Source organism: Pseudomonas fluorescens (assembly GCF_902498195.1).
GTDB lineage: Bacteria > Pseudomonadota > Gammaproteobacteria > Pseudomonadales > Pseudomonadaceae > Aquipseudomonas > Aquipseudomonas fluorescens_BU.
The window spans coordinates 629,520-687,190 of record NZ_CABVIY010000003.1; the positions used below are offsets into that span (position 1 = coordinate 629,520).

The following is a 57,671-nucleotide window of genomic DNA, read 5'->3' on the forward strand; positions in this document are numbered from 1 at the left end:
TGCGTGGCCATTGGCGGTGGTTCGACCATTGGCCTGGGCAAGGCAATCGCCATGGATTCCGGGCTGCCGATCGTGGCCGTCCCGACCACCTATGCCGGCTCGGAGATGACACCGATCTACGGGCTGACTGAAAACCGGCTGAAGAAAACCGGGCGCGACCCCCGGGTGTTGCCGAAGACAGTGATCTATGACCCGCAACTGACCCTGACCCTGCCGGCGCAGATTTCCGCCTGTTCGGGCATGAACGCCATGGCCCACGCGGTGGAAGCGCTGTACGCCCAGGACGCCAACCCGATCATCGGCTTCATGGCCGAAGAATCGATCCGCTCCCTGGCGCAGGCGTTGCCCAGGGTCGTCAAAGACCCCAACGATCAGGATGCGCGCAGCCAGGCCTTGTATGGCGCCTGGCTGGCGGGGATCTGCCTGGGTTCGGTCGGCATGGCCTTGCACCACAAGCTGTGCCACACCCTGGGCGGGACCTTCAATTTGCCCCACGCCCAGGCGCATGCGATCGTGTTGCCCCATGCCGCCCATTACAACCGTGAAGCGGCGGCGGGGCCGTTGCAACGTGCCGCGCGGGCCCTGGGTGGCAGCGAGGCCGGCGAGGTGGGCGCCTTGCTCTACGCGCTGAACCAGAAGCTGGGCATTCCACTGGCGCTGGCGGACATCGGCCTGCCTCCAGACGGCCCGGCCGAAGTAGCGCACATCGCCTGCACCAGCCCTTACTACAACCCGCGACCGTTTGAACAAGGCCCGATCCAAGCCTTGCTGACCCGCGCCCTGAAAGGCCTGGAGCCGCTCTGAAATCAATCCCGTCGGAATAACAACAATGACCGATCAAGACAAAGCCATCGAATCCCTCATCTCCGAGAAAGCGGTGGCCAGTTTCAACGACGCGCCCAACGCGCGTTACAAACAGATCATGCAAAGCCTGGTGCGCCACCTGCACGGGTTTGTCAGTGAGGTCGAACTGACCGAACAGGAATGGTTTGAAGGCATACGCTTTTTGACGGAAACCGGGCACAAGTGCGATGGCCTGGTGCGCCAGGAATTCATCCTGCTCTCGGACACGCTGGGCGTGTCGATGCTGGTCGATGCGATCAACCACCGGCACAGTGCCAATGCCACCGAGACCACCGTGTTCGGGCCGTTCTACATCGAAGGCATGCCCGAGCGCGAGTACGGCGAAAACATGGCCTTCACCCCGGGTGAAACAGCGCTGGTGCGCGGGCGCGTGGTCGACACCCGGGGCAACCCCCTGGCCGGCGCGGTGCTGGATGTCTGGCAGACGGCTGAAAACGGCATGTATTCGGGCCAGGACAGCGAACAGCCGTTCGGCAACCTGCGCGGGCGCTATCGCACGGATGCCGAGGGCTATTTCGCCATCCGCACGATTGTCCCGGTGTGCTACCCGATTCCCACCGACGGACCGGTGGGCCGCATGCTTGACGCCGCCAATCGCCACCCGTGGCGACCGGCCCACCTGCACTTCATGATCGATGTGCCGGGGTATCGCAAACTCGTCACCCATTTGTTCAATCGCGATGACCCTTACCTGGAGTCCGACGCGGTGTTCGGGGTCAAGTCATCGTTGCAGGTCATCTATGAACAGCGGGTCAGCCACGATGACGTGTCCGAAAGCCTGGATATCCCGTTGCCGTTCAAACGGGCGTGTTACGAATTCGTCATGGAAGCCGTGTGAGCCATGGGCCAGTTCTTTGCGGTTTTCGCCACTGATCACCCGGACTCCCTGGCCTTGCGCCAGCGCCTGCGGCCCAGTCACCAGGCCCATTTGCGTGCCGAGACGCACCGGATCGTGGTGCGCTTCGGCGGCCCGACCCTCGATGACACGGGCGCCGCGATGAATGGCACCTTGCTGGTGATCGAGGCGGGCAGCCTGCCGGAGGTGGAAGCGTTCATGCAGGAGGATCCCTATGTCCAGGCCGGGCTGTTCGCGAGTCTGCAGATCCGCCCCTGGCACTGGAGCCTGGGCAATCCGGAAAGGCGCGGCTGATCATGAGCACTATCATGTTGTGCCAGCGCGACGACATCGCGGACGGCGGCGCCCTCGGCCTGCCGCAGCACCGGCACCTGCATCCCGCCGGGCTGGTTGCCGTGCGCCAGGGCGAGCAGGTGTGGGTCTACATCAACCGCTGCCCGCATTTTTCGGTGCCGCTGGACTATCGCCCCCAGGCGTTCTGCACCTATCGCGGCAAGGTGCTGATGTGCGCGCATCACAGCGCCCTGTTTCGTTTCGAAGATGGCCACTGCATCGACGGCCCCTGTAAAGGCGCGCAGCTGGAGGCCGTGCCCGTGCGCTGGGTCGGGAACAGCCTGGTCATGGAGGTGGACGAGGAGGGGTGATCTACAATCTTTTGAGGGGTGAACCGCGCCCCTTCGGAGGTCATCATGAAAAGCTTGTCACCCCTCGGCCTGTGCGTTGCACTGGCGGTTTTCAGCGCTCAGGGATGGGCCGAGACCGTGGTGCCGATGAAAGGCCAGAATTCGCAGCAGACTCAACTGGACATTAGCGATTGCCACAACATCGCCGCCGGCCAGGCCTCGTCGACCTCCACCCCGTCCGGTGGACGGCTCAAGGGCGCCGCCGTCGGGGCGGCTGCCGGTGCGACTGGCGCGCAAGTGCGCGGTCGCCAGCATGACGAGTTCTATGATCGCGTCGATGACGACACCAAGCAGGACTATCGGCAGAACCGCGCCAAACAGACCGCCGCGGCAGGCGCCGTGGTCGGTGGCTCGCGCCAGCGCCAGGAACGCCGGGCACAAGAGAAAACCGCCGCCTCGACCACCCAGACCGCCTACACCAGCTGTTTGCAGGGCAAGGGCTATCAAGTCAATCCCTGACACCCCTGTAGGAGCTGCCGCAGGCTGCGATCTTTTGATTTTGTTTTTGAAGGCAAGATCAAAAGATCGCAGCCTGCGGCAGCTCCTACCGGAGAGGGTACGACTTTTGATGCTGGCGCTGATCGAGCAGGTGCACCATCAAGCAGGCATACAGCGTCACCGCCACGAACAAGGCCATGCGCACCGCAAAGGCGGTGTAGACGTCCTTGCCCGCCGCACTGTCCTGCACCGACTGCCCCAGCAGGATGATCATCGTGATCAGGCTGTTGAGCCAGAACCCCGGGCTCCAGCGCGTCGGGCTCAGGCCATAGAGCTTGCGGGCCACGATCAGCCCGAACAGCAGCATCCACAAAAAGAACATCCACAGGTGCACGAACAGGCTCAGCGCCCCCCAGAAGAGGATCGCCAGCAGGCCGCCGAGCAGGGTCGAACCCACCAGTTCACGGCCGGCATTGCGCGCGGAGGTCGTTTCGCTCTGTTGTCCCAGGTTGACCGCCTTGAGAACGATAGGCAGGTAGCTGGCCGGGTCGATCAGCGCCATCAGAAACGCCGGTATCACGATCAGCGTGGCCCTTAAAGCCACCCGGTCGACTTCGCCGGCCGGAAGAGCGGGCGCCGTGGGTGGGGCAGGCGCGTTGTCCGGCTCGGGGAACAGCCAGTGGCCTAATATCCCGGCCATGACCGCCAAGAGTAATCCCGCCACCAAGGCCTGGATGACCATCAGCGCCAGCCCGAAGTCAGCGACCCCGGCCGAGGAGATCATGGTCAACCCGATCACCAGGAACATCACGATCAGGTTGTTGCCACCGCGCAGGCCAAAACGGAAGACCACAAACAGGCAGATCCCGATCAACAACACACCGCTGACGGCGTAGTAACGCAGTGCCGGGATCAACAGCAGGCCGATGCCGGTGGTCAGCATCGCCACCAAAGCCAGGCCCACGGCAGCCTTCAACGACAGCGGGCGATTGAGGGAGACCAGCAATAAGGCACACAGCACCGGGGCCAAAAAGGGGATCGGCAGTGCCAGGCCATAGCTGGCGGCCAGGCACAGGGCCGTGCCGCTGGCCAGGCGCGCGGCGCGTTGCCCCCTTGGCGAGCGTTCAGTAGGCATACGACAGCCAGCTCATCAGCCCCAGGAACACGCGGCCCAACGGATTGAGCAGGTTGCCCTCGGCAGGAAAGGCCATCACCTCGGCCTGGCCGCCGGAGCGGATGGCGCGGTTGTCCTTGAGCATGGCCAGTGACTCGGCGGAAAACTCGATGATCACCGGAAAGCGCTGGGCCGGTCGCAGCCAGTCACGGCTGTTCTGCACCGTGGGCAGGGTGCCGGGCGCGGGCGGCTGGCCGACGCTGACCCCGTAGCCGACACTGCGCACGCGCCCGGCGAAGACCTCGCCGGGCAAGGCATCCAGCACAATCGACACCGGCGTGTCAGGCTTGACCAGGGCGAGATTGTTCTCGGTCATGTCGGCGCTGATCCACACATCGTGGATCGCGATCAGGGTCATGACCGGGCTCCCCGCCGCGGCGAACTGGCCGACATCGGTGCGCAAATCGGTGATCAGGCCGGCGGAGCGTGCGCGGACCTGGGTGTTGGCCAGGTCCAGCTCGGCTTTCGACAGGGCCGTGGCGGCGCTGCGCAACAGGGCGTTGTCTTCCTCGCTGCCGCCTTCCTGCTCGCGGGCGCGCTGCACCTCGGCGCGGGCCGCCGCCACTTTGCTGACGGCCGCTTCGTGGTTGGCGCGCGACACTTCCAGCAGGCGCACGGAAATCGTCCCGGGGTCTTCGCGGTACAAGCCTTCCAGCCGCCGATTGTCCTGGCGGGCCTTGAGTTCATTGGCCTGGGCCGCCCGCAGGTTAGCCTGGGCCGAGGCAATGCCGGCGGTGCTGGCGCCGATCTGGCGGCGGGTGGACTCCAGATCGGCGCGAGCCCGGTCGACGGCGATCTGATAAGGCTGCGGATCGATCTCGAAGATCACTTCCCCGGCCTTGACGTCCTGATTGTTGCGCACGTTGACGCGGATCACCCGGCCCACGACTTCGGACGCCACCGGAATCACGAAAGCGCCGACCCGCGCCTGTTGCGTGTAGGGCGTGAAACGGTCAGCCAGCAGATACCAGGCCAGGCTGAGGACGATCAGCAGCAAAATCCATTTGATGCCCTTTTTCGTCGGATCGGCGGCGGGCGGCGGTGGCGCTTCAGTCGCGGCTTCAGTCATTGTCTTTTTACCTGGTCGGGCAAAGGGGAGGCCGGTGGCGCTGCGGCGGGCTCGGCCAGCAGGTCGCCCCAATCGGTGCGTTGTTGCATTTGCTCGCGCGTGGCGGGATCGACCCTGGCCTGGGCGCTGTACCAGCCGCCGCCCAGGGCCTTGTACAGAGCAATCGCATTGCTCACCGCATCGCCACGACTGAGCAGATAGCTGTCCTGCACGTCAAGCAGCGCACGTTGGGCATCGAGCACCCGCTGAAAGTCCGAGTAACCTTCGCGGTACAGCGCGCTGGCCAGGACCAGTGAGCGTTTCGCCGCGCCTTCGGCCTCGCGCAGGATGCGTTCGCGCTGCAAGGAACGGGTCAGGCCGCTGGCGGCATCGTCCGCCTCGCGGGCCGCCTGGCGCACCTTGTCGCGGTACACCTCGATCAACTGCTGCAAGCGGGCATCCTGCACCCGCACGTTGTTACTGATCCGGCCATGGTCGAACACGTTCCAGCGCAGGCTGGGGCCGCCGACCAGGTCAAGGCTGCGCGAAGTGCCGCTCAAGGTATCGCTGGACCAGACGATGCTGCCCAGCAGGGTCAGCGACGGGTAGAAATCGCTTTCGGCCACGCCGATCAGCGCCGACTGCGCGGCGACATTCAACTCGGCGGCGCGCACGTCGGGGCGGCGCAGCAGCAGGCTGGCCGGCACATCCTGCAGCACGGCGCGGTCCACCAGGGGGATCAGGCCCGTGTTCTCGACCACCATCGGCAGCGCGCCGGGCGCACGACCGATCAACACCGTCAAGCCATTGCGCAGGCGCACCAGCTGGTCTTCCAGCCCGGGAATACTGCTCAAGGTGCCCAGGTATTGGGTCTTGGCTTGTTGCAGGTCGAGTTCGGCGGTCTGGCCACTGTTGAACAGTTTTTCGGTGATTTCATAATTGCGTTTTTGCTGCTCGGCGTTTGCCTCGGCCACCCGCAGGCGCGCCTGGGTGGTGCGCAAGGAAAAATACGTATCGGCGACCTGCGCCCGCAGCAGGACCAGGACGTCTTCATAATTGGCCTCGGCCGCGAAATAGCTGGCATCGGCGGCCTCGATGGCGCGGCTGAAGCGTCCCCAGAAATCCAGCTCCCAGCCCACGTCGAAAGCGGCGCTGTGTTGCCAGAACTGGCTGTCAACCGGGTTGATCCCGCCGGACTGATGGCGGTCGACGTAAATGCTGTCGGCGCCCAGCTGTTGCAATTGCGGGTAGCGGCCACTTTGCGCGATGCCCAATTGCGCCCGGGCTTCCATGACGCGCAGGCCGGCGATCCTCAGGCTCGAATTGTTCGCGTCCGCTTCGGCAATCAGTTGGTTCAGCGTCGGGTCGGCAAAGATTTGCCACCATTGACGAATGTCCGGTTGCAGGGCCCGCTGGCTGGCGTGCTCCAGGTTTGGGGTGTTCCAGTGATCGACCCAGGGTTCACCGGGCGACTGAAAGTCCGGCCCCAGCCGTATGCATCCGCCGAGGGCGAGCAGGGCGAACAGCAGCAATGGGCGGGTGGCTGGATGCATCGTGCGGTGCCTGCCAGGGAATATCACAGCAGCATAGACGCCTGGGTGGCGGGTAATGCGCTTTGGATCGGGTTTGTGGGTTTGGGTGTTTATCCGTTTCTTCGGTAACGGCGGCTTATGGTTTCGCCCTTACGGCGAGTTACTTGGAGAAGCGCCAAGTAACCAAGCGCTCTTGCCCCTGTCGTTCGGTGCCTCGCCAGGGCTCGGCATACCCTTGCTCCGGTCCTGCTCCGTGGGCCCGCCGCCATCGGCCATCCATGGCCGGGGGCGGCTAACCCGGCATCCATGCCGGGTTGCCCACTGCGCAGAACCTGCACTCGGCCTCTCGAGGGGGCAAGAAAATCAAAAGCCAGATCAAAATCAAAAGCGAGGCGGCCTGATAGCCGACCTGATTGCAGGTCTGTCAGCGATCCCATTGTGGGAGCCAGCCTGCTGGCGATGGACTTCCAGGCAACGCGCTCATCCAGACAGGGCGCGTTATCGTTGACGTCCATCGCCGGCAGGCCAGCTCCCACAGGATTTAGGTACATTCTGAAAAGCCAGGTCGGCTGTCAGGCCGCCTCGCTTTGGATTCTGATTTTGATCTGGGCGCCCCGTTAAACCACGCTGGCCGAACGCAGGCATTGCGCAGTGGGTAAACCGGCAGGACGCCGGTTTAGCCGCGCTGGGCCAGGGATGGCCCATCGCGGCGACCCACGGAGCAATGCCTTCGATCGGGCATGCCGAGCCAGAGCGAGGCACCGAGTGGTGGGGCAAGAGCCTTTTGGTTCCTTTTGGGCTTTTCAAAAGGGACTCGCCGTAAGGGCGAAACCATCAGCCGAGGTGACTGCAGCAACGGATATGTACACCGTCTCTCTTGAATGATCAGCGCCTACACCGATTCAACCCTGCTGCAAAAAGTCGATGCAGCTGCGGTTAAACAGCTCGCGATGTTCCACCTGCACCCAATGCCCACAACGGTTAAGCACAATGAAGCGTGCATTCGGCGCGCCGTCGATGATGCGCTGCGCGCCGCTGATCGGGTTGAAGTGATCGTTGTTGCCCCAGAAACCGAGGATCGGGCACTGGATCTCGCCCAGGCGCGCTTCCATGTTCGGCACCATCATCGTGCTGAACAGATTTTTCGGCTGGGTCACAGCCACCGCCACGCGCTCCTGCAACAGGCTTTCCGGCAGGATCGAATCATCGAACAGCTGCAGGCGCATCATGCTGCGCATTTCCTCCAGGCCGATCGGGCCGGCGTTGAACAGCGTGACCATGCGCACGATGCCCTCCATCTGGAAGTAGGTCTCGCGCTCTTCGACACCGCCCGGTGCCAGCAGGATCAGGCTCTGGGGCAGTTGCGGCAGGCGCAGGGCCAGGCCCAGGGCAATCGCGCCGCCCAGCGAGTTACCCAGCAGAGTGCAGCGCTGCACGCCGACCGCTTCGAGAAACGCCGCCACGCAGTCGACGAAGAACCCCAGGTTGTACTGGGCGTCCTCGGGTTTGTCCGAACGGCCGAAACCCGGCAGGTCGAGCACGATGTTGCGATAGCCCGCGGCGACGAATTGCGGGTAGTTGCCCTTGAAGTTGCTGAAGCCACTGGCGCCCGGCCCGCTACCGTGCAGCCACAGCACCACGGGGCCTGCGCCTTCATCCAGATAGTGCAGGCGCAGTCCGCTGGGCAGGGTGGCGTAGTGGCCGACGGGCAGGGGCAGGTCTACAGGTTGGTTCATGGGGTTCTCCATTGTCTGCGGATTCGGGAAGCACAGCCGCGCCAGGCGCTACAGCGACGTGAAGGGAAGCGCCGCGCCTGGCGTGGTGCGCGCCCATGAATGCTGGCCCCGCCGGGCGCTGCCGGCATCGTCCGTTCAGACCACGCGGCGCTAGTCCCATCGGACGATGTGGGCCAGGGCGCTGTCCGCTAATCATTCAGGGGACGGCGGTGCTGCAAGGGCAGCGGGCCGCAGCGTATTGGCACATTCGGAGAGCGTGATGAAGTTACTCAATAAAGTGGCCTTTGTGACCGGCGCCGCGCAGGGCATGGGCCAGGCCATCGTGCGCGGTTTTGTCGCCGAAGGCGCGAAGGTGGTGGCTGTCGACCTGAACCAGGCCGCCCTGGCCGAGAGCCTGGCGGACCTGGGTGACAAGGTCCTGGCCGTGGCATGCAACGTCGGTGACGGCGCCTCCGTGGCCGATGCCATGGGCCAGGCCGAGCAGCACTTCGGTGGCCTCGACATCCTGGTGAACAACGCGGGCGTGGGCGGGCTGGACAGCTTCCTCGACACCCCGGACGAAAGCTGGGCACGGGTGATCGGCGTGAACCTGGGCGGTACTTTCCTATGCTGCCGCGAGGGCGCCAGGCTGATGGTCAAGGGCGGGCGCAAAGGGGCGATCATCAACCTCTCCAGCACCGCCGCGCTGACGGGCGAAGGCCCCAGCCATTACTGCGCCTCGAAAGCCGGGGTGATGGGCCTGACCCGCTCGATCGCCCGTGAACTGGCGGCCAGCGGTATCCGCGTCAACACCCTGGTGCCGGGGCCGACCAACACCCCGATGATGGCCGGCATCCCCGACGAATACATGGAAGCACTGCTGAAAAACGTGCCGTTGGGCCGCATGTGCGAGACCGACGAGATCGCCCGGGTGGCGGTGTTCCTGGCCAGCGAAGACGCCAGTTTCATGACCGGGCAAAACATCGCCGTCAACGGCGGCATGGCCTTTATCTGATCGGGGAGTGACCCATGAGCAAACGATTACAGGGAAAAATCGCCTTCGTCACCGGCGCCGGTTCCGGCATCGGCGAGGCCACTGCGCTGCGGTTCGCCGAAGAGGGCGCCACGGTGGTGCTGTGCGGTCGACGTATCGAACCACTGCAAGGCGTGCAGGAAAAAATCCATGGCCTGGGCGGGCAGGCCGAGATCGCCGTGGCCGATGTCAGCGACGAGCAGGCCTACGTCGGCGCGCTGCAAGCCACCGCGCAACGGCATGGCCGCCTGGACATCCTGGTCAACAACGCGATGGCCTACACCTGGGGCGGCATCGACGCGATGTCCACCGCCGACTGGCACGCCAACTTTGCCACCACCGTGGACGGCACGTTCTGGGGCACCCGCACCGCCATGCAGTTAATGAAGGCGCAGGGTGGCGGTTCAATCGTCAACATTGCCTCGATCTGCGGCCTGTTCGGCACCGCGCAAATGGCCGGTTACTCGGCGGCCAAGGCGGCGGTGATCAACTTCAGCCGCGCGGCGGCCAGCGAAGGCGCACCGCTCAACATCCGCTGCAACGTGATCATTCCCGGCGTGGTCGACACCCCGGCCACGGCCGGCATGCTGGGTGACACCCGGGCCCGTGCCAACACCGAGAAAGTCATCCCGATGAAACGGGTCGGCCTGCCTGTGGAGCTGGCCAACGCCATTCTGTTCCTGGCCAGCGACGAAGCGTCGTACGTCACCGGCGCCAGCCTGGCGGTGGACGGCGGGCGCGGTTCGGACCTGTACACGGTGCTCGACTGATGAGCCCGGACACGAGCGCCTTGCTGGCGCGCATCGATCGCCTGGAGTCACTCGACGCCATCCGCCAACTGGCCGGCCAATACGCCCTGGCTCTGGACATGCGCGACATGGACGCCATGGCCAACTGCTTCGCCCCGGACGTGCGCGTCGGCCGCGACAAGAGCGGTCGCGCGCACCTCAAGGCGTGGCTGGACGAAACCATGCGCAAGCAGTTCCATGGCACCTCCCATCACCTGGGCCAGCACATCATCGAATTCAGCGACGCCGATCACGCCACCGGCGTGGTCTATTCGAAGAACGAGCATGAGACCGGTCCCGAGTGGGTGATCATGCAGATGCTGTACTGGGACGATTACGAGCGGATCGACGGGCGCTGGTGCTTCCGCCGCCGCTTGCCGTGCTACTGGTACGCGAGCGACCTGAACAAACCACCGATTGGCGGCCTGAAAATGCGCTGGCCCGGTCGCGAACCCTACGCCGGCACCTTCCACGAGCTGTTTCCGTCCTGGGATGCCTTCTGGGCGCAACGCCCGGACAAGGACGCCTTGCCGCAGATTGCCGAGCCGGCGCCGCTGGAAGGGTTTCTTGCCAACCTGCGGCGGGGGGCGGGGGATCCGAAGATTCGGGTGCGGTGAAAATTGTTTTGGATTGGGTGAATATCCGTTGCTGCGGTAACGGCGGCTGGCGGTTTCGCCCTTACGGCGAGTCACTTGGAAAAGCGCCAAGTAACCAAGCGCTCTTGCCCCTGTCGTTCGGTGCCTCGCTAAGGCTCGGCATGCCCTCGTTCCGGTCCTGCTCCGTGGGCCCGCCGCCATCGGCCATCCATGGCCGGGGGCGGCTACCTCGGCATCCATGCCGAGGTGCCCACTGCGCAGAACCTCCACTCGGCCTCTCGATGGGGCAAGAAGATCAAAAGCCAAAGCAACGCGAGGCGGCCTGATAGCCGACCTGCTTTCCCGGATGTACGCGTACCCCTGTAGGAGCGAGCCCTGCTCGCGATGAGCGCCCAGACACCGCGTTCATTCAGACCGCGCGCGTTATCGTTGACGACCATCGCGAGCAGGCTCGCTCCTACAGGGGATTGCGTACACCAGCCAAAGTCAGGTCGGCTTTAAGGCCGCCTCGCTTTGGTTTTTGATCTGGGGCGCCCCGTTAAACCACGATGGCCGAACGCAGGCATTGCGCAGTGGGGAAACCGGCAGGACGCCGGTTTAGCCGCGCTGGGCCAGGGATGGCCCATCGCGGCGACCCACGGAGCAATGCCTTCGTTCGGGCATGCCGAGCCTAAGCGAGGCACCGAGTGGTGGGGCAAGAGCCCTTTGCTTCCTTTGGGGCTTTTCCAAAGGGAGTCGCCGTAAGGGCGAAACCCTAAGTAGCCATCACAAAAATAATGGATATACAACCAATACACGTAACCGCAGACAGGCTTTAACCCATCACCCGCATCTCCCGCGGCATCCCCAACGCCCGCTCGGCAATGACATTGCGCTGAATCTCATTACTCCCCCCATAAATCGTGTCAGACCGCGTGAACAGGAACAACGACTGCAAGCGACTGAGCTGATAGGGCGCCGAATCGAGGATTTCCCCGGCGTCGCCCAGCACATCCATGGCCAGTTTGCCCAGGTCGCTGTGCCAGGTGGACCACGCCAGTTTGTAGATCATGGCTTCGCGTCCGAGCTGGCCGTCCTGCGGGCCGGACAACATGCGCAGGGAGTTGTAGCGCAACACCTTGAGCCCGGCCCAGGCCTGGGCAATGCGCTGGCGCAGCAGCGGGTCGCGCGCGGCGCCGTTGGCGCGGGCGATGCGGATGATTTCGTCGAGTTCATTGTGGAACTGCATCTGCTGCCCCAGCGTGGACACGCCGCGCTCGAAACCCAGCAGGGCCATGGCGATCTTCCAGCCATCGCCGGGTTGGCCAAGCATATTGTCAGTGCTGGTGACGGCTTCGTCGAAGAACACCTCGTTGAACTCACTGGTGCCTGTCAGTTGCTGGATCGGCTGCACGCGAATGCCGTCCTGGGCCATCGGCACCAGCAGGAAGGACAGGCCCTGATGCCCCTGGCTGCCGGGTTCGGTGCGCGCCAGCACAAAACACCAGTCGGCCTCATGGGCCAGGGACGTCCAGACCTTCTGCCCGCTGATCAGCCAATGCTTGCCCGTGGCGTCGAGCCGGGCCCGGGTCTGCACATTGGCCAGGTCCGAGCCGGCCCCCGGTTCCGAATAACCCTGGCACCAGAACTGGCTACCGTCGAGGATGCCGGGCAACAGGCGTTGCTGTTGGGCCGGGGTGCCGAAGGCGGCGAGGGTGGGGCCGACCAGGCCTTCGCCGATATGGCCCATGCGCCCGGGGCCACCGGCACGGGCGTATTCTTCATGGAAAATCACCTGCTGGCTGATGGACAGCCCCCGTCCGCCATGGTCCCGGGACCAGCCAACGCCGATCCAGGCACCAGCGGCCAGCTCGCGCTCCCAGGCTTTGCGTTCTTCTGGAAAGCTGTGTTCATCCCCCGGCCCGCCACGAAAGCGCAACGCTGCAAACTCGCCGCCCAGGTGCTCGGCCATCCATCCGCTGACTTCTTCGCGGAACACTTCATCTGCACCACTGAAACCGATTTTCATGATCACTCTCCCAACAACTGTGCGGCCAGGCGCTCGCGGTGCAGCGCCGGGCTGCCCAACAGGTGCTCGCCGGCGCGGGCACGTTTGAAGTACAGGTGCGGATCGTATTCCCAGGTGAAACCGACACCGCCATGCAGCTGGATCGACTCGGCGGCACAGTGGAAAAACGCTTCGCTGGCATGGATTTTCGCGGTGGCGGCGGCCTGCTCAAGTTCGCCGGCCACCGTGGCGTCGCCCTCAGGGTCGAGACGTTCCTGGGCCACGCAGGCGGCGTAGTAGGCCGCGGAGCGGGCGCATTCGACTTGCAGCATCATGTCGGCGCAGCGGTGCTTGATCGCCTGGAAGCTGGCGATGGTGCGTTTGAATTGCCGGCGTTCGGCAATGTAGGCCAGGGTCAGGTCCAGGGCCTGTTGCGCACCGCCCGTCTGTTCGGCGGCCAGCCCGGCCGTGGCGATCAGCAGGCTGTCGCGCAGCACCGCCCAACCTTGCCCGGGGCCACAGAGCTGCTGTGCCTCGCTGACCTGCACGTCATGCAGCTCGACACGCGCCAGGCGACGGGTCTGGTCCAGGGTTGCCAGGGCATCGCGTCTCATGCCCGGTGTATCGCCAGGCAAGGCGAACAGGCTGATGCCCTGTTCACCCTGGGTGCCAGGGGCGCGGGCGGCAACGATCAACAGATCGGCCGAAGCGCCATCGATCACCTGGGCGTAATCACCGTTGAGGATCCAGCCCCGTGGGGAAGGCTCGGCAACGGTGTGCACGCTGCAAGCGTTGAGCCCGGGCGCGCTGGCGAAGGCGAGGGTGGCACGGGTTTCACCGCTGGCGATCGACCCCAGCCATGGCGCCTTCACCGCCTCGTTATGCCCCAGCAACAGCGCCGGGGTGGCCAGGCACGTGGTGGCGAACAGCGGTGAGCCCAGCAAAAAGCGACCGCTTTGCTCCAGCAGGATCGCCAGTTCGACAAACCCCAGGCCCATGCCGCCAAAGCGCTCGGGCACCATCAATGCTGGCCAGTACAGTTCCTGACCGATGCGCCGCCAGACGTCGGGGTCGTGAGCGTCCGGGCGATTCATGGCGGCGCGCACCGCATGCGAGTCGCTGACCTGAGCGAGAAACCGCTCGGCGCTGTCGCGAATCATCAGGTGTTCTTCAGTAAAAGCGAACTCCATGGGGGTTGTCTCTGCAAGGCGGATGGATGCCTCAGTCTGGAGGGCTGGCGGTAGCGTTCGAATCACCAAAACGGACTAGGGCACCCCCGGCTCTATGCGGTGCCTGGCTGTTCATCACACTGTAGGAGCGAGCCCTGCTCGCGATGGACGTCAACGATGACGCTGGATGTCTGAATGAGCGCGGTGTCTGGACCTCCATCGCGAGCAGGGCTCGCTCCTACAGGGAACAGGAAAGCTCGGGGCACCGCGGTGCTTAGTCTCAACGGACGATGAAGGCCCGGGCGGCGCTTTGCACAATGCTCGCCACGACCCCCCTTCAGCCAACGAGGACCCAGGCATGATCGACATTCGCGGTTTGAGCTATTTCGTCTCGCAGATCGAAAACCTCAGCCATTGGCAGCGTTACGCCGAAGACGTGCTGGGCATGCAGGTGCGTGCGGCGCCGGGCGGTGGCCTGTACGTGAAGATGGACGAGCGTCCGTTTCGCATGCTGATCGTGGAGGGCAGCGAGGCGCGCTACCTGGCGTCCGGCTGGGAGCTGGCCAGCGAGGCGGCGTTCCAGGCGGCACTGGATCACCTGAACGCCGCCGGCATCGAATGGCAGGCCGGTTCTGCCGCCGAGGTCGAGCAGCGCGGCGTCCAGGCGCTGGTCAAACTCACCGACCCGTCGGGCAATTGCCACGAACTGAGCTGGGGGCACCGCTCCGATTGCCTGCCCTTCATCTCGCCCCAGGGCGTGCCGCGTTTCATCACCGGCGACATGGGGCTGGGCCACACCGTGCTGCCGGCGCCGAACTTCGACGCGACCCTGGCGTTCGCCAAGGACGTGCTGGGCTTCGAACTGTCGGACATTTTCAACTTCCGTCCCGACCCCTCGGCGCCGCCGATCCGCATTCACTTCCTGCATTGCCACAACGCCCGCCACCACAGCCTGGCCCTGGCCGAATACCCGGTGCCATCAGGTTGCGTGCACGTGATGGTCGAGGTCGATTCGATGACGGAAGTCGGCCGTGCCCACGACCGTTTGCGCGCCCATGAAGTGAGGCTGTCGGCGACCCTCGGCCAGCACCTCAACGATCAGATGACCAGCTTCTACATGAAGACGCCGTCCGGTTTCGATCTCGAATACGGCTTTGGCGGACTGCAAGTCGACTGGGCCGAGCACTCGGCGTTCGAATTCACCCGCGTGAGCATTTGGGGGCACGACTTTTCGGTCGGCCAACCCTAAGGAATTGTCATGATGAACAAACAACTGACAGCGGCCGATGCGGTCGCTCAACTGCGCGATGGCATGACCATCGGTTTCGGCGGCTGGGGGCCACGGCGCAAGCCCATGGCGATCGTGCGCGAGATCCTGCGCTCAGAAGTCAAGGACCTGACCGTGGTCGCCTACGGCGGCCCGGAAGTGGGCATGCTGTGCGCCGCCGGCAAGGTCAAAAAGCTGGTGTTCGGCTTCGCCACCCTCGATGCCATTCCACTGGAACCCTACTACCGCAAGGCCCGCGAGGCCGGTGAACTGGAACTGATGGAGCTGGACGAAGGCATGTTCCAGTGGGGTCTGCGCGCCGCCGGCATGCGCCTGCCGTTCCTGCCCACCCGTTGCGGCCTGGCCACCGACGTCACGCGCCTGAACCCGGCACTGAAAACCGTGCAGTCGCCCTATGCCGATGGCGAGGTGCTGCTGGCGATGCCGGCGCTCAACCTCGATGTGGCGTTCCTGCATGTCAACGTCGCCGACCGCCTGGGCAATACCCTGGTGACCGGACCGGACCCGTACTTCGATCACTTGTTCGCCCGCGCCGCCCAGCAGTGCTTCGTCTCCTGCGAACGCCTGGAAGACCGCCTGCAATTGAGCGCCGAGCAGGCGCGTTTCAATACCTTCGAGCGTTACCTGGTCAGCGGCGTGGTGCACGCACCGCTCGGTGCGCACCCGACGTCCTGTGCCCCGGACTACGGCTGGGACATGAAGCACCTCAAGGGCTATGTCGCCAGCAGCCAGGCGGAAAACGGCTGGCAGGATTATGTGCAGACCTACGTCGCCGGTGGCGAGCAGGCCTATCAGGCACAGAACGGCGGTGCCGACTCCATGGGCGCCTTGCCCCTTCCCGTGTTCTGAGGACCTGCGACCATGACTGCAACCTGTGATTTTACCCTCGCCGAATTGATGATCGTCGCTGCCAGCGAAGCCTGGCGCGGCAATGGCGAGGTCATTGCCTCGGGCCTCGGTGTCATCCCGCGCCTGGGCGCCAGCCTGGCCAAACTGACCCACAGCCCGGAACTGCTGATGACCGACAGCGAGGCCTTCCTGGTGGAAGAGCCGATTCCGCTGGGCCCGCGTGGCGACTACGTGCCGCGTTACTCGGGCTACCTGTCGTTCGAGCGGGTGTTCGAATGCGTGTGGGGCGGGCGTCGTCACGCGATGATCGGGCCGACCCAGATCGACCGCTGGGGCCAGACCAACCTGTCCTGCGTCGGCGACTATCAGAAGCCCAAGACGGCGATCCTCGGCGTGCGTGGCCTGCCGGGCAACAGCATCAACCACCTCAACTCGTTCTTCGTGCCCAGCCATAACAGCCGGGTGTTCGTCAGCGGCGAAGTGGACATGGTCTCCGGCGTCGGCTTCAAGGCCGAGCGCTGGCCTGAAGGCGCGCGCCGCGACCTGATGGACATTCATTGCGTGGTCAGCGACCTGTGTGTCCTGGATTTCAATGGCCCGGACCGCGCCGTGCAGGTGCGCTCGCTGCACCCCGGCGTGAGTTTCGAGCAGGTCCAGGACAACACCGGCTTCCCGTTGCTCAAGTCCGCACAGCTCCACGAAACCGTGCACCCCACCGGTGAACAGTTGGCCCTGATCCGCCGACTCGATCCCCACGACTACCGCGCCACGGCGATCAAGGGCAACCCGCCCGGCATCCGTACGGCCTGAGGCAAGGACAGCGAGCATGCACAGCAGCGACAGTGAATTCATCGTCCGCCAGGACAACGCCGTCTACGAGACGGACACCCCGGTGCTGTACAGCGTGGCCGAGGGCATCGCCACGCTGACGCTGAACCGGCCGACCTTCAATAACGCGCAAAACTCGCAGATGACCTACGCCCTGGATGCCGCGTTTCGCGCGGCGGTGGACGACGACAGCGTCAAGGTCATCGTCCTGCGGGGCAACGGCAAGCATTTCTCGGCGGGCCACGACATCGGCACGCCGGGACGGGATATCGACAAGCCGTTCGAGCGCGCGCACCTGTGGTGGGACCACACCAACAAACCTGGCGGCGAGCAGTTGTATGCCCGCGAGCAGGAGGTGTACCTGGGCATGTGCCGACGCTGGCGCGAGCTGCCCAAGCCGACCATCGCCATGGTCCAGGGCGCGTGCGTGGCGGGCGGGCTGATGCTGGCCTGGGTCTGTGACTTGATTGTCGCCAGCGACGACGCGTTCTTCCAGGACCCGGTGGTGCGCATGGGCATTCCGGGAGTGGAGTACTTCGCCCATCCCTATGAAATGAACCCGCGCATCGCCAAGGAATTCCTCTTCACCGGGGACCGCATGAGCGCCACCCGCGCCTGGCAAGTGGGCATGGTCAACCGCATGGTGCCGCGCGAAGAGCTGGAGCAGGCCACTTACGCCCTGGCCGCCGGCATCGCCCGCCAGCCGCGCATGGGCCTGGCCCTGACCAAACAGGCGATCAACCACGTCGAGGACTTGCAGGGCAAGCGCACGGCGATGGACGCGGTGTTTGCCTGGCACCATTTCGCCCATGCCCACAACGAACTGTTGTCCGGCGACAAACTGGGTGGCTTCGACGCCAAGGGCATGGCCCGGGCCAACAAACAGGCCGAGGACAAGAACCAATGAACCGCTGGCTGGATACGCCACTGACCGAGGCCCTCGGTTGCCGCTACCCGATCGTGCAAACCGCCATGGGCTGGGTGGCCGACGCCAACCTGGTGATCGCCACGACCCGGGCCGGGGGCTTCGGCTTTCTCGCCGGGGCGACCATCGCGTCCGACCAGTTGGAGAGTGAAATCCGCAAGGTGATCGACGCCACCGGCGGCAGCAACTTCGGGCTCAACTTTCATATGTTCCAGGACAACGCCGCGCAGTGCGTCGATCTGGCGATCCAGTATCGCCTGCGCGCCGTGAGCTACGGGCGTGGCCCGGACAAACAGACCATCGCCCGCTTCAAGGCGGCCAAGGTGTTGTGCATTCCCACCGTGGGCGCACTGAAACATGCAATCAAGGCCGTGGAGCTGGGCGCCGACCTGATCACCATCCAGGGCGGCGAGGGCGGCGGCCATACCGGCGGCGTGCCGAGTTCGATCCTGCTGCCCCAGGTGCTGGCGGCGGTCAGGGTGCCGGTGATCGCGGCCGGTGGATTTTCCACCGGCCGTGGCCTGGCCTCGGTGCTGGCCGCCGGCGGTGCCGGCATCGCCATGGGCACGCGGTTTCTGATGACCCGCGAATCGCCGACACCGGCCGCGACCCTGGAACGCTACCTCAAGGTCAACGACCCACAGCAGGTGCGCGTGACCACGGCGGTCGACGGCATGCGCCACCGCATGATCGAAAACCGTTTCATCAATCATCTGGAGCAGGCCGGGCCCTTCGGCCGCCTGCGCATTGCCCTGGGCAGCGCCTGGCAGTGGAAGCAGCAGACCGGCATGAGCCTGGGGCACATGGCCTCGGTGTTTATGCGTGGCTTGCGCGAAGACCCGTCGGCGTTGTCGCAGGTGGTGATGGCCGCCAACCAGCCGGTGCTGTTGCAACGCTCGATGATCGATGGCCGGCCCGACGAGGGCATCCTGCCCAGCGGCCAGGTCGCGGCGGCCATCGGAGAATTGCTCAGTTGCCAGGACGTCATCGAAAGCATTGCCCTTGAGGCCCGGCAATGCCTGGACGCGCTCCTGGCCCGCAGCCAGACGAGCCCCACGAACCAACCCGCGAGCATTGGAGAACCCCTGTGAACCAGGCATTTACCACACAACTCAATCAGGGGATCGCTGAACTGGTGATCGCCAAACCCCCGGTCAACGCCCTCGACAGCCAGGAATGGCACGCCCTGGCGCGACAGATCGAAGCCCTTGGCGCCAACCCCGAGGTGCGAGTCATCGTGATTCGTGCCGAAGGCCGGGGCTTTTGCGCCGGGGTCGACATCAAGGAACTGGACCAGCATCCGGAACGTATCGTCGAGGTCAACGCCGGCAACTACGCGACCTTCAAGGCCGTGCACCGCAACCCGGTGCCCGTGATAGTCGCCGTGCATGGCTTTGTCCTGGGCGGTGGCATCGGCATCACCGGGGCGGCGGACATTGTGGTCGCCTCCGACTGCGCAACCTTCGCCCTGCCGGAAGTCGACCGTGGCGCCATGGGCGGCGGTGCGCACTTGCAGCGCCTGTTCCCGGTGCAAAAGGTGCGATACCTGTTCTTTACCGGCGAGCGCATCGGCGCGCCAGAAGCCCTGCAATACGGCTTTATCGAGCGGATCGTGAGCAAGGATCAACTGCGCGAAACCGCCCTGGGCATCGCGGCGAAAATCGCCGAAAAGAGCCCGGGCATGATTCGCATCGCCAAGGAAGCCTTGAACGGCATCGAAGACGGCAACCTGGAAGACAAATACCGCTGGGAACAGGGCTTCACCATGCAGGCCTACAGCAGTCCGGACTCGGCGGAAACGCGCCGGGCCTTCGTCGAAAAACGCGACGCCAAGTTCTGAGGGAACGCCATGGACCTGACTTATACCCCCAAGCAAAACGCCTTCCGCGCCGACGTTCGCGCCTGGCTGGCGGCCAACGTGCCCCGTGAACCCCTGGCCAGCTACGACACCCGCGAAGGTTTCGAGCAGCACCGCGCCTGGGAGGCCAAATTGTTCGACAGCCGCTGGTCGATGGTGATGTGGCCGGCCGACCTGGGGGGGCGCGGCAGCGACCTGATCGAGTGGCTGATCTTCGAGGAAGAGTATTACGGCGCCGGGGCACCGATGCGCGTCAACCAGAACGGCCAGCTGCTGCTGGGGCCGACCCTGATGGAGTTCGGCACGGCGGAGCAGAAGCAGCGCTTCCTGCCGCGCATGGCCGCCAGCCTGGACATGTGGGCGCAAGGCTGGTCGGAACCCAACGCCGGGTCCGACATGGCGGCGATCACCAGCAAGGCGGTGCTCGACGGCGACCACTATGTGATCAATGGGCAAAAAACCTGGTCGACCCGGGCGATCTACGCCGACTGGCTGTTCGGCCTGTTCCGCAGCGAACCGGGCTCGGCACGCCACCACGGCCTGTCGTTCGTCATGGTGCCGCTGGATACGCCGGGGGTGAGCATTCGCCCGATCAAGGCGCTCAACGGCAAGGACGCCTTCGCCGAGGTGTTTTTCGACGACGTGCGGGTGCCGGTGGGCAACCGCATCGGTGCCGAAGGGCAGGGCTGGCATGTGGCAATGGCCACCGCCGGTTTCGAGCGCGGCCTGTTGTTACGCTCGCCGGCACGCTTCCAGGCCACGGCCCGCAAGCTGGTCGAGCTGTACAAGGCGCACCGCGCCAGTGCCGACCGTGATCCGGGCCTGCGCGATGCGGTTCTGGAGACCTGGATGGGCGCCGAAGCCTATGCCTTGTCGGCCTATCACACCGTGGGGCGGCTGAGCCGGGGTGAGCAGATCGGCGCCGAGTCGAGCATCAACAAGATCATCTGGTCGGAGCTGGACCTGAAGATGCACGAGACCGCCATGCGCATTCTCGGTACGCGCGGCGAGCTGGTGAACCAGGGCGCGCAAGGCGGTGATGCGGCGGGCTGGCTGGAGGGTTTCCTGTTTGCCCAGTCCGGGCCGATCTATGCCGGCACCAACGAAATCCAGCGCAACATCATCGCCGAGCGGATGCTCGGCTTGCCGAAATAAGGAACCGCCATGGACTTCACTTTTAACGATGACCAGTTGGCGTTCCGCGAAGCCATCAGTCGTTTCCTGATGACCGAAGCCGACCCGGAAATGCTTCGGGAAATCTGGGAGACCGATGTCGGGCGCTCCCGGGACCTGCGCAACAAGATCGCCGAGCAGGGCCTGACCGCCTTGTCGGTGCCCGAGGCCGAAGGTGGCCTGGGCATGGACGATGTGACCTGGGCGTTGATGACCCAGGAGCTGGGCTACTACGCCATTCCCGACTCGCTGGCCGACACCGCCTATGTCGCCTGCGGCTTGCTCGCGCAGCTGCCGGCCGGGCACCCGGCCCGCGCCGACCTGCTGCCACGGATCGCCGATGGCAGCCTGCGCCTGGCGATCAATCATCCGGTCAATGCCCTGGTGAGCGACGCGCCCTTGGCCGAAGTGCTGATCCTCACCGACGGCGATGACATCCACGTGGTGCCCCGCGCCGAGGTGGACGTGCAAGCCCGGCCGAGCATCGATGCTTCGCGGCGCCTCGGCGCGGTGAGCTGGACGCCAACCGCCAGCACCTGCATCGCCAGCGGCGAGCAGGGCCGCGCCTTGCAGGCGCGCATGCTGGACCGTGGCGCGCTGTCGGTGGCGGGGCAGTTGCTGGGTCTGGCGCAACGCATGCTCGACCTGTCGGTGGACTACGTGGCCCAGCGCAAGCAGTTCGGCAAACCGATCGGCAGCTTCCAGGCGGTCAAGCATCACCTGGCCGATGTCGCCCGCCACATCGAACAGGCCAAACCGGTGCTGTATCGCGCCGCCCATGCCCTGGCCCGAGGCGACCTCAACGCCGGCGTCTGGGTCTCGCAGGCACGCCTGGCGGCGAATGAGGCGAGCTGGATCGCCGCGCGCAAAGGCATCCAGGTGCATGGCGCGATGGGGTACACCTGGGAAGTCGACTTGCAGATGTTCATGAAGCGCGCCTGGGCCCTCGATGCGTCCTGGGGCGACCGCGGTTTCCACAAAACCCGTGTCAGCGACTACCTGTTCGCCGACGCCACCGGCCTGGGGCCGGGGCATACTTTCGAGGAATGAGTCATGGCCCAGGCCTACATTGTTGATGCACTGCGCAGCCCCACCGGCAAGCGCAAGGGTTCATTGAGCGAGATCCACGCGATTGACCTGGGCGCCCATGTGCTCAAGGCGCTGGTGGAGCGCAACGTGATCCCCGCTGAAGACTACGACGACGTGATATTCGGTTGCGTCGACACCATCGGTTCCCAGGCCGGCGACATTGCCCGCACCAGTTGGCTGGCCGCCGGCCTGCCATTGACGGTGCCCGGCACCACGGTGGATCGCCAGTGCGGTTCGTCGCAACAGGCGCTGCACTTCGCCGCGCAGGCAGTGATGAGCGGCACCCAGGACGTGGTCGCGGTCGGCGGGGTGCAGACCATGACCCAGATCCCGATTTCCTCGGCGATGCTGGCCGGCCAGCCCCTGGGTTTTGCCGATCCGTTCTCGGGCAGCGTCGGCTGGCGTGCGCGGTTCGGCCAGCAGCCGGTCAACCAGTTCTATGCCGCGCAGCGCATTGCCGATCACTGGCAGATCAGCCGCGAGCAGATGGAAGCCTTCGCCCTGCAAAGCCACGAGCGGGCGCTGGCGGCCATCGCCAGTGGCCGGTTTGCCCGGGAAATCGTCGCCTGCCAAGGCCTGTCGGTGGATGAAACCCCGCGCCACAGCAGCCTTGCAAAGATGGCCGAGTTGCAGCCGGTGGACCCGCAGTTCCCGTCGATCACCGCCGCCGTGTCCAGCCAGACCTGCGACGCCTCGGCGGCGCTGCTGGTGGTGTCCGAAGCCGCGCTCAAGCGTTACGACCTGACGCCACGGGCGCGAATTCATCACCTGACCGTGCTCGGCGATGACCCGATCTGGCACCTCACCGCCCCGATTGCCGCTACGCGCCGGGCCCTGGCCCGCAGCGGCTTGAGCATGGCCGACATCGACCGGGTCGAGATCAACGAAGCCTTTGCCTCGGTGGTCATGGCCTGGGCCAAGGAGCTGGACTACGACCCGGCGCGCACCAACGTCAACGGCGGCGCGATTGCCCTGGGCCACCCGCTGGGTGCCACTGGCGCGCGCTTGATGACGACGCTGCTCAACGAACTGGAATGCAGCGGTGGCCGCTATGGCCTGCAAACCATGTGCGAAGGCGGCGGCCAGGCCAACGTGACGATCATCGAACGCCTGTGATTTTTAATCCGGGCCACGCGCCGGGCGCGCGGCCCACCTCGTTTTCAAGGAGTCAAGCATGACAATCTGTTCAGGCCGCACCGTGATCATCACCGGGGCCGGCGGCGGGCTCGGTCGCGCCTACGCCCTGGCGTTCGCCGCGCAAGGGGCCAATGTGCTGGTCAACGATATTCGCGCCGAGGCGGCTGAAGACGTGGCCGGCGAGATCCGCGCCAACGGTGGCCAGGCCATCGCCAACAGTGACGACATCACCACCCTGGCCACCGCCCAGCGCATCGTCGATGCAGCGCTGGCGGCGTTCGGCGAGGTGCATGTGCTGGTCAATAACGCCGGCGTATTGCGCGATCGCATGTTCATCAGCCTCACCGAAGAGGACTGGGACATGGTCATGCGCGTCCACCTCAAGGGCCATTACTGCCTGGCCAACATCCTCGGCCGCCGCTGGCGCGACCTGGCCAAGGCCGGCACGCCGGTCGACGCGCGGATCATCAACACCAGTTCCGGCGCAGGCCTGCAAGGTTCGGTGGGGCAGTCCAATTACTCGGCGGCCAAGGGCGGCATCGCTTCGTTGACCCTGGTGCAAGCGGCGGAACTGGCGCGCTACGGGGTCACCGCCAACGCCCTGGCACCGGCGGCCCGCACCTCGATGACCGAGAGCGCCATGCCCGATGTGGTGAAAAAACCCGAGGACGGCAGCTTTGATGCCTGGGCCGCGGAAAACGTCGCGCCGCTGGTGGTGTGGCTGGGCAGCCCGGCGTCGGCCCACGTCAACGGGCAGGTGTTCGAAAGCCAGGGCGGCCGGATTTCCCTGGGTGACGGCTGGCGCACGGGCGTGACCCGCGACAAGGGCGCGTTGTGGCGGGTTGAGGAGATTGGTGAAGCGGTTGATGCGATCCTGGCTGAAGCGCCGAAGCCGCAGAAAGTCTGGGGGAGTTGAGGGCGTATTTTTGGCCGGGGTGTGATGGGCCTGAGGCTTCACACACCCACATCCCCTGTGCGAGCTGACTTGTCGGGCCGCCTCACGGGGTTCTCTGTGGGAGCGGGCTTGCTCGCGAAAGCGGTGTATCAGTCAATATCCAAGTTGAATGTTGAACCGCATTCGCGAGCAAGCCCGCTCCCACACAGGGATCGTGTCGCGGCTTTCTACCCCATTTTGACGATGTCCTCGCGCCGCCCCCTGCGTACAACTGCAGCGTATTCATTTCTTCGGAGGTAGACGCTGTGAAACAAGCCCCCCCTTATGTTCCCGGTCATCAGCTGCTGGCTGGCAAGTCGGTGTTGATCACCGCGGCCGCAGGTGCCGGTATCGGTTATTCGGCGGCCCGGCGCAGTGCCGAGGAGGGTTGTCGCGCGTTGATGATTTCCGACGTGCATCCACGTCGCCTGGAAGAGGCGGTGGAGAAGCTCAAGGCCGAGACCGGTCTGCAGGCGATTTATGGCCAGCTGTGCAATGTCACCGTCGAGGACGACGTCCAGGCCCTGGTGACCAGCGCCGAGCAGGCGTTGGGCGGGGTCGATGTGTTGATCAACAACGCGGGCCTGGGCGGCCAGAAACGTGTAGTGGAGATGAGCGACGAAGAGTGGCTGCGGGTGCTGGATGTGACCCTCACCGGCACCTTCCGCATGACCCGGGCGATGCTGCCGCACATGCAGCGCCGTGGCGCCGGGGCCATCGTCAATAACGCCTCGGTGCTCGGCTGGCGGGCCCAGAAAGAGCAGGCCCATTACGCCGCCGCCAAGGCCGGGGTGATGGCGCTGACCCGCTGCAGCGCCCTGGAAGCCGCCGAATTCGGCGTGCGCATCAACGCGGTGTCGCCCTCGATTGCCCTGCACGAGTTCCTCAAGAAAGCTTCCAGCGAAGAGCTGCTCGCCAGCCTGGCCGGGCGTGAAGCGTTCGGCCGCGCCGCCGAAGTCTGGGAAGTGGCCAACGTGATGATGTTCCTGGCCAGCGACTACGCCTCCTACATGGTCGGCGAAGTGCTGTCCGTCAGTTCGCAACAAGCGTGAGGATCCGTCCATGAGTCATGTGTTCAACAGTGCCCGGGCATTGCTGGCGGCCGAGGGCCTGGACCTGGGCCACACCGAATGGCTGACCATCAGCCAGCAGCGGATCAATCTGTTCGCCGAGGCGACGGGCGATCACCAGTGGATTCATGTCGACCCGGTGCGTGCCGCCAGCGGTCCGTTCGGGGCCTGCATTGCCCACGGCTACCTGACCCAATCCCTGGCCAATCTGTTCATGCCGCAGTTGTTGACGATCGACAACATGGCCATGGGCGTCAACTACGGCAGCGACCGGGCGCGCTTCCCGGCGCCGGTCAAGGTCGATTCGCGGGTGCGCGGCAGCGGCCAGATCCTCCGCGCCGAACAGCTGGGCGACGCCGTGCAACTGGTGGTGCGCATCACCGTGGAAGTCGAGGGCCAGGCACGCCCCGGCTGCGTGATCGACACCATCAGCCGCTACACCTTCAACCCCCTTTCCGAGTGAGTTCGTCATGAACCTGAATGAAGTCGTCATTGTCGCCACCGCCCGTACCGCGCTGGCCAAGTCCTTTCGCGGATCGTTCAACGATACCGAAGCCCCGGTGCTGGGCGGGCACGTGGTACGCGCCGTGGTCGAGCGCGCCGGCATCGAGCCCGGTGCCGTCGAGGATGTGATCATGGGCGCGGCGGTGCAGCAGGGCACCCAGGCCTACAACATCGGCCGGCTTTGCGCCTACACCGGCGGTTTGCCGGACAGCGTGCCGGGCATGGCCCTGGACCGCATGTGCGCCTCGGGCCTGATGAGCATCGGCGTGGCGGCCAAGGGCATCATGACCGGCGAGATGAGCATCGCCATTGGTGGCGGCGTCGAGTCCCTGTCGCTGACCCAGACCAAGCACAAGAACAGCTTCCGCGCCCAGTCCGAAGCCGTGCTGGACGTGATGCCCAGCGCCTACATCCCGATGATCGAAACCGCCGAAATCGTGTCCCGCCGCTATGGCATCAGCCGTGCCGCCCAGGATGAGTATTCGCTGCACAGCCAGCTGCGTACCGCTGCCGCGCAACGGGACGGCCTGTTCGACGAGGAAATCGTCGGCCTGGGCGTGGACAAGCTGTTGTTCGCCGCCGATGGCCAGCCCAATGGCCACGAACGCGTGCAGGTGCTGCGCGACGAGTGCAACCGGCCGAATACGCGCCTGGAAGACCTGGCCAATTTGAAGCCGGTGTGGAAGGACGGCAAATGGATCGAACAGGGCGAGTTCGTCACCGCCGGCAACGCCTCGCAGTTCTCCGACGGTGCGGCGGCCAGCCTGCTGATGAGCCGGGCCGAGGCCACGCGTCGCGGTTTGACGCCGCTGGGCATTTACCGAGGCATCGCCGTGGCTGGCTGCGCGCCGGAGGAAATGGGCATCGGCCCGGTGATCGCCATTCCCAAACTGCTCAAGCGCTTCGGCCTGGGCGTGGCGGATATCGGCCTGTGGGAGATCAACGAAGCCTTTGCCAGCCAGGTGTTGCATTGCCGCGATGCGCTGCAGATTCCGCCCGATCGCCTGAACGTCAACGGTGGCGCGATTGCCATCGGCCACCCCTTCGGCATGTCCGGCGCACGGATGGTCGGCCACGCCTTGCTCGAAGGGCGGCGGCGCGGTGTGCGGTATGTGGTGATCGCCATGTGCATCGGTGGCGGCATGGGCGCCGCCGGCCTGTTCGAACTGCCGTGAGGCGAGCGGGGCGCCACCGCTCTCTCGATTAAATCCATGGGGGCCTGCCCGTCAGGCCTCCTGCTGGGGAATGCTTATGCAAAGTTGTGTGCCCAATGCACAGGTCCTGGCGCAAATGGGCCTGGAGTTGGCCGAGTACGAACGGATTATTGGCAACATCTACGATGCGGCGATGGACACCCGCAACCTCAGCGATTCATTGCGCGAGGTCAGGGCCTTGTTCAAGGCCAATTTCGTCACCTTGATCCTGCGGGTCCAGGATGAGCCGCTGTTGTCGCCGATGGTGGTGGCCGGTGATGTCGAGCGCGGGGAGGGCGGTATCAACCATTATGCCTACTACGCCAAATCCACCCTGTTCGACGGCTTGCCCACCGATAGGGTGTTCACGGTCGATGAACTGATGAGTGACGCCGAATGGTCCAGCTCGGCGTTTTACCTGCTGTTTTGCCAACCCCACGATTGTTACCACATGCTCGGTGCCGATATCCGCATGCCGGATGGCGGCACGGTGCGTCTGCGGATCAATCGGCCCGAGGGGCATCCACGGTTCACTGCCGTTGAACGGGCGATGTGCGCCATGTTGCTGCCGCATCTGCGCCGGGCGCTGCACATGCATTCACTGCTCGATCGCAGCGAGTCGCTGGGCAGCCTGTATTCGCAGACGATCAGCCGCCTGGCGGTGGCGACCATCGTGCTCGATGAAAACGGCAGTGTGGTGCAACTCAATCCCGTGGCCCGGCAGATTATCGACAGCCAGGACGGGCTCAAGGTGGTGGGCGGCCGGCTGGAAGCGACGTACCCCAGTGACAACCGGGAGCTGTCGCGGCTGGTGCGCAACGCCTTCCAGCGCGCCAGGCAGGGCGTGGGCAAGGGCGTGCAGGTGGCGGAAGCGACGTCGATCTCCCGGCCTTCGGGGCAGGTCAGCCTGGGCGTGGTGGTGGAGCTGATTCCGTCCCAGGAACTGCTCGAAGGCCATGGCAAGCCGACCGTGGTGGTGTATGTGCGCGATGCGGTGAGCAAGTCGCTGGTGAGCACGGTGCTGACCTCGCAGCTATACAACCTGACCCCGGCGGAAACCACCCTGGCCCTGGAATTGGCCAACGGCCTGTCCCTGGAAGAAGCCTCGGAAATCCTCAACATCCGCCGCAATACCGCGCGCGCCCACCTGCGCTCGATCTTCTCCAAGACCGGTGTGCGGCGCCAGACCGAGCTGGTGCGGATCATGCTCAACAGCGTGGTGGCCCTGGGCGCGCCGCAGCCGGCGGTGAACCCGGTGTGCGCGAAAACGCGTTAGTCCGTGCGGACGATGCTGCCGGGTTCCTGGCCTGTCGATACTGGGCACCGTCGTCGAACGTTAATAAGGAGAATAAAAATGAACGGCAGTAATCAGTCCCCTGGCTGGGCCATGGCGTTGTTGTTGGGATGCTGTGCCATCGGCACGGTGAATGCCGCGCCGGAGGACATCGAGCGGCTGGGCAAGGATTTGACGTGCCTGGGCGCGGAAAAGGCCGGCAATGCCGACGGCAGCATTCCTCCGTTCAGCGGCAAGTGGCTGGGCGTGCCGCCCCACGTCGATTTCAAGGGCACCGGCAACCACCCGGTGGACCCGTACCCGGACGACAAGCCGCTGTTCGTGATTACCGCGCAGAACATGGGCCAATACAGTGACTACCTGTCCGACGGGCAAAAAGCCCTGTTCAAGCTGTACCCGGCCACCTACAAAATGCCGGTTTACCCGACGCGCCGGGACTTCCGCTTCAACGACGCGGTCTGCCAGGCCACCAAAGAGAACGCCAGCGTGGCGCGTTTGGTGGATGACGGCGAAGGGGTGGTGGGCAAGACCGGTGGCACGCCGTTCCCGGTGCCGCGCACTGGCCTGGAGCTGTTGAAAAACGCCTCGACCTTCACCTTGCGGGCCTGGACCGAGGAGTACACCTCCGACAACGCCTACGTGCTTAAGGACGGCAACATCAACTGGGGTCGCGTGCATTCGCGCAACCTGGCGCCGTCGCTGGAGCCGGGCAAGATTGGCGAAACCACCGGCAACTCCGCGTTCTACCTCAACGAAACCCTGCTGCCGCAACGGGACAAGGGCGAGATCAACACCGGCACCGAGTTCTGGAACGACAAGACCGAGCCGCGCCAGGCCTGGCGCTACGATCCCGGCACCCGGCGTGTGCGTCAGTCGCCGGGGTATGGCTTCGACATGTCGTTCCCGGGCAGCGGCGGCTCCATCACCGTCGACGAGGTGCGCCTGTTCAACGGATCAGGGCAACGTTACGACTGGAAGATCGTTGGCAAGCGCGAGATGTTCATCCCTTACGACACCTATCGTTTGCATGCCGCCAACCTCAAGTACGCCGACCTGCTGACCCCTGGCCACATCAACCCGGATGCCATGCGTTTTGAACGCCACCGGGTCTGGGAGCTGGAAGGCACGCTCAAGCCGGGCTTCCGCCATCTGTATGGCAAACGCAAGTTGTACATCGATGAAGACACCTGGTTCCCGATGCTGGCCGACAACTACGACAACCGTGGCGAGCTGTGGCGCACCTCGATGGTCAACTACTTCTACGCCTACGAAAGCCAGCGACCGCAAGCGGGCGTGGGCCTGTACTACGACCTCAATGCCGGCAGCTACCTGGCGTTCAACCTGATCAACGAGCAGCGCAACGGCTACCTGTTGAACAAACCCGGCTTCAGTCCCCGCGACTTCGGCCCGGAAGCCGCTCGCCGATTCGGCCAATAACCGTGGAGCAGGGTGCCCAACGTGAGGCGGGCACCCTTTGAGAGTGGATCGCGTTTGATCTAGTCCAACTGAAGGATGCTCTCCCGGCAAGCCTGCTCAATGATGCTCGCCATGGGATCACCCTGTATTTCTTGGGGGCATAGCCCGCCCCGAAGTCTGCAATCGAGGAACAATAACAATGACGAAACTCGCTGAAATCAACATCGAGAACGCCCAGCGTACCCACCGTTACGCGCGCGGCTGGCACTGTCTGGGCAACGCCGCTGACTACCGTGACGGCAAGCCCCACACCCTGGAAATCTTCGGCACCCGCCTGGTGGCCTTTGCCGACAGCCAGGGCACCATCAGCATTCTGGATGCGTATTGCCCGCACATGGGCGCCGACCTGTCCCAGGGCACCGTCGAGAACGACAGGCTGGTGTGCCCGTTTCACCACTGGAAATACGACACCGGTGGCAAATGCGTGGAAATCCCTTACTGCAAGCGCATTCCGCCCAAGGCCAAGACCCGCAGCTGGTTGACCTGCGAGGAAAACAACCTGCTGTTCGTCTGGAACAACCCAGAAGGCCGCCCGCCGAAAGAAGGCGTAGTCATCCCGCACTTGCCCGAGATGGACGATCCGGACTGGATTCACGACTGGAACATCGACACCATGCTGATCGAAACCAACCCGCGGGAGTTGGTCGATAACCTGGTCGATGCCCAGCACTTCGGACCGGTGCACGGTACGCCAACCAAATACTTTGCCAACGTCTTCGAAGGGCACATTGGCCACCAGATTTTCCATGGCGACTCCGAGCGCCTGGGCGGCGACCTGATCGCCCCCTCGGCCTACTACGGCCCGGCGACCCACTTCACCCAGATCAGCTCGATGTTCGGCGATGTGCGCATCCACGCCATCCTGCTCAACAGCCATGTACCGGTCACCCCCAACAGCTTCGACCTGCGCTTTGGTTGCATGGTCAAGCGAGTGCCCGGCTGGACTGAAGAGCAGAACGCCGAAGTGGCCAGGGCGTATGTCCAGGGCAACCGCGACTCGTTCTACCAGGACGTGGTGATCTGGAAACACAAAATCCGCATCGACAAGCCGGTACTGGCCGAAACCGATGGCCCGGTCTACCAGCTGCGCGAATGGTATGAGCAGTTCTTCACCGATGAGGACGACGTGCCCGCGTTCATGGCGCAACGTCGCGAGTTCATCACGGTCGACGAACGCTGATCAAGGAGGAGGGCGCCTTCACGCGAAGGCGCCGATTGCAAGGGCACTGCCGCCCTTGATGCAGTGGCAGTGACCCGTTCCGAATGGCAGGTCATGAGAGCACAGACAATGAAAATAAAAAGTCTTCTTGCCTACTACGTTCCTTTGCTGATGCTGCTGCTGATGGTGTTGACCGTGCAGGTTTCGGTGATACCGGAATCGGCCAGCGTCAAAGCCTGCAAGCGTTATGCAAGCTGTGTCGCCATGAGTTCGAGCGTGCCGAACTGGCTTAATTTCCGTTAGCGGCGTTGTGCAGCGAAAGGATGAATCGGGATTCATCCTTCGGCCTGCCAGCGCAACCGTGGCTCATCTCGCACTTCATTTATGAAGAGAGCAGTCGCGGCTTTCAATACGCCCAGTATTAGCTCAACTAAAGAGGCATTTAGTGTAGTTATATCAAAGCGTTACCAAAATAGAGTAACAAAGAGGCCAGGGCTCGAAAATATCAAGCAATAGCCTTGCTTCGCCGGACTACTGGTGGCGCTTGACTTGTCAGCGGCCCGTATCCGGGGTTCATGCTCCAAATCGATGTGTCATTGCGCCAATCCCCAGGCATAGCCTGGCAAGCCGCTTGGTTTCGATTTTTTGCCTGATATCAGGCGTCATTCATCCAGGTGGATGACAGTCGCCTCAAGGACCCAGGCAACCCCGATTGCAGCTCAGGTGTTGGCTGACTCGACCTGTTGAAATTGCATCATGCCGTTTCTGCCGAAATCCTCGGTAACTTCACACTGGACAACCAGAAGGTTTGCGTTGAGAGATACAGCAGCCCGTGCAGCAGCCGGTATTCACACGGATTGTTTTATCGTTATCACCCGATGATGATCAGGACACTGCGGCAGGCGTAGGCTGATGTGATCAGCTGTCGCAAGGAACGCGAATTGAAAGGCTTGAGCATTGTGAATGGCAGCCCAGGAAAGCAAATCGGACCCAGGGACTCAAAAGAGGCTGTACCAGCTTCAAATCTGGCTGAGAGAGTCCCTAATGATGTAATACGGTATTACGCATAATGTATATTATGTTAAATGATGTATCAGGACGGATCTCCTGCCGACCAGATGTCCATTTCCACTAACCCCCGGTTGCATTTCCACAAAACCCCGTTTCCAAAATAATCAGGCTCTTGCCGTCGCATCCTCACGCCCTCCCATAGATAGCTCTGTCACGAAACTCCGATTCCGTTTCTCGCGCTCCGAAAACTGGCTAGTGCGATGTACGTCTGCTAAACGTAGAGTCACCACTACGATTTTAGCTCGCGAGTTTATCAATGACGCGGCCGTTCATCCCGTTTCCGATCTTTCATCCATACAGTCACTGGCGACCTAATCGCGAAACCAGTTTCCCCGGCAATCTCCAAGTCTCAGCTCGCTTGAGCGAAGTCAGCCCGCTGAGTCAGCCCTTCCTTAGTACTTGGTACGTCGACCGGTTCATCAATTGGAGCGCTCACAATTGGAGCCCGCTGAATCCCCATCGGAAGTACAACATCTGCATCCATGGTCTGGAAAAGATGCTCAACTGGAGCTTCGCGAACGATCTCTGTTTACTCGATTGGACTCGTACTGACTTCGAGAACTATTCGGACTTTATCCGAAGCCCACCTAGCGACTGGGTCTCTCTTGGGAAACAAGCCCGATTCCAGGGAAACCCGGCCATGGACTTCCGAGATTGGCCGATCAACCCGAACTGGAGGCTCTTCCAAAGCGACCGTGCCGCTGATGTCTCCAACGAAATCGACGAGAGCGTGTGGAAACGCGAGATTCGATGCGTCACGCAATTCATGGATTTTTACCTCAAGGACGTGTCCGCTAATCGGGAAAATATTGCTTCGGAAAAGCTCGAGTCCATAGTTTTCAAGGTATCAGTCTCCCGAGGCAGCATCTCGGACGAAGTTATGGAATGGATTCTCGCGATACTTCCAGATCTTCCCCTAAGCATCCATCACTCCCAACTGATTGCGATGTACCTGACGATAGCGAGGTACTCAGTCCGCCACATGTGGCAAGTGCTGGGTGATGCTTCAAGTCCTGGATGTGTCGACCAGTTCAGCCGAAATACTCAAGGCATCTGGTTGGAAACGCACCCCAAGAACGGCACTTCAATCCCGTTGCCGCCGGAGTTTGGCTGGGTATTCGAGCGGTACCTTTCTTACCTAAATATAGATGCCACGCAGCCATTGCCTGCTTTAAGCCTGTTTCCCAAGGAAAATACGACCGGCGCCTACAATCTCAGGGCCCTCTGGCGCATGACTTGCGCGATCAGGGAGAAACTTGCGGACATGGCGCTAGCCTCAGAAAATTCTACTATCTCCCATGCGTCTGAAAACATCCGGCGATTGACCGCAGCCATGGTGTCGAGCCGCTCGATAAGTGAGGCCTAGGCCTATTTTGAGTACAAGCACCCTCACCCATTCCTTAGCTTATGGTTATGTCAGCGCTACCTTGCTTGGATTGCCTACAGCTGGCTTCCAGAGCAAGCCAATTTGGAGGCGCACTTCTCTCTCATCTCCCAAACCAGCGAGATTTTGGAAGACATCGCTGACGAAGATGGGTGGGCTCGCATCAGTGCGCAGGGAAGGAACATCACGAAGCTCAGATCGGATTTTTGATCCTCGTGCACACGGATACAAAGAACTTAGTGTGTTGTTCAAATGGCAGTCGCAGGCATTCGAAATCCAGGCTCGAAATGCGGCAGGTGGAACGCCATAGGCATGTGAGCAAGCAGAGCTAGAACGGGCTAAAGAGAGTTTTTGAGCTCTCTTGCAACGGCGAATGGGGTCGGACTATGCACAGGCGATATTCTGGTCATACAAAAATTGTCGTGGGCTGCGGAGTTGATGCCTCTCAGGAGTTTCGTTGTGTGCAGTGATTGCACGCTCTAACTCCAGTTCGAAAGTCCCAGAATTTATTAGGTGAGAATCATCGCAGCCGTTTCCGGGCTGGTGAGACCTTAACGCGACTGAAAGATTCGGAACTAGAGCTTCAATGCGGCTATTGTAACGTGGCAGCGTGTAAGCTAAGTTCATTCGAAATTTCATCGCCGCATGCTTTATCCTGGCGTTTCCACGGTCATGTCCATTAACCAGTACGCAGTCAATCGAGTAATTTACAGAAGTGTCGGAGCGCTCAGGAGAAGCATCATATTATTCAAGTCGATTGCCCGCTGGGAGAAGTTTCACGCGCTCAGCCCTACCGCTTGGAATACTGAGCACGTGAGCACCTTAAATACTAGCTATACTAATTCCGCGGGACGCGGTGGCCGCGCTGCCGCCACAGTTCACCTAACAAATGAGTTTTAGGCGAAGGTCTGGTATTTCCGCGATGGGACTGTGATAGTGTCAAAAAAACGTCTACCAGAATGCGCTCGATTTTGGCTCCTTGAACTACTGAATTATCCCAAACTAGATTTGGTTGCAAATCATACTTTTTCATTGCGTTAAGATAGCTGGCAGTATTGAGGTCGGGCGAGCTGTAAACGCTGAAGTAGCCTGAGCTGCCAGCAAAGTGGCGTGCCATTGCATTCCGAACATAGTTGATAGGCACCGCTTTCAGTTGACGAGTTTGAATCTGAAAGTTTGTCGCGATCGGTGTAACCTGGATTGAGAAGGCAATAATGCTTTGAGTAAATTTATCGACGGCGATTGTGATAATCGGCTTGTATGGGAGCTGATTGAGCTTGTACGGGATTTCATTTAGATGCATGCCACCGTTTAGTGAAGTGGGATTTTTTTCCTCATTCATTTTTGAATCCCCTCTAGTATTCGAATTAATTTTTTAATCCAGATTACTAGCCTAGGATTTTTTTTTGAAGAGTCAAGGTGCAGATCTTTACTTCATGAGCCTCGTAGAATTGCGAAAAAATTAAATTACGCTACCAGAGCGCAACAGAGACTATTTCGCCCGCCCGTAGATTTTTTTCAATCGGCGCGCTGTCAATTTATATTAATTGTTTTTATGGAGATGGCTAGTAGAGTAAAATCAATAGGTTGGACGGTGAGGTGGTAATTGGTACTAGCTGTTTATTTTTAATCAATTGCCAATCTGGCAATACTTGTAATTATATTTTTTTGCTTTGAGATCTAAAGCAATATAAAAGTATTGTCAGAATTCACCGCCTGCTTGTGAGGATTTAATTGTTACAGATGTGATTCGTTATGGTATTTTAATATATGTGATTCGTCTATGTCGTTCTAGTAAAGGATTGCATGGAGGGGCGATTGAACTTTGAAGTTCGGCTGTCGGCAAGACGGTTGAACTCGCTAAAGCCACGCATAATATTTAACAGTAAGCGTGAAATAATCGCCTAAATGAGCGCTAGAGATCTCAAAGAGATGCAGCGCAAGTAGTAAGTTAGGGCCTATTTGGAGAAGCGTTTCGGGCAAAAGGAGAGCTCTGCAGATATCAGTGATGAAGTCCACACAGAGCTCCAATTGCTTTCAGGTGAGGACAACGGAGTCTAAGAGACTGCATGTTCAGGTTCAGTTGCCCGGACTCCTGTAGCGCAGAGACTGTTTCTTAAGAGCTGAGAGCCAATTGAGCTAGGCTTTTTGCGGCGTACTCCCGCTGCAGGCTTTACGGATTAGATTCATCATTTTTCTGGCTAACCATCGCCTGATTGCTCTCAATTGCCTTAGCCGCCGCTTGCCTTCCTTGCTTCGTTAGGTCAATGCCGATGACTTTGATGGCCTCCATATCAGGAAATCTGGGAGCAGTAGCCACCCAGCTACAGTCCGCTGATACATGGAGTCATAAGGCATATGTAGTTTCCGTTCCTTCTGATCGATGGTTGACTTCTTCTTTGAGACAGCTCAGCACTAACCTCGACAGAGCTGAAACCACGATACGAATCCATGTCTATCAGCGCCATTGTGAAGCGGTTGCAGGAAGCAAAGCACGTAGTTGTATTCACCGGCGCCGGCGTATAAGCAGAGAGTGGCATCCCTACCTTCCGAGATGCGCTAACGGGTCTCTGGGACTATCGGGTTAACTGGCACACAATCTCATCACAGCCCTACCCTTCGAATAAAGCTCTCCAGAGCGCCGCTCCACCTGTAGTTGGAGATGTCCAGCAACCGCATGCTCCCTGAGCCGTTGGAGGGACTCCCGAAATCCGGATGCGCGTGGCTCATCTCGATGCATATCACTCTTGGTGCTGATCATCTGCTCGCTCACTCCGTGATGGATTTTTTTTCGTGTGAAAGTTGGTGCAGCTTTTGCCGCAGTTGGTCGACCTCATACTGAGACGTTTCCAGTAGCACCTGCGCATTCTTAGCTCGTGTCTCGGCCTGGGTGGCGGATTCGCGTAGGGAGGCTGACTCTTCTCGGGAATGAGCAAGCTGATCGATAAGCTGCTCCTTGGCGCCCTCCTCTCTAGCTGACGCGATGGCCAAGGTATTAAGGTCTGCAGTAAGCCGCGAAATGGTGCCGTCTTGGGTGGCCATAACCTTGGTTTGCTGACGGGATTCACTGAGCAGACGCTCATTGTCTCGATTCAAACGGCTGAGTTCGTCCTGCTTCACCGAAAGAGTCTGCTGCAACTGACGATGCTCAACCTGGATTTGTTGAAGCTGCCCTTCATGACGTCGCTGTTCTTGTTCACGCTGATCTTTCATGGCCGTGCGGTAGTGCTCGAGTGCATCGCGAGCATGCAGGTGCTTTTCTTCAAGTGAACGAATCTGCTCGTCTTTCTCGTGCACCCGCACTTCCAGGTCGGCGCAGTTCTGGCTCAAGCGGGCGTTGCGAGTGAGCTCAGATTGCAAGCTGCTTTGGCACGTACTCAATTCGCCTGCCTGGACATCGAGCGCTGCCTGAAGGTTGTCGTGCTGGCGCTGTAACTCCGCCAAGGCAGCTTGTGCCTGCGCGAGCTGTTCATTGACTGAAGCTCGGTGCTTATCGAGTTCAGCACGAGCTTCGGCGATTTCTTCTGCGCCCTCCTCCAGCAAACGCCCCAGCAACTGGCCAACCAGTCCACTGAGCTCATCACTCAAGCGTTCACGGCGTTCGTTTGGGCGAGGCTCCACTTTCTCGAGTTCGCCCAGATAGCGGGCAATGGTCGTCATCGATCCCGTATTTCCCAGCTCGACCCGCACCGCATTTATGCTCGGATTTACACCTCGAGCAATCAGCGCATCTCGTGCTATCTGGACGATTGCCCTGTTAATACCGCCGCGCGCCATGCCCTCTCCTACGATTTCGTAGTGTAAACGTAACGTGTAATTACATAATACACCTAGATAAAAAATCAGTCACGAAAATCGTATTTCTATGATCAAATAATGGAGGCTTATCGCATCATATAGCTGATTTTCGCATTTCAATCGCTGGAAAATTTACGTTTCGCGTCGAAGGGGCTGTATGAACAAGGCTGATCGGTACCTACAGGCCGGCACCCGGGAAAACACCCGGCGTAGCTACCGCGCCGCGGTGGAACACTTCGAAGTCACTTGGGGAGGGTTTCTGCCTGCGACTGGCGATGGCATCGTTCGCTACCTGGCCGAGTACGCGGACAAGCACACCATCAGCACTCTGAAGCAGCGCCTGGCTGCCCTGGCTCAGTGGCACATCACGCAGGGGTTTCCTGATCCAACGAAAGCGCCCAACGTGCGGCAGGTGCTCAAGGGCATCCGGACATTGCATCCGGCTCAAGAAAAGCAGGCGGCCCCTCTCCTCCTCACTCACCTGGAGCAAGCTGTGAGCTGGCTTGAGCGCGAAGCAAATCTTGCCGCTGAGCGGAATGACTACCGAAGCGTGATGAAATGTCGACGCGACATAGCCTTGGTGTTGATTGGTTTTTGGCGAGGGTTTCGCGGGGACGAACTGGCACGACTACAAGTCGAGCATACTCAAGCGGAGACCGGCGCCGGCATCACCTTCTATTTGCCTTACACCAAAGGCGATCGACAGCACCAGGGGACGACGTTCCATACCCCTGCCCTCAAGAAACTATGTCCTGTGCAGGCTTACATGAACTGGATCACAGTGGCCGGCATTGCTCACGGCCCCGTCTTTAGGAAGATCGATCGCTGGGGCAACCTTGCTGACGACGGCATCAACTCCAACAGTCTGATCCCAATGCTGCGTCGCATATTTACGCAGGCAGGTGTGCCATCGGACATTTACAGTAGCCACTCAATGCGGCGTGGGTTTGCCACTTGGGCTTCCGCTAATGGTTGGGATATCAAGTCGCTGATGAGCTATGTTGGCTGGAAGGACATCAAGTCAGCGTTGAGGTACGTTGATGCGGGCTCCTCTTTTGGCGGCCTTGCGATGAGGCCTCCTTCGCCCAAAATGGAGCTCCTTTAAAGTCGTCTCGCAAGATTTTATCGGCTCAAATGCCTAGGTCAGACTATCTGCCATTTGCGTCCGTTTTCGCCCAGTTGAGCGTGCGTATTTGTTACTTCAGACTCAACACGTATCGACCTTAGCTCGACGCCATTCGCCACGTGTGACGGCTAGACCTCACAGTGTTTAATCGCCGCAGTTTCAAGGCTAATCCAGCATGGATACAAAAATGCTCACCGTTCGAGAGGTTTACGAAGTACTCCGTGGCGTTTCAGTCGCTTCGCGCTCAATGCGCCGCATCACCACGACCAGTTGGGACGAGATCTACTGCGGATTGATGACAGTCGACGTCGATGGCTGGGTTATCACATTCTTCAACGACTGTGGAACCCTAGACTACTGTGATAGCTGTTTCAGCCCCGAAGGCCGGAAGTACGACTTCAGTTCAAGAGATGCGTTTGATCCTGTCGAGCTTTTGGCTCCTGAAGAGCATCGCCAACTCGAAGAAATGCTACGCCGTATCTAATGACACCCTTCAAGTTCTGCTGCAATGTGTACGATTCGAGCAATCACCCGCTAGTCTAGGCTGGGCTTGCTGCATGAGTGGCGGCAAGGGCGTTTCTGCTTCCCTGCGTCCTAAAGACCATTGCCCCCAGCATTGTTCAGGGCACGAATACTTCAAATCACCTCGTGTCCCTTCAATGCCATTTATGCTCTCGAGCGTAACATTCACCCAGTTTTCGAGGTGGTTAGAGCCTGAATCACATTGCCAACGCACTATTGGAGGCGGCAATATCTTCCCGGCGTCACTCAAAGTCTGACTTTCACCACGACGACTACACATTAAAGCAACGCTTGCACCAGCAGCCATCACTTGCCGCAGGGCAACAAGGATAGAGAAAAGGCATGACACCGGATCAAGAAAGCCAGATTGACGACACATCGAAATTCAAGACTTACGACATAGCTAGTAAATCTAAACGCGAGCAGTTCGATAAATTGAATAATGAAGAACTCCATATTTGGCTCAGCAAGGAGCAAAATTACTGGAGTGAAATTGATAAAACACTTAAGCATCAAAAGAGCAGCAATCAAATAGTAGCAACTCACTCATCGGTCATTGAAAGTGTGACCAATTATCTAAACACGCTGCAGAGACTTAACAAAACACTTGAGTCTACTGCCTTGTTCTCGACGCCGGATAGTTCCCAGTTTGATACGTCCGACCTTGTGAGTGACTTGTTTGACTTTGACTTCCCCCATCATGATGACCCGTTAGCTGGAGAGTTTAAAAATGCATGTCACTCCGGCGAGACTGCATCGGTTCTTTACACGTACCGAGCGCTTTCCAAGCATCCTGAGAAGCACTATTTAAGAGGCTTTGATGAAGGCGTCTCAAAAAACCTGAAAGCGGTTTCTGGAGCTGTAGATAACAAAGCAGCGGAAACTTTAGCCAAAATAAAAACTAAGGAGGGGGAACTAAGTGAAAAAATAAAGAGTGCCGAAGAAACTATTTCAAAAATTGTCGAGGCCGCCACTTCTGCCATTGCACTTTCGGAACCTGTAAAGTTTTGGGATGATCGCAAAAACGTTCACAACATTAACGCAAAAAAGTACGGCAAGTACGCTTCACGTTCTGCCGTCATATTTTCAACACTCCTTGTGCTCATAGTTCTATATGAGTATATGTCAGGAGTACCCCATGCAGTATTTGGATACGAGTTCACTCTTCCAAAAACCTTGTCCGGGATAGCTATCATCCTTCTCATTTCAACTGGTGGCATCTGGAGTACGAGAATTTTCGTAAAGCTGATGATGGCGAATCTCACTATGGAAACCGAATCCATAGAGCGCGCCACCATGATCAAAACGTTCGTTGCAATGAAGGCTGCAGAATCTTCGATCGCCAAAGAGGCGGAGCTGCTCTTCTACACTACACTTTTTCGCCCCTCCAATAATGTGATTAGTGAAGATTCAACAGCCCCCGAGTTTGGTAAAATCCTAGATGCGATTCTGAAAACCAAACCAGAAAAAGCAGCAGGTTAATATCCCAGATGGCCTAACCCCAAGAAAAGTTGCCTGGTACGGGGCTAGAATAATGAGCGACGGGTAAATCGGCTCTTGCTGCCTAGCTAAACGCTCCTGATGGCCACCGCAGAGATGTGTTTCTCTAGGAGTCTCGACACTGTTTGAAGGCTTTCTGATCCTTAGGGTGGGAATATCTCTACCAACGTAGCCGCCCTGTGGTAATACTCGCCCGCGATCAGTACGTACTGATCGCGGGCGAGTGGCGATTGCAGACTAAGGCTGCTCTTAGCGACCACTAGGCTGAATATCAGGATTGTAAGAGGGTGCGAGAGTGCTTGAGCCGATCGAATAGTCGCCCGACCGATTTCACACAAAAACGCCCCTCTCCAGCTGGCCGATAAGGTCGACAACAGCTTTCGTTTCTACCCTCGTCCCCAGCATGTCGATTGGGCGCTTCGATCCGAGCCCTTGAACCGGCAAACTCATCCATTCCGTTGCAGCGGCCCTATCGTTTGCGAATAGGCAGAGTGCTTCCTGAAAGACGGCTACCAGTGCGACGAGGCGGTCACTTTCTGCGGAATTGAACCGCCCTGCTTTAGCTCTACGCACCAACGTCGAAGGTGCTACGCAAATAGCCTTGGAGATTACGCCTCGTTGAACCTGTAGGAGGTTCGCTATTCGCTCAAGGTACTTGAATGGCAGTCCTTCGTGAACTAGGTCATGAAGCATGGTGCCACGTGAAGGCAGCCCGAGGATCATCCAGATGCTCTGTGAGATCTGTGGCACTGGTTGGTACCCCTTGATTGATGACAGCACTTTCATCTCCATCTGAAAAACCTCAGGCCAGCCGGGCCAAGGGCCCGAATCAGCGACATACCCTCTCGGCAACAAACATCGCTTTACGACTTACGAAAGCAGAGCATGACAAGAGCTTCAAGCGCAGATAATGTCAACACCATGAACGGTTCAAATCCTATTCCATCCACTTCCACGATCCAATCTCGCAATGCGTTGGAGCATGCAGGCACCTCAGAGTATGACCTGGAGCTTTGTGGGTTTCTGAAATTGCTGGAAGACGACATCCTAAGTAACCCTGAAGAACTGATCGCTCTTGATTCAATGCTCCCGGCTCGCTTGAATTCTTTAATCGGTGGACTAGATGTTGACATCAACTCTCCGCTTTGAGCGGATGATGAGTGACGCAATGCCCTATTACAGATACTCACGCAGATGACTGAGCACTGGCTCCACCCAACCCTCCCCGATTCGATTCCTCCATCGACACTGGCGCGAGCAGATGAGCTTGTAAAAAAGACTGCCTTCCTCGCTGGCCTGGTCGCACCAGAGACCGCTGCGTGTTTGAGCGACCTGCTGAAAGTCACTGACGCTCATCACTCAAGCGTGATTGATGGGAACACTTCTAAGCGAGAGGTTTTGAATCGGGCGTTCGTACTTGAGCACCATCAGAGCGCCTTTGGTGAAATCCCGGAGCTTCGTCGACGTGTCGTTGCGGTCTTGTGTCAACACTTCCAGCTTCTCTATAGGCCAACGCACCGTGATGGCATCCGGGCTTTTGCGCGGGCGCTTACATTCGAGCACCTCGCACTGCTTGGACTTCAGCCACATCTGTGGTCTTTTTCGTGGGGCCCGGGACGAAGGATCGACGAGTATCGGTCTGCTACAGGCATGAATGATCCCAAGGAGACTGATGGGCTTGAGGGTGCTCAACAATCAAAAGACAGAGAGCAACGCGCTTTCATCGACTTTATGCTTGATGTCTGCCATGACGAGGTGAATTACATGACTACCGCTTTGAGTCGTCACCAGCTTCGTGAGTCCGTTACACACGTGTACAGAACAAACTCGCGATTTACGGAAGCAGGCGTCAGCCCAGACACGATGCCTGCGCTCCTATCGCTGTTAGTCCAGGGCTCACTACCCCGCGCCGAATTCGTAACCTTCACCGGCCTTCCACGTGCAGCAGCGAATGATCAACTCAACAGGCTGCTCAAGCTCGGTATAGTGGTGACCCCGCCATCTAACTTTCAACGGCTGGAGGTCGGCTTGCCATCTTGGCTCGCACAGGATCTCTTTCCTGATTTCCATTTAGAATGAACTTGACGTTACGCCGGGCTCTTAGCCCGGAGGGCCGATAGCAGTTTAAGCCTGAGCTAAGATCGTCCATGCTAGTCGATATACGCGCCCAATACTTGACTCTTACAACTAAAACCTCACGAGTTGGCTTTTGTCATTAATCCAAGGCTCATAATTTTGGTATTTATCGATTAATCTGTCTGAGCCAACAAATTCCCTGCGATCCAAAGCTGTTTCACCAACCAAAACGCATCCTCAAAGTCGAAAGAGAAAACCCGATCCTCAATACCTAAGCATGGGAGATCAAGCTCATCATCTAAGGCAATCGTGAGCGAGTAGTAATCGGGTTCAGAGCTTTGCGATTCTGGACGCTGAAATGAACCAGAAGCACAAAACTCAAATCCTTTTTTCTCCAACCCACCAATCTGCAATAAGTCACGATCAGAACGGATAGTTTGTGCTTCGATCAATCGGTACCACGAAGTATACGCTTCCAACCGCAAAACGGATTCTGCACTACCTGGGCAAATGCCAAGGCCCGAGTAGATCAACAAAAGTCTTGCAAGGTTTTTAGCCACCTCGGCGCATTGCTGCGCGGTGAAGCAGTACTCTGAATCATCAATTAAGAATGACGCATGGTTATCCGCTACCTCGACCGAAGCCACGCACGGAGAATTGTCAAAACAACCGTGCCTGCTCATCAAACGCTCGACTATAAAAATAACGCTGCTTGATGACAAATCCTTAGCTTTCATATGCACCACCAATTAACACTGATACATATATAATCGGCCCTCCACGCGTAAAACTTTACCGACTACTCATAATTAATTTCTCACCAAGCAACATTTGTTCATCAGCCCATGATTTTTTGGTTTTGCACTCCAAATGCTAAACAAATAAAAGCTTTCTTAAGATCGCTATAAATGTAATCTGCCGGCCGCTTTCTAGGGGAGCCCTCCTAGTTTCGCCCTTCGTGGCGACATTGTGGGTGACATACAAATTGCCTCGGAAACACCCCCGCCGCACCTGTAGAAAACTCGCTATAGTGGACGGGGGTTCAAAAGGCGATCCTTCGTGAAATTGGTAAAGAAGCCTGGTACCGTGTGACGGCAACCCGAGGGGCATCCAAATACTCGGCGGGATCAGGGGCCTTGGTTGGTATTCCTTGATTGATGTCACCACGTAGTCGTCAAGTCGATCCAAAACAGCGCATGGGTTGCCTAGTTAGGATCCTGTTTAGCTACCTGCCACTCAAACAGAGTTCAGCCGGAGTGAAACCAGCCATCGGCCTGCAGCTCTTGCTTGTTGTCTCCAAGGTGTCCAAAGGCTCACACCCCATGGCCTCCATCAAAGCGTTAGAAAGCCACACTGCGTCGTGCATGCTGAACGAATAGCACATGAAATCGAAAACAAGCTCTACTCCACCATCCTCAACCGTGCAGACTCTCACCCGCTCAGTTTTTTCGCTCTCATCCATCGCAAGCTCAACAACATAGACTTCATCTTCAGTCTCGTGGCAGTTAAACCAGCCATTGGCGCAGTAAAACCACTCTCCGGATACTCTTTTACGATATGTCCTCTCCAGCAAACAATCGCGACCTGCTGGCGTTGGCACAAACCCTGCGAGATTCCCTACGGCAATGAGCACAGCATCATAAAGACAGCGCGCGATATCGTGTGCTACGGCACCGACGAACCTAATAGGCATTAGGTCTAAATTTACACTGACATAGTGATCTCCCTGTCTTGCTACCTGGCACAGATACATTTCGTCATCATCACGTCCCCGCCAACATATGAATTCGCGCTCTACAAAAAATGATGCTGGTTGCGCCTTAGCTTTATTCATAAATGCCTCCAACACTATGTTATTAAACATCTAATCGGACGCATTAAAGGCATTCTTTAACGCAGAGGGGAAATATTTTTAAAATAACAGTTTTCGTTAAATCAAGATGCAGGTTAACTATGCGGTCATCAATATCTACGAAGGGGTGGTTCAATCCTTACCGCGAGCATTGAAGCAAAGCATCATCATCTTCAATCGATCGCAAACTGGGCCCAAGGGCTAGAAATCAAGATTTTCTAAGGCTGTCATACACCGAGCCACCCGCCAAGGCGGCGTCCGGGCCCAATGGACTCCCATTCTCGCGTTTCGCCCCCGAGGCCGGCACGCTCAGTTCGCCTCCAAATTATTCCGAGCCGATTATTCCACCAACCGCCTTGCATCCCGAAGTTAAGGGAGCCAGCTCCTGGAGAGCAGTAAGCACTTTTGAATCGGCGGCTGCATAGCTGAAAATGCCTAAAACTCCGCCGCCTAAATCGCTCGCTTTCAAGTTGCTCAGCCACCGCATGCTCTTATGTACCGTCGATCTGGCTAGCCTCCGCCTGATTGGCTTCGATGGCTTTGATCGCAGCCACTCCTCCTCGCTTGGTGAGGTCTATGCCGATGATCTTGATGTCCTCGACGTTAGGAAACCTCGAAGCGATAACCAACCAGTGTTCTTGCAATGCGATTACTAGATCATTAAACCCGACCCGGCCTTTGGTGGGCGTCTCCCATGTCGCCTGCCCCCCATGGTTGACCAGCAAAAATATGCCGCAGCTTGAGCTTATATCGCGGAGGTAATCCCCGCAGAGTTGGTTCTCGAGTCGTTCGAAATGCCCGGGGCCGCTCCAGTTTTGTGAAAGCTTAAGCTCGACAGGCACGGGCGCGTAGTTCTGGCTGTTTTGGAATCGATAATCAGGGCGCTTGTCATCGGCAAGCTGCTCTTCCTGCGGTACGACGTAGCGTCCCGCAGCACGATCCCTCAACCACTTACCGATGAACTTACGAATGGACGTCTCCTGATTAGTCTGGAGCAAAATCTCTGCATAGCTGGAGTCGCTATCTTCTAAATCGTGCTTTAAGTCCAGAAGACGATCGATTGCAAGATTCCAGAGGTCACGGTGGGTGGATGGCGTGCTTTCCAGTGACTTATGAAATTCGACGACCTTCGATGGTTCCCACGGAGGCGTCTGCGAGTCGGCCGTAGCCTTCTGCTGAGCGTAGAATGCGCTCCAGGGACGTAATCGCTCCGCAGGGTGGGCCTGTGCGATTTCCTGCAATGCTAGGAATGATTCCTTCCCAGGCGTCTCTCGGATAAAGGCTAAAAGCCCGTCACGAGCATTCTGGGCATCGTCCCTGGGTCCTGGCGAATAGACTCCTTTTCCTGCACGGTCAATGTCTTCTGCAATACGTATGTATGTGTGCATCAGCAGATACAGCGATTTGGCATGCTCAACCGTTTTGTAATTCTGCCGACAACGGCTGGAAGTGCGGCTTCCAACAATGGCGACTAGGCAGAGCATGGCAAATTTGGCTTTTTCCTCATCTGAGGATAACGAGTCGATGCGAGCTGCTAGTGCCGGGATTGCAAGTACCGGCTCCACTCCAACCCACACGGCGTACCAGGTGAGCGCAATCTCCGCATTGACCTCTTCTACAGCATGCTTGCTGGCGAGCTCGGCCAGAACCTCATCAACGACCGACGACTCCTGCACAATGCTCAGCACAAGCTGGAGCGACTCAAGGTCGTTTATGTGCTGTGCCAGCCGCACCATGAGCGGAGCAGCAAGCTCCTCGCACATCCAACTCCCACCCCAACGCAGTCTCTGTAACACACGATTGCCGCCTGACTCCAAACGCGGCACATCTAACTCGTAGTTGATTTCACGCAGTACGACTTCTTGGATAACACGCGGGTATAGGCTGAAAAGCTTGGGAAGCCACTCCGGAAAGCCGTTTAGCTCAAGCAGCCCATAGCGAGCTGCATACAGAGCGTTATCAGCGGACATCTGCGAGAAGCGGGATGGCTCCTCTTTGGCCTCAATAGCTAACCCCGTCAACCCAAAAATCACCTGATAGGGGGTGGAGTTGGCAGCAGCCCCCTCCGATGGCAGCGTCGGGCAATATCCCCGCCAAAAACTAACAGCACCGGTACGAAACGCTTGAGCAACAGGCATGCCGAACTCAGTTATGAGAGACTGCCAATTACCACTGCTCCAAGTATTTGAAGGGGATGAACCCTCACGCATCTGATCCATTAGATAAGCTTGGCTTCGAGTCATTACTCCTGGCTCGGGGCTGTTTATCAGGGCCACATCAGAGGCAAGCCCCTCCCGCCAAGAGCGACGATGCTCTAACTCTTCCGCTTTTCGCTGGGCTGCGTCCTCTTTCCACTGAGCCTGCTGGATCTCCCACTCCTCAACTTCACGCTCGGGTGGGTTCAAGAGAATTTCAAGCTTCTCGCGTAGCTCGTCGTGCGTTTCAGCTGCTTGCCTGAGCTGAATCTCCCAAGAGGATGGTTTGTCATGCTTCGTGTAAATGTTGTAAGCCATACTGAGCGCCATCAGGCGATCATGCATATTCGTGAGGTTAGCGATGTGGTCGCAGGCGAGGCTAAAGTTTTGGCTATTCAACGACCAGAATGGCCGGAAACCAAGCAACTGCCAGACGTTAATTACAGGTTCCCGATGTACTCGGCCGTCACGAGCTAGTCTAACGTCATACCAGAACAGCTTGTAATCAAGCTCCGGCCAAGTAGGCACGATCTCCCGGAGTTTTTCTCCGAGCTCTCGAGTATCTCGCTCATCATAAATGTGCGCTTGGGCCAGCTTGCTCAGAATCGCGAGGGCCGAGTCATCAAGCGCAAACGGGTCTCGTGCCTGGAGCAAACGGAGCACTGCCATACCAGCTATCTCGGCTAGCCAGCCGTACCTTTTAGAAATAGCGCTGAAACCGTGCTGTTCAGTTGGAGGCTTGTCCAAAAGCACACCGAGCTCGCATATTAGGGCTGGCAGGTTTTCTAGCGGACAATCCATCGCCAGGGAAGAAAGCTTCAACGCTAGGGCATCTCTACCGCTATAGCGCTCCTTCTTCGCACTTCTCTCGATTGCCTTTAGTAGCCAAGGAAGCCATTGAGTATCGAGCGCAAGCCCATCAAGCAGCTCAGCTAACAATTCCCGGTTAACTTTGGAGTCTCCTGCCAGCAACGCTAGGCGCACATCGGCTACATCTAGGGCAGTTCCCAGGTCGATAACAGCTCGGATTGCTGCCAAACGAGTATGTTTGTGCTGAGCATTGAGGGCAAATTGCTTAGTCTCTGCAAGTGCCCCCACCACCTCACCCTGCCATATCATTCTTAAAAGGAACCAGGCAATGTCATCGTTGGTACGGTAAAGCGTCAGTAATTCTTTGATGTCTTCAGTGAGGTCGTGGTGCGCGAATCGCTGTACAGCTGAAAAGTCAGTCATCGTCCAACTGTGAGCCGGCTGCGCCAAGTGCTCGCACGCTTTACGCAGTACTCTCTGACGTGTACTCAGTGGAAGCTGTCCAGGATCGCCTCCCTCAAAAAATACTTCCGGAGCAACCTCCTCTAGCCGTTTACAAATGGACTCATCCAACAGCGCCAGCCAGGGCAAAACTGGACGCATCGAAGGATTGATAACCTCTAGCCCGTATTGTGTGCAGAAGAACAAGTTCTCGATTTTGACCCGCGAACCTGCGCCACGTATCAGCTCGTGAAGCCATTCCGCTGTTAGATACTCTCGGACAGTGCGATGGTGGAAACGAACCGTTCCATAGATGCCCGGCTCGAAAATTGGTCGATTCAGCAAAGCTGCTGATTCTGTGTCATTCCAATCCGTCAGCACGTCGCGAATGGGAATCCCCCTTTTATTGGTCTCACCGTCAGGAGGGACGCGGATCGCAGACGTTTGCCCTAATGTTGTTGCTGCTGCAATTAGGCGCACACCTTCTCTGAGCCTATCTGGAGCAATTGGTCTAGATTCGGCGCGATCTTGGTCATGCTCTTCAAGGCGGCGATTAATGCTGCTTTTCATGAGTTCCAAGCGCGAGCCTATTCGATGGTGCTCGAGCCAAAAATCGACGAGTTCCAAGAAGTCCAGAGGGCGCGTGGTTAGCGACCATGCTTCCTTGCGCTCAACTGCGGAACGAAACCCTTTGATGTCTTGGACGCCAGTGGCATTTAAGAAGCGATCAATCTGCTCGTCATGGATGTCGTCCAGCGTCACCAAGAGGAACGACGTATCTGGCTCGGTTTTGTCTGTAACCGTTTGCACAACGTGCACAAAACCATCAGTAATTTTGGAAGATGTTTGCCGAGCTACGGGCCCAAAAGCAAAAGCCTTTTCACAGATCGCAAGATCCGTCTTTGCGCGCCACGCTGTGCTTCGTCCAGTGATGATTATGTGCGCTCGGGTCAGAGCGTTTTGGGTCAATCGGCCAAGTTTTCGGATCGCACGCTCGAAATCCTTCGGATCATTTAACCGAGCCTCGTCGACTGAATCCATAAGGAGCCAGCCCTCTGCATCTGAAGAGAGCCAGCTCTCAAACTCATCAAACGTCCCCACCTCGAAGGAGTCCTCCAAGTCTGAAGTGACGTTCTCAATACGAAGAAAGAAAGAAGTTTTGCCTTGGCTCCGGAGCTGGCAAGCGACGTTTCGGATCTCAGCAGTTTTACCTGATCCCGCCTCGGACAGCAGTATCACCCGATTATGAGTTAGCAAGTCAGGCCAGTGGAGCTCTCCCTGCCGGCTATGCCTACCGCTTAGGTCGACATCGTCAGACGCATCAGCATCTAGAGATATTTTGGAGAACGTGCGATCGAGGTCAATGAAGTCGTCCGAGTGCATGGCCATAGTGAGTCTCAAGGCAGGTCAGGAGCAGTCCCGACGCGGGCTGCTGAGGCTCTACCATCGTACTCGAAATGCCATCTCCGCCGGCGACCTGTGCTGGGAGATTGACTTGTATCCCGAATAACGAGATCAGCTTTGTATCTTGGTTGAGCTGAGTGAACTCACAGTCCCAAAATACCTTCATCACCTTCCGTCCTATGCGTGCTCTCATCCGCACTCATGACTGCGGTGTATCCTTGGCTAGGGCAGACACCGGACGAGTGAAGCCTAGAGAATCGAAGAGAAATAATTGGACGAAGCTATGCGAGTATCTGGTTAATGAAGAATGTCCGACTAATCCGCCACGGAGAAAGTGCTGCCAACGCTGGCAAAGCCAGCCTGGATCACGCGACCATTCCTCTCACGCCGAAAGGTGTTGAGCAAGCATATCTGGTGGCCCAGTCATTCAACCATGCTCCCGCTCTCATAGTCGCTTCCCCGTTCTTTCGAGCGCAGGTAACCGCAACGGCGACCGTAGCTGCCTTCCCTGCTACCCCGCTTGAAACTTGGCCCATTCATGAGTTTACGTACCTTGAACCAGCAAGGTGCGCCAACACAACTGTTGCGCAGAGGCAAAATTGGGTGGAGGCATATTGGGCCAAGTCAGACCCCACGTTCAGGGATGGTGCGGGCGCGGAGTCATTCATGGATTTCATATTTAGAGTCCAGTCGTTCCTGGATCAACTCGCAAAGCATCCCGCCCAAGACATCGCAGTATTTTCGCATGGGCAGTTCATCAATGCTGTTGCTTGGTTGATCGAGCGAAAGCCGGAGACCATTGATGGCCGAGCTATGGCGGACTGGCGCGAATACGAGATCACGAACCCTGTGCCCAACTGTTGTGGGTACCTGCTAAGCAGGCGCCCCGCCGATGATACTTGGCGAATATGCCCTCAAGTGGGCCCAGATGGTTCGTGCTCAAAACTCGTTCTGTCGCCATTTGGGAAATGATCATTTCTTCGGCGCACTTATAGCGGCAACTCTAGTTACTTTCTTCCTCGGCCTGGAAGATTTCGATGAGTTTCTGATTGTAGTCATCCAGGTAGCTCTGAAGACCATCCCGGTCGATCAGCCGCACACCAGCCGTGCTGGCCAATTCCTTTGCAGACTTCGTGTAGTACGAGTTGGTAACCACCATGGCCTCGTCGCATCCGTAGAAAGCCTTGGCAGAAATGGCTTGCTGGACAGCTGCGTTACCTACAGACCCGGAATAATTTTTTGCCTGGATCACCATGTTTTTGCCGAAGCGACTAACGAAAAGATCGGCACCTTGATCAGCAGTCTTTTTGGTCTCTTTAACGTCATAGCCAATAGTCTGAAAAATCTCGACCAGGAAGGCTTCAAACTGAAATCCGTCCATTGCATCCACCAGGTACATGGTGATGAACTGGTTCGGATTGAAATGCTCGAGTTGTGATCCCAACCGCTCGACGAGGATATCGAAATAGATTTCCTCACATAGGCTCAAGCCATTCCGAAAAACCTGTAGCGGAAGCAGCGGTACGCCAGATGTGGAGGCTGCTTGGAGAGTGAATTGGACATTGGGAAATGGGACGTCATTTTCCCAGAGGTAGTAGTAGAACAAGGCCAGGTCAGACCTGAACGTTGTACCAGCCTCTTCAATCCAGGAACGTAAGGTGTCGGCTAGATCAGCTCGAATGTGACGGGTCAGCTCTCTTGAAAAACCAAGATACGCAGAGTTGAAAGCTGTGGTCTGCAGCAGTTTGTCCAAGAGAGATGGAAGCCCTTCAAGCTCGTCAAAGCCTTTGCGGATCAAGACTTCCCTGAACAGCTCTCTTTCGCTGTACACACCATCCAATCGCGGGCCAGGCGCCCCTGTGCCATCGCTAGTGCCTGTGCTTTCACGGGTGGTGTGAATGAAGTTCGTGAAGTAAGGCTGCTTCAGCTCCGAATATTTTCTCAACACGTTGTTTAGGAGATCGTTGAGCTGCGCTTGCTCCTTCTTTTTGCCGAAGAAATCTTGAATCAAGCCCTTGGATCTGTATTGAAAGTCTGGATAAAAAGAAGGATCCAGAGGAGTGAGGTGCCGCAACGTGAGCTCTGATGATGGCGAAACTTGAGAGCCCATGCACCACGGGCACGCTATCTCAAACGTAGTTCTGTTGCATCCGTTGCACTGGTAAATCATTGTGCCGATTCCTTTCCTGAGTCATCGCGCAGTTTCGCGCTAAATCGTGCAAGCGAACATAGCTCACTGCCATCACTCAGTCCATGAGCCTATCTTCAGTGCAACGCGCTTGAGTCAGGATTACAAGTATTCCGCCCATTTAATGCCCATCTCTAACTACTCGATGGCTCTACTAGCTCCGCCTACAGCAAGCCTGCCTCGCTTAAGCGTAGCTATTCCTATCCTAGGGCCATGCTCTGCCGAACCACCGACCATATGGCGACAAGCGGACAATCTCCGTTTGACAGCCATGGAGAGTGGGGATACTTTCTCTGCTCGCATGGCTGACCCCATGTCCATAGGCCACCTATGGGAATCAAACAGTCGTAAAAGCGAACCAGATGCAAACAGAACAAATGAAGCACCTTCCCAGCCGGGCAAAGTGACTTTGTTTAGTGGCCTGACACTGTCCAAAAGCCCAAATTTTGGAGAACGTGCTATGAACACGAAATCAGAAAACCTGCAAGAATTTACCCTGACGATCCTGGGTAAAGATCGGACTCCGATTCGCCAGAAGGTCTTTGATAGCAAAGACTTCATCCTGCCTGGCACTCGGGTTGGCGCTGACAACCGTGAGCCTAAAACCCGTAAAGAGAAGATGGACGCCTGGGCCCGAGCCCCGCTGAGTGAGCGGGATATCGAGATCACAGCCCTTATGCGTCAGCCGAACCCATTCCATCATCTCGTCAAGGCGATTGATACCTCCCAGCTCACGCTTTCGATTCCCTACAAGGGCATCAAGGTCAAGGTCAAAGACCTTCGCGAGGCAGCTCTGAAGGCTGCGCCGGAGGGTACGAAGATCGGTGTGGCCTTCGACACCTACGCCAAAGAGCAGTACGACCAATCCTATTCTGATCTGGTCAGCGATGCCCGGAACAAGATCATCGCCAGGTTCAAGGCTGCATTCGCGGAGAACCTTGATCACGACCCGATGAACGATGAATACCACACGGATAAGGATATTTTCCTGCACCTTCCTGTGTGGACGACTGAAAGCGCCATCAAGGAATACAAGTCACTCGCGAAGCAAGGTCATGTGTACTCCCAATACCTGGCCGGCCTGTTCCTTGCCTCGAACGCTGGCGGCTACAAGGCTGAGTGTGTTGAGTACCTGCTGATGGCCTACGAAAACAAACAGCCCGAAGCCATGCGCGTACTCGCTGAGTTCCTGCATTTCAAGAACGACTACTACGGCGCTGCGCAGTGTGCGCTTCTGTCCATTGACGGCGGCGATGACTACTCGGTGAAGATCTTTCGAGAAGTGCTGGGCAATACCTCTCACCAGGTGATGCAGACGAGTCGGGGGGTGGTGCCGCTTAGCTTTGTGATCATTGAGAACCTCCGTGCAAACGGGTTCGACTCAATCCTGAGGGAGCATTTCAACGAGTTCAATCCTGATCCGCAGCCTGAAATGCGTATTCCTGGTTTTCTCAAAGGGGGTCGGGCATGAGCGGCATTCAAATGTGGGATAACGGCTCTGACGAAGAGCAGGAAGAGTTCGAGTGCCTCGATTGCGGGTGCACCACGTCCGAGGCTGACTTCGAGTCAGTCGACGACGAGCTGAACCAGCAAAGTCCGCGCTGCCCTGGCTGTCAGAGCTTGCACCGGATCTCCCGCGCAACATGCGACTGTGGTGAGCCGGCGACTCATGAGGTTGAGTCTGGGTTCGTTTGCGACGATTGCCATGACCACTACGTCAGCGGGTACATCCGCGACTGATGTATATAGATGTGGGGCGTGCATAGTTGTTCCGCACGGCCCCACACACCAATCGGATGTCAAGCATTCGACTTTTCGAATCGCTCGCCAACACGCGCAAAAATCCATCCAGCTCTTAGAAATTGTGAATCACCTTCAAGCGCGACTGCCTCAAAATCCAAAAAAACACCGTTAGCTGAGGAACACGATAAAGTAACGCCTAAATTAGAATACGCTTGAGCAGAAACGATGGTCGGTAGAAAGCGCTTGATACATCACCTTTTTCCAGTGATTTGGAAACAGTCGTGCGCTCGCCACAGAGTTTAAAAATTGCGCAAATTCCTGAGGACTTAAGTTAGCTAAAAAGCCACGCCTTTGATCGATAAGCACACCCAGCTCCTCTCCTGCTTGAATAGCATAACGCTTGCCTAAGTCGAAATCAGAAAAGTGATTTATTGCACGACTCGCATCCACTTGCGGCCATGCCTGAGGAACGCTAGTAAAAAAACGAATGTAACATGGATCTGTGTACACGACCTCTGCCGAAACCCATTGTTCTAAAAAGAAGCGGTCTGAATCTAAATAAGGATGGATGGGCTGGCCAGCAGCATCCTGAGCCAAGCCATTACTCTTTCCGGTATTGCAATCTCTACACGATGGAATCAGATTTTGAGGATTCACAGAATACTGAGGATAGTGAGCCTTCGGCAAATAATGGTCAAGGCTTTGGGGTCTGCCAATTCCTCCGCAGTAGGGGCACTTCTCATTAGCCGCAGTTAGTATCCGATCGTAATAGTCTCGACCAGGATGGCGCTGAACCATACTGTAATCATAGAGATTGATAAGTTCACTTTTTAATAACGTTCCACACACGACAGGATCATCTCCTCTTGCAGCTAATAGCGGAGGGATGGAAAAAAGCGTACCTAAGAATGCATGGTATTGATATGCAACTGCTGCCGCCTCAATCTCGACTGATGAGTCGAGCATTCGCTGCCTGGCGAGGGGCTGCACGATAGAGTTTGCGCAGTGGGTGAAAGACTGTAGACCAGTCACTGCGGGGGGATTAATGCGATTCAATTTCCACTCCGTGAATCTCGATACGCAACCATCGCACGCAATATTGCTTGAGCCTCAAAACCCAACTGATAACTAAACTCAGACATTATCTGGTCGAACGTCCCGCCATTTTGTACTGAGGCATCAAGAAGACTATGAAATCCTGACTTGCGTACTTCCAAGCCGAACACTTCGCGGGTTAATACACCAACGTTTTCTCCAAATGTTTGAATTTCCGGGCGCTTTGCATCCAATACCAATCTAGACCTATTTATTTTCCATGCACATAACGTTGGAATCTCCTGCAATACTACAGGTGAGTGCGTTGCAATTATAGCCACTCCATTTCTGTCATAAAGAAGCTCACTTAGCGCTCTCAAAAAAGCAGAAAGCAGCGGTGGATGAAGGTGGCTTTCCGGTTCATCCAATAAGACTAAGGTTTTCTCTTCGACCATCGCAACGAGCTTGGTAATTGTAAGCAATACAACGGCGTGACCAGAGCTCATTCGAGACATCAATACCGCCGCCGTACTTTGGGCATCGGCCCCACTCAGCTCTAATAAAGATGGCAGACTCATGTCTGCGAAATTCTCATCTGACTCAAGAGCAGTTATCGCTTTATGCCAGCGGCCTTTTTTCCTCGGATCACTCATACACAAGCCCAACGCACTTATGTATTCCGCCTGAAGTTGACGCAAACTTTTAAGGTCGGAATTACTCGAGGATGGTGTTTTTAGCCCTATATAGTAATAGCAGGTTCCCAACGATGGGTCAGGCTGCTCGGGAGGAGGCTCAAAGGGATCAAACGCACTAAAAGAAACTGATATTAAACTGCTAAAATATTCCGCACTGATGGGTGTCTGCATGCCAGCCCATCCGTTTGTTACAAAAAATCCCTCCCCCTCCGGAAGCCCACCAGTAACTGCCTGAACCATACCGTTAAGAATGGTTGTTTTACCTACACCATTCCTTCCGATAATAGAATGTATATTTGTACTGGGTTTAGAATCCGACTCTACTTCAAAACTTAACTCTACACCTGCTACTCGCTCAGCTGGAAGTCTGCGATATAAGAATGAGAAATTTGTCCTTACTACTCCGCCATGAAGCACCCTAGTAAATTGCTCCTTGATGGTGCTTATGCTCACACCTCGTAGTAGCGAGGTACCAAATACGTCCTCCGAAGTAGCTTGTTCAAGTCGACTTGTATTGGCCACCACATCTCTCAGCCCACTCAAGAAACTATTACATGTCTCTGGACTAATATCCTTGGCTAGCTTTTTATAATAATCAACGTCTGTACCAAGCGAGAAAAAACCCTCAGGAAGGGTATCAAAGCGCCGGGGGAGCATTGAATGAGTGCTCTGCGAGGTTGTTTGCCCTACAAAACCAATTTTTACATTACCGAGGTCATGACGCGCACCATTCTCATCACATAATGTGACATAAAACATGGTTACGTATGAGTAATCATTCCAGTTATCAACGCCTAAATAGGCGATATTACGCCCTTCTGAGGGTGTTCGATCAGACCTACCAATCAGCAAGAAATCCATATCTGCATCCGTATTAATTAAGGGTTAGCAGCAACTGGAAGCTGTTTTTTTGCCCAGCGCCTCGGTTCATGGTTATCAGCGTATACATCCGTGTGATACCGCGCCACGCCATAGTCTCACTCTGGTGCGATGACGGGTGCGGAGCCTTTAATAACCAGCATCTATCGCTAGTGTAAGAACTACCACTTCCATATACCGAAAACTTTTGCGGCCCATCATGATTCAGCCGTTTGCCAGGACTCGATATAGCCGAGAAACTCGCCGTGTGGATTCCGGCTGGTACGCCAACTTGGGATGTCGGCAAGCTTATCCCTGGTTTTGGCTGTAGTGACCACGAGCCGTCTTTTGGCACGAGAGATCCCGACGAAGAAAGTGCATCGCACCTCATGGGTATCGTTACCCCAATAGGCCTCCCTCTCCACGCCTAGAAGTATAACCGAGTCGAACTCAAGGCCTTTGCTCTTATGGACGGTCAGGATTCGTATGGACTGATCATCAGACAGCTGCGAAAGGGCCTTACACAGGTCTGGCTCCTGCTCCAACGACGCATCGATGTGTTTTTTGAGATCTCGGATGATTTCCTTGAGGCGATCTCGTGACTCGTAATCATGGGAAAGCCCTGTCAGCAGAGTGACCCCCACCATGCCAAGGAACTCCTTCAACAGGCGCCACCTCTGTGCATAGTTCTTGGCGGCAAGATCCTCGGCGGCAGATTTGCGAGCCTCCTTGATAAACCTGTTCCAGTCGCTTCGAACGACACCGCCATGTTCGTCGTCATCGACCGGAATGATTCGTCGCAACAACCTTGTCCATGCTTTCGGCTCGCGCGATCCGTAGAGGCATAGCAGGAAGTCAACGACCACTAAGGCTATGGGTTCCGTGGTGATATCTTGCAACTGGTTTTCATTGCGGTGCGCGATGCCCAGTGCATCCAGCACAGAGGTTAAGCGAGCTGTGTGGGCCTCAGGGTAATTCCTAACCAACACGGCGATTTGGGAAGGTGCTACTCCCTCAACATTGATCCAAGTATCGATCTGATCTGCAAGAGATATGGCCTCCTCTGTGCAGTCGCTGAATTCCTGAAGCAGGATTTCACCACCTTCCCCGCCTAACAGTTCCTCAGGCATCTCGGATCCGGGATCGAGGACTTTTATGACGTCGTTCTGCAACCTTAACAGCTGGGGCAGCGATCGGAAGTTGCGGTAAATGTTGAGATGATCTGCTGCAAAATCTACGGCGAACTTCCCGAACACCCCATCGAGTGCGCCGGCCCACCCCATTATCTTCTGCTTCACATCCCCGACCGCCGTTACGCGACGTCTCGTACCTACAAAGATCTTGCTGACCAGTGCGTACTGCTCGTCCGTACAATCCTGGAACTCATCAAGAAACACGTCACTGTATGTTTGCCTGATAGCAGTCGCCGCCATTGGATAGGCGCCTAGGATTTTCAGGGCCAGAGGGATGAGAAGGCCAAACTCCGTCTGAGCAGGGTGTGCTTTCCCCTTGGTTACAACGCGAAAGCCGGCGTCGAGCGCATCATCGCCGGAGAGAACGGGGCGAAATCTTTCGATGATCCGTTTGGCGAAACCATGGAATGTGTAACTGTCGAAGCGACTAGCGTAATCGGGCCCGCATCGCCTCCATACCCGCTCCTTCAGGTTATTGCTCGCATCCACCTTGAAAGCGATAGCAAGGATCCGTTTCGGGTAGCGACATGCTCCCGTGGTCAGCAGGAAATCTGCACGCTGTGCAAGTAGTTCAGATTTGCCAGCGCCTGGGCCGGCGGTCAAAGCCACGCACCGCTTGACCTCCCTAACTGCTTTCTCCGCGTTAGGCTCGAAATCGATGCCTTCAGATGGCCTCCAATCATCAGGAGAGATCATTCCGAAAGGCCCTCAACCTTGGCGATGACGAAGTCCGCCATGCGGCCCAACGACTTCGGCATAGCGGCCAGTAGTTGCGCATCAGTGAGCTTGGAGAGTGCTTCGATATGCGACTTGGGCTTGCTGTCTAGCTTGAACAACTTATGGTAAGCGACGAACAGCTTACGGTCGGTCAATGAATACTGCAGGCGATCATGATGGCTGTCTCCGAGCACAGACTTGACTTGAGGAAGCTTCGGGACAACTAGGTCGTCAGCGGATAAGCCATACGCATCCGGGTACGCCTTGATCATCGAAAAATCCAGATCCATTGGCGCTGAAAAAAATACACCCAAGGGCTCAAGATTGGCGATGTAAGACTTGTAGGACGGATCTTTCTCAACCTGTAATATTTTATAGGTCGGGCTGTTCCAAGCAGGCAATG

At 58.2% G+C, this 57,671-nt stretch carries 50 protein-coding genes and 1 pseudogene (2 of these 51 cut by a window edge); 34 read left to right on the forward strand and 17 right to left on the reverse strand.

The features are described 5' to 3' along the window. The 5 genes in view from F8N66_RS13785 to F8N66_RS13805 are tightly spaced (at most 45 nt apart) and all read left to right on the forward strand, a layout consistent with a single transcriptional unit that may run on beyond the window. Positions 1–804, forward strand: partial view of a maleylacetate reductase gene (locus F8N66_RS13785; protein ID WP_150770687.1) — the 3' portion only. 264 nt of this gene lie to the left of the window's left edge; 804 of the gene's 1,068 nt are visible here — the last part of the coding sequence; its start codon lies off the left edge, out of view; the stop codon is at positions 802–804. Positions 805–829: 25 nt separating this feature from the next. Next, the gene (locus F8N66_RS13790) at positions 830–1,702 is read left to right on the forward strand and encodes an intradiol ring-cleavage dioxygenase (protein WP_150770688.1); all 873 of its coding nucleotides are present in this window, start codon (positions 830–832) and stop codon (positions 1,700–1,702) included. 3 nt (positions 1,703–1,705) lie between these two features. Next, positions 1,706–2,014 (forward strand): YciI family protein, encoded by a 309-nt coding sequence (locus tag F8N66_RS13795; protein WP_150770689.1) that lies wholly within the window; start codon positions 1,706–1,708, stop codon positions 2,012–2,014. Between the two features lie 2 nt (positions 2,015–2,016). Then, positions 2,017–2,364, forward strand: coding sequence for a Rieske (2Fe-2S) protein (locus F8N66_RS13800; RefSeq protein ID WP_150770690.1), 348 nt, complete (start codon positions 2,017–2,019; stop codon positions 2,362–2,364). Between the two features lie 45 nt (positions 2,365–2,409). Further along, entirely contained in the window at positions 2,410–2,862 is a 453-nt protein-coding gene (locus F8N66_RS13805) for a YMGG-like glycine zipper-containing protein (protein WP_150770691.1), read from the forward strand. An 85-nt stretch (positions 2,863–2,947) separates the two neighbouring features. Here F8N66_RS13805 and F8N66_RS13810 read toward each other — a convergent pair whose 3' ends face one another. The 4 genes from F8N66_RS13810 to F8N66_RS13830 all read right to left on the reverse strand — a co-directional run bounded on the left by F8N66_RS13810 (position 2,948) and on the right by F8N66_RS13830 (position 8,331). After that, positions 2,948–3,976 carry a DUF2955 domain-containing protein gene (locus F8N66_RS13810; protein WP_150770692.1) on the reverse strand — a complete coding sequence of 343 codons (1,029 nt, stop codon included), beginning with the start codon at positions 3,974–3,976 and terminating at the stop codon, positions 2,948–2,950. After that, positions 3,966–5,084, reverse strand: a complete 1,119-nt coding sequence (locus F8N66_RS13815; protein WP_150770693.1) for an HlyD family secretion protein — start codon at positions 5,082–5,084, stop codon at positions 3,966–3,968. Before F8N66_RS13815 ends, F8N66_RS13810 begins: the two co-directional genes overlap by 11 nt. Continuing rightward, positions 5,081–6,616: an efflux transporter outer membrane subunit gene (locus F8N66_RS13820; RefSeq protein ID WP_150770694.1), complete on the reverse strand. Its 1,536-nt coding sequence runs from the start codon at positions 6,614–6,616 to the stop codon at positions 5,081–5,083. Before F8N66_RS13820 ends, F8N66_RS13815 begins: the two co-directional genes overlap by 4 nt. Positions 6,617–7,497: 881 nt before the next feature. Beyond that, positions 7,498–8,331, reverse strand: coding sequence for an alpha/beta fold hydrolase (locus F8N66_RS13830; protein WP_150770695.1), 834 nt, complete (start codon positions 8,329–8,331; stop codon positions 7,498–7,500). A 259-nt stretch (positions 8,332–8,590) separates the two neighbouring features. Between F8N66_RS13830 and F8N66_RS13835 the strand changes: the two genes are divergently transcribed. From F8N66_RS13835 to F8N66_RS13845, 3 genes are read left to right on the forward strand one after another with little or no spacing between them, the layout of a single operon-like run. After that, positions 8,591–9,325, forward strand: coding sequence for an SDR family NAD(P)-dependent oxidoreductase (locus F8N66_RS13835; RefSeq protein WP_150770696.1), 735 nt, complete (start codon positions 8,591–8,593; stop codon positions 9,323–9,325). Positions 9,326–9,339: 14 nt separating this feature from the next. Further along, complete coding sequence (locus F8N66_RS13840; protein WP_150770697.1) at positions 9,340–10,113, forward strand: SDR family NAD(P)-dependent oxidoreductase; 774 nt, start codon at positions 9,340–9,342, stop codon at positions 10,111–10,113. Beyond that, positions 10,113–10,748 carry a nuclear transport factor 2 family protein gene (locus F8N66_RS13845; protein WP_150770698.1) on the forward strand — a complete coding sequence of 212 codons (636 nt, stop codon included), beginning with the start codon at positions 10,113–10,115 and terminating at the stop codon, positions 10,746–10,748. Before F8N66_RS13840 ends, F8N66_RS13845 begins: the two co-directional genes overlap by 1 nt. A 793-nt stretch (positions 10,749–11,541) precedes the next feature. Here F8N66_RS13845 and F8N66_RS13855 read toward each other — a convergent pair. After that, positions 11,542–12,735 (reverse strand): acyl-CoA dehydrogenase family protein, encoded by a 1,194-nt coding sequence (locus tag F8N66_RS13855; protein ID WP_150770699.1) that lies wholly within the window; start codon positions 12,733–12,735, stop codon positions 11,542–11,544. 2 nt (positions 12,736–12,737) lie between these two features. Next, on the reverse strand, positions 12,738–13,904 hold the full coding sequence (locus F8N66_RS13860) for an acyl-CoA dehydrogenase family protein (protein ID WP_150770700.1): 1,167 nt from the start codon (positions 13,902–13,904) through the stop codon (positions 12,738–12,740). A gap of 337 nt (positions 13,905–14,241) precedes the next feature. Here F8N66_RS13860 and F8N66_RS13865 point away from each other — a divergent pair, with 337 nt between their 5' ends. The 18 genes from F8N66_RS13865 to F8N66_RS13955 all read left to right on the forward strand — a co-directional run bounded on the left by F8N66_RS13865 (position 14,242) and on the right by F8N66_RS13955 (position 33,097). After that, entirely contained in the window at positions 14,242–15,132 is an 891-nt protein-coding gene (locus F8N66_RS13865) for a VOC family protein (RefSeq protein WP_150770701.1), read from the forward strand. A gap of 12 nt (positions 15,133–15,144) precedes the next feature. Next, complete coding sequence (locus tag F8N66_RS13870) at positions 15,145–16,020, forward strand: CoA transferase subunit A (protein ID WP_150770925.1); 876 nt, start codon at positions 15,145–15,147, stop codon at positions 16,018–16,020. A gap of 12 nt (positions 16,021–16,032) precedes the next feature. After that, on the forward strand, positions 16,033–16,830 hold the full coding sequence (locus tag F8N66_RS13875) for a CoA-transferase subunit beta (protein WP_150770702.1): 798 nt from the start codon (positions 16,033–16,035) through the stop codon (positions 16,828–16,830). Positions 16,831–16,846: 16 nt separating this feature from the next. Beyond that, a complete protein-coding gene (locus F8N66_RS13880) occupies positions 16,847–17,755 on the forward strand; it encodes an enoyl-CoA hydratase (RefSeq protein WP_150770703.1) in 909 nt (302 codons plus the stop codon). Beyond that, entirely contained in the window at positions 17,752–18,864 is a 1,113-nt protein-coding gene (locus F8N66_RS13885; protein WP_150770704.1) for an NAD(P)H-dependent flavin oxidoreductase, read from the forward strand. The genes F8N66_RS13880 and F8N66_RS13885 overlap by 4 nt, the downstream gene beginning before the upstream one ends. After that, positions 18,861–19,613 carry an enoyl-CoA hydratase family protein gene (locus F8N66_RS13890; RefSeq protein WP_150770705.1) on the forward strand — a complete coding sequence of 251 codons (753 nt, stop codon included), beginning with the start codon at positions 18,861–18,863 and terminating at the stop codon, positions 19,611–19,613. The genes F8N66_RS13885 and F8N66_RS13890 overlap by 4 nt, the downstream gene beginning before the upstream one ends. 9 nt (positions 19,614–19,622) lie before the next feature. Then, positions 19,623–20,786 carry an acyl-CoA dehydrogenase family protein gene (locus F8N66_RS13895; protein WP_150770706.1) on the forward strand — a complete coding sequence of 388 codons (1,164 nt, stop codon included), beginning with the start codon at positions 19,623–19,625 and terminating at the stop codon, positions 20,784–20,786. 9 nt (positions 20,787–20,795) lie between these two features. Further along, a complete protein-coding gene (locus F8N66_RS13900) occupies positions 20,796–21,854 on the forward strand; it encodes an acyl-CoA dehydrogenase family protein (RefSeq protein ID WP_150770707.1) in 1,059 nt (352 codons plus the stop codon). Positions 21,855–21,857: 3 nt separating this feature from the next. Further along, the gene (locus F8N66_RS13905) at positions 21,858–23,009 is read left to right on the forward strand and encodes an acetyl-CoA C-acetyltransferase (protein WP_150770708.1); all 1,152 of its coding nucleotides are present in this window, start codon (positions 21,858–21,860) and stop codon (positions 23,007–23,009) included. Positions 23,010–23,067: 58 nt separating this feature from the next. Then, positions 23,068–23,946, forward strand: a complete 879-nt coding sequence (locus F8N66_RS13910) for an SDR family oxidoreductase (RefSeq protein ID WP_150770709.1) — start codon at positions 23,068–23,070, stop codon at positions 23,944–23,946. Between the two features lie 284 nt (positions 23,947–24,230). Then, positions 24,231–25,016: an SDR family oxidoreductase gene (locus F8N66_RS13920; RefSeq protein ID WP_150770710.1), complete on the forward strand. Its 786-nt coding sequence runs from the start codon at positions 24,231–24,233 to the stop codon at positions 25,014–25,016. Between the two features lie 10 nt (positions 25,017–25,026). Further along, positions 25,027–25,497 carry a MaoC family dehydratase gene (locus tag F8N66_RS13925; protein WP_150770711.1) on the forward strand — a complete coding sequence of 157 codons (471 nt, stop codon included), beginning with the start codon at positions 25,027–25,029 and terminating at the stop codon, positions 25,495–25,497. A gap of 7 nt (positions 25,498–25,504) precedes the next feature. Next, a complete protein-coding gene (locus F8N66_RS13930; RefSeq protein WP_150770712.1) occupies positions 25,505–26,713 on the forward strand; it encodes an acetyl-CoA C-acyltransferase in 1,209 nt (402 codons plus the stop codon). A 76-nt stretch (positions 26,714–26,789) separates the two neighbouring features. Continuing rightward, positions 26,790–28,007 (forward strand): helix-turn-helix transcriptional regulator, encoded by a 1,218-nt coding sequence (locus F8N66_RS13935; protein WP_150770713.1) that lies wholly within the window; start codon positions 26,790–26,792, stop codon positions 28,005–28,007. 78 nt (positions 28,008–28,085) lie between these two features. Beyond that, positions 28,086–29,462, forward strand: coding sequence for a DUF1329 domain-containing protein (locus F8N66_RS13940; RefSeq protein WP_150770714.1), 1,377 nt, complete (start codon positions 28,086–28,088; stop codon positions 29,460–29,462). Between the two features lie 178 nt (positions 29,463–29,640). After that, entirely contained in the window at positions 29,641–30,681 is a 1,041-nt protein-coding gene (locus tag F8N66_RS13945; protein WP_150770715.1) for a Rieske 2Fe-2S domain-containing protein, read from the forward strand. 69 nt (positions 30,682–30,750) lie between these two features. Then, positions 30,751–30,963 carry a hypothetical protein gene (locus F8N66_RS13950; RefSeq protein ID WP_150770716.1) on the forward strand — a complete coding sequence of 71 codons (213 nt, stop codon included), beginning with the start codon at positions 30,751–30,753 and terminating at the stop codon, positions 30,961–30,963. A 1,024-nt stretch (positions 30,964–31,987) separates the two neighbouring features. Continuing rightward, positions 31,988–33,097 carry an integrase gene (locus tag F8N66_RS13955; RefSeq protein WP_150770717.1) on the forward strand — a complete coding sequence of 370 codons (1,110 nt, stop codon included), beginning with the start codon at positions 31,988–31,990 and terminating at the stop codon, positions 33,095–33,097. Positions 33,098–33,953: 856 nt separating this feature from the next. Here the strand turns inward: F8N66_RS13955 and F8N66_RS13960 are convergent. Next, entirely contained in the window at positions 33,954–34,457 is a 504-nt protein-coding gene (locus tag F8N66_RS13960; RefSeq protein ID WP_150770718.1) for a hypothetical protein, read from the reverse strand. Between the two features lie 1,109 nt (positions 34,458–35,566). Here F8N66_RS13960 and F8N66_RS32125 point away from each other — a divergent pair. Continuing rightward, positions 35,567–35,689: pseudogene (locus tag F8N66_RS32125) on the forward strand (NAD-dependent deacylase); the annotation flags it as partial. 195 nt (positions 35,690–35,884) lie between these two features. Here F8N66_RS32125 and F8N66_RS13970 read toward each other — a convergent pair. Beyond that, on the reverse strand, positions 35,885–36,892 hold the full coding sequence (locus F8N66_RS13970; RefSeq protein WP_150770719.1) for a DNA-binding protein: 1,008 nt from the start codon (positions 36,890–36,892) through the stop codon (positions 35,885–35,887). 178 nt (positions 36,893–37,070) lie between these two features. Here F8N66_RS13970 and F8N66_RS13975 point away from each other — a divergent pair, with 178 nt between their 5' ends. The 3 genes from F8N66_RS13975 to F8N66_RS13985 all read left to right on the forward strand — a co-directional run bounded on the left by F8N66_RS13975 (position 37,071) and on the right by F8N66_RS13985 (position 40,043). Then, entirely contained in the window at positions 37,071–38,018 is a 948-nt protein-coding gene (locus F8N66_RS13975) for a site-specific integrase (protein WP_150770720.1), read from the forward strand. 196 nt (positions 38,019–38,214) lie between these two features. Then, entirely contained in the window at positions 38,215–38,523 is a 309-nt protein-coding gene (locus tag F8N66_RS13980) for a hypothetical protein (RefSeq protein WP_191622986.1), read from the forward strand. A 380-nt stretch (positions 38,524–38,903) separates the two neighbouring features. Beyond that, the gene (locus F8N66_RS13985) at positions 38,904–40,043 is read left to right on the forward strand and encodes a DUF6161 domain-containing protein (RefSeq protein ID WP_150770721.1); all 1,140 of its coding nucleotides are present in this window, start codon (positions 38,904–38,906) and stop codon (positions 40,041–40,043) included. Positions 40,044–40,391: 348 nt separating this feature from the next. Here the strand turns inward: F8N66_RS13985 and F8N66_RS13990 are convergent, their stop codons facing one another. Continuing rightward, positions 40,392–40,853 (reverse strand): antitoxin Xre-like helix-turn-helix domain-containing protein, encoded by a 462-nt coding sequence (locus F8N66_RS13990; RefSeq protein ID WP_150770722.1) that lies wholly within the window; start codon positions 40,851–40,853, stop codon positions 40,392–40,394. Between the two features lie 129 nt (positions 40,854–40,982). Here F8N66_RS13990 and F8N66_RS13995 point away from each other — a divergent pair, with 129 nt between their 5' ends. Together F8N66_RS13995 and F8N66_RS14000 are read left to right on the forward strand one after the other, a co-directional pair. Then, positions 40,983–41,210, forward strand: coding sequence for a hypothetical protein (locus tag F8N66_RS13995; RefSeq protein ID WP_150770723.1), 228 nt, complete (start codon positions 40,983–40,985; stop codon positions 41,208–41,210). A 45-nt stretch (positions 41,211–41,255) separates the two neighbouring features. Beyond that, entirely contained in the window at positions 41,256–42,140 is an 885-nt protein-coding gene (locus F8N66_RS14000; RefSeq protein ID WP_150770724.1) for a hypothetical protein, read from the forward strand. 170 nt (positions 42,141–42,310) lie between these two features. On the opposite strand, the gene F8N66_RS14005 is transcribed toward F8N66_RS14000, so the two are convergent. From F8N66_RS14005 to F8N66_RS14015, 3 genes are all read right to left on the reverse strand, one after another. Continuing rightward, entirely contained in the window at positions 42,311–42,874 is a 564-nt protein-coding gene (locus tag F8N66_RS14005) for a hypothetical protein (RefSeq protein WP_150770725.1), read from the reverse strand. 488 nt (positions 42,875–43,362) lie between these two features. Further along, positions 43,363–43,971 carry a hypothetical protein gene (locus tag F8N66_RS14010; protein ID WP_224790467.1) on the reverse strand — a complete coding sequence of 203 codons (609 nt, stop codon included), beginning with the start codon at positions 43,969–43,971 and terminating at the stop codon, positions 43,363–43,365. A 509-nt stretch (positions 43,972–44,480) separates the two neighbouring features. Then, a complete protein-coding gene (locus tag F8N66_RS14015; protein WP_150770727.1) occupies positions 44,481–48,824 on the reverse strand; it encodes an NACHT domain-containing protein in 4,344 nt (1,447 codons plus the stop codon). Between the two features lie 315 nt (positions 48,825–49,139). Between F8N66_RS14015 and F8N66_RS14020 the strand changes: the two genes are divergently transcribed. Beyond that, positions 49,140–49,811: a histidine phosphatase family protein gene (locus tag F8N66_RS14020; RefSeq protein WP_150770728.1), complete on the forward strand. Its 672-nt coding sequence runs from the start codon at positions 49,140–49,142 to the stop codon at positions 49,809–49,811. A gap of 31 nt (positions 49,812–49,842) precedes the next feature. On the opposite strand, the gene F8N66_RS14025 is transcribed toward F8N66_RS14020, so the two are convergent. Further along, positions 49,843–51,009 (reverse strand): restriction endonuclease, encoded by a 1,167-nt coding sequence (locus F8N66_RS14025; protein ID WP_150770729.1) that lies wholly within the window; start codon positions 51,007–51,009, stop codon positions 49,843–49,845. 478 nt (positions 51,010–51,487) lie between these two features. Between F8N66_RS14025 and F8N66_RS14030 the strand changes: the two genes are divergently transcribed. Further along, positions 51,488–52,498: a hypothetical protein gene (locus F8N66_RS14030; protein WP_150770730.1), complete on the forward strand. Its 1,011-nt coding sequence runs from the start codon at positions 51,488–51,490 to the stop codon at positions 52,496–52,498. A gap of 473 nt (positions 52,499–52,971) precedes the next feature. On the opposite strand, the gene F8N66_RS14040 is transcribed toward F8N66_RS14030, so the two are convergent. From F8N66_RS14040 to F8N66_RS14055, 4 genes are all read right to left on the reverse strand, one after another. Beyond that, a complete protein-coding gene (locus F8N66_RS14040; protein ID WP_150770731.1) occupies positions 52,972–53,826 on the reverse strand; it encodes an HNH endonuclease in 855 nt (284 codons plus the stop codon). Next, positions 53,823–55,361: an AAA family ATPase gene (locus F8N66_RS14045; protein WP_150770732.1), complete on the reverse strand. Its 1,539-nt coding sequence runs from the start codon at positions 55,359–55,361 to the stop codon at positions 53,823–53,825. The genes F8N66_RS14040 and F8N66_RS14045 overlap by 4 nt, the downstream gene beginning before the upstream one ends. Positions 55,362–55,576: 215 nt before the next feature. Continuing rightward, positions 55,577–57,247: an ATP-dependent helicase gene (locus F8N66_RS14050; protein ID WP_150770733.1), complete on the reverse strand. Its 1,671-nt coding sequence runs from the start codon at positions 57,245–57,247 to the stop codon at positions 55,577–55,579. Then, positions 57,244–57,671: the 3' portion of an ATP-dependent nuclease gene (locus F8N66_RS14055; RefSeq protein WP_150770734.1), read on the reverse strand. The gene runs 1,528 nt beyond the window's last position; the window shows 428 of its 1,956 coding nt (coding positions 1,529–1,956); the start codon falls outside the window, past its right edge; the stop codon is at positions 57,244–57,246. The genes F8N66_RS14050 and F8N66_RS14055 overlap by 4 nt, the downstream gene beginning before the upstream one ends.

What these genes read in the sequence shown, in the direction of transcription:
- F8N66_RS13790 (WP_150770688.1), top strand. Translation starts at nt 830, where the DNA reads ATGACCGATCAAGACAAAGCCATCGAATCCCTCATCTCCGAGAAAGCG.
- F8N66_RS13795 (WP_150770689.1), top strand. Translation starts at nt 1,706, where the DNA reads ATGGGCCAGTTCTTTGCGGTTTTCGCCACTGATCACCCGGACTCCCTG.
- F8N66_RS13800 (WP_150770690.1), top strand. Translation starts at nt 2,017, where the DNA reads ATGAGCACTATCATGTTGTGCCAGCGCGACGACATCGCGGACGGCGGC.
- F8N66_RS13805 (WP_150770691.1), top strand. Translation starts at nt 2,410, where the DNA reads ATGAAAAGCTTGTCACCCCTCGGCCTGTGCGTTGCACTGGCGGTTTTC.
- F8N66_RS13810 (WP_150770692.1), bottom strand. Translation starts at nt 3,976, where the DNA reads ATGCCTACTGAACGCTCGCCAAGGGGGCAACGCGCCGCGCGCCTGGCC.
- F8N66_RS13815 (WP_150770693.1), bottom strand. Translation starts at nt 5,084, where the DNA reads ATGACTGAAGCCGCGACTGAAGCGCCACCGCCGCCCGCCGCCGATCCG.
- F8N66_RS13820 (WP_150770694.1), bottom strand. Translation starts at nt 6,616, where the DNA reads ATGCATCCAGCCACCCGCCCATTGCTGCTGTTCGCCCTGCTCGCCCTC.
- F8N66_RS13830 (WP_150770695.1), bottom strand. Translation starts at nt 8,331, where the DNA reads ATGAACCAACCTGTAGACCTGCCCCTGCCCGTCGGCCACTACGCCACC.
- F8N66_RS13835 (WP_150770696.1), top strand. Translation starts at nt 8,591, where the DNA reads ATGAAGTTACTCAATAAAGTGGCCTTTGTGACCGGCGCCGCGCAGGGC.
- F8N66_RS13840 (WP_150770697.1), top strand. Translation starts at nt 9,340, where the DNA reads ATGAGCAAACGATTACAGGGAAAAATCGCCTTCGTCACCGGCGCCGGT.
- F8N66_RS13845 (WP_150770698.1), top strand. Translation starts at nt 10,113, where the DNA reads ATGAGCCCGGACACGAGCGCCTTGCTGGCGCGCATCGATCGCCTGGAG.
- F8N66_RS13855 (WP_150770699.1), bottom strand. Translation starts at nt 12,735, where the DNA reads ATGAAAATCGGTTTCAGTGGTGCAGATGAAGTGTTCCGCGAAGAAGTC.
- F8N66_RS13860 (WP_150770700.1), bottom strand. Translation starts at nt 13,904, where the DNA reads ATGGAGTTCGCTTTTACTGAAGAACACCTGATGATTCGCGACAGCGCC.
- F8N66_RS13865 (WP_150770701.1), top strand. Translation starts at nt 14,242, where the DNA reads ATGATCGACATTCGCGGTTTGAGCTATTTCGTCTCGCAGATCGAAAAC.
- F8N66_RS13870 (WP_150770925.1), top strand. Translation starts at nt 15,145, where the DNA reads ATGAACAAACAACTGACAGCGGCCGATGCGGTCGCTCAACTGCGCGAT.
- F8N66_RS13875 (WP_150770702.1), top strand. Translation starts at nt 16,033, where the DNA reads ATGACTGCAACCTGTGATTTTACCCTCGCCGAATTGATGATCGTCGCT.
- F8N66_RS13880 (WP_150770703.1), top strand. Translation starts at nt 16,847, where the DNA reads ATGCACAGCAGCGACAGTGAATTCATCGTCCGCCAGGACAACGCCGTC.
- F8N66_RS13885 (WP_150770704.1), top strand. Translation starts at nt 17,752, where the DNA reads ATGAACCGCTGGCTGGATACGCCACTGACCGAGGCCCTCGGTTGCCGC.
- F8N66_RS13895 (WP_150770706.1), top strand. Translation starts at nt 19,623, where the DNA reads ATGGACCTGACTTATACCCCCAAGCAAAACGCCTTCCGCGCCGACGTT.
- F8N66_RS13900 (WP_150770707.1), top strand. Translation starts at nt 20,796, where the DNA reads ATGGACTTCACTTTTAACGATGACCAGTTGGCGTTCCGCGAAGCCATC.
- F8N66_RS13905 (WP_150770708.1), top strand. Translation starts at nt 21,858, where the DNA reads ATGGCCCAGGCCTACATTGTTGATGCACTGCGCAGCCCCACCGGCAAG.
- F8N66_RS13910 (WP_150770709.1), top strand. Translation starts at nt 23,068, where the DNA reads ATGACAATCTGTTCAGGCCGCACCGTGATCATCACCGGGGCCGGCGGC.
- F8N66_RS13925 (WP_150770711.1), top strand. Translation starts at nt 25,027, where the DNA reads ATGAGTCATGTGTTCAACAGTGCCCGGGCATTGCTGGCGGCCGAGGGC.
- F8N66_RS13930 (WP_150770712.1), top strand. Translation starts at nt 25,505, where the DNA reads ATGAACCTGAATGAAGTCGTCATTGTCGCCACCGCCCGTACCGCGCTG.
- F8N66_RS13935 (WP_150770713.1), top strand. Translation starts at nt 26,790, where the DNA reads ATGCAAAGTTGTGTGCCCAATGCACAGGTCCTGGCGCAAATGGGCCTG.
- F8N66_RS13940 (WP_150770714.1), top strand. Translation starts at nt 28,086, where the DNA reads ATGAACGGCAGTAATCAGTCCCCTGGCTGGGCCATGGCGTTGTTGTTG.
- F8N66_RS13945 (WP_150770715.1), top strand. Translation starts at nt 29,641, where the DNA reads ATGACGAAACTCGCTGAAATCAACATCGAGAACGCCCAGCGTACCCAC.
- F8N66_RS13955 (WP_150770717.1), top strand. Translation starts at nt 31,988, where the DNA reads ATGACGCGGCCGTTCATCCCGTTTCCGATCTTTCATCCATACAGTCAC.
- F8N66_RS13960 (WP_150770718.1), bottom strand. Translation starts at nt 34,457, where the DNA reads ATGAATGAGGAAAAAAATCCCACTTCACTAAACGGTGGCATGCATCTA.
- F8N66_RS13970 (WP_150770719.1), bottom strand. Translation starts at nt 36,892, where the DNA reads ATGGCGCGCGGCGGTATTAACAGGGCAATCGTCCAGATAGCACGAGAT.
- F8N66_RS13975 (WP_150770720.1), top strand. Translation starts at nt 37,071, where the DNA reads ATGAACAAGGCTGATCGGTACCTACAGGCCGGCACCCGGGAAAACACC.
- F8N66_RS13980 (WP_191622986.1), top strand. Translation starts at nt 38,215, where the DNA reads ATGGATACAAAAATGCTCACCGTTCGAGAGGTTTACGAAGTACTCCGT.
- F8N66_RS13985 (WP_150770721.1), top strand. Translation starts at nt 38,904, where the DNA reads ATGACACCGGATCAAGAAAGCCAGATTGACGACACATCGAAATTCAAG.
- F8N66_RS13990 (WP_150770722.1), bottom strand. Translation starts at nt 40,853, where the DNA reads ATGGAGATGAAAGTGCTGTCATCAATCAAGGGGTACCAACCAGTGCCA.
- F8N66_RS13995 (WP_150770723.1), top strand. Translation starts at nt 40,983, where the DNA reads ATGAACGGTTCAAATCCTATTCCATCCACTTCCACGATCCAATCTCGC.
- F8N66_RS14000 (WP_150770724.1), top strand. Translation starts at nt 41,256, where the DNA reads ATGACTGAGCACTGGCTCCACCCAACCCTCCCCGATTCGATTCCTCCA.
- F8N66_RS14005 (WP_150770725.1), bottom strand. Translation starts at nt 42,874, where the DNA reads ATGAAAGCTAAGGATTTGTCATCAAGCAGCGTTATTTTTATAGTCGAG.
- F8N66_RS14010 (WP_224790467.1), bottom strand. Translation starts at nt 43,971, where the DNA reads ATGAATAAAGCTAAGGCGCAACCAGCATCATTTTTTGTAGAGCGCGAA.
- F8N66_RS14015 (WP_150770727.1), bottom strand. Translation starts at nt 48,824, where the DNA reads ATGGCCATGCACTCGGACGACTTCATTGACCTCGATCGCACGTTCTCC.
- F8N66_RS14020 (WP_150770728.1), top strand. Translation starts at nt 49,140, where the DNA reads ATGAAGAATGTCCGACTAATCCGCCACGGAGAAAGTGCTGCCAACGCT.
- F8N66_RS14025 (WP_150770729.1), bottom strand. Translation starts at nt 51,009, where the DNA reads ATGATTTACCAGTGCAACGGATGCAACAGAACTACGTTTGAGATAGCG.
- F8N66_RS14030 (WP_150770730.1), top strand. Translation starts at nt 51,488, where the DNA reads ATGAACACGAAATCAGAAAACCTGCAAGAATTTACCCTGACGATCCTG.
- F8N66_RS14045 (WP_150770732.1), bottom strand. Translation starts at nt 55,361, where the DNA reads ATGGATTTCTTGCTGATTGGTAGGTCTGATCGAACACCCTCAGAAGGG.
- F8N66_RS14050 (WP_150770733.1), bottom strand. Translation starts at nt 57,247, where the DNA reads ATGATCTCTCCTGATGATTGGAGGCCATCTGAAGGCATCGATTTCGAG.